Genomic DNA, 56,180 nt, shown 5'->3' with positions numbered 1-56,180 from the left:
AAATAGGCCTCGACCAGACGATACAACGCTTCGGCGGTATGGGAGGTGGTCTGAAAGTCTTCGACCACAACACGGAACCGGTTGATGGCTGCGATATAGTGATCCTGACGCAGGTAATAGCGCCCGATCTCCATTTCCTTGCCCGCCAGATGGTCGAAAGCCAGATCGAATTTCAGAACCGCAGATGTGGCGTATTCGCTGTCTGGATAAACCTCGATCACGGTCCGCAAAGATTGTAGCGCCTGGAAGGTCAGGCCCTGATCCCGCCCGACTTCGTCAATCTGGTCATAATAGCTGAGTGCCAGCAGATACTGCGCATAAGCCGCATCTTCATCCGTCGGATAGAAGTCGATATAGCGTTGAGCCGCCGCGCGGCTTTCTTCGTAATTCTGGTCCGAATGGAACGAAAACGCCTGCATGATCAGCGCACGCTTGGCCCAGTCGGAATACGGATACAGACGTTCGACTTCCGAAAAATACCACGCCGCATCGTCCGACCGATTCTGCGACAGTTCGTATTCACCACGGGTATATATCTGTTCCGGCGTAAACCCTTCCAGGTTCTGATCACGGTCCGCGCCCTTGCGACTAAATAGGCCGCCGCCGTTGCCGCATGCCGTCAAAACTGCTGCCAGAAGAATCGCACCCGCGAATCTGACTGCCGCTTTGCTGCCAACCATACCGCCCATCCTTGTCGTCTTGCTTAATGGGGTTTGCCCCGATTTGAGCCATGGTCTAGCACATAAAATTCCGGTGCAAAACGCCTTATGCGACTTCTGGCGCAAATGTCGTCAGAGTTGATCTGATCAGGCCACTTCGGGAATTTCGTGCACGACCAACCCCTGCCCCGGCAGGCGCGCGGCCTGTTCCGGCGTACACAGTACCGGGCGCACCGCACCCGGCGTTTCAAACAGATTGCGCAGCAATGTGTTGGTCAGCGAATGACCCGACTTGTTTCCGGTGAAGTGACCCAAAATCGGCCCACCAGCCAGATAGAGATCACCCAGCGCATCCAGCATCTTGTGGCGCACAGCCTCGTCCACGCGGCGGAAACCGCCCGGTGTCAGAACTTCGACGCCCTGAACGACCACGGCGTTTTCAAGCGTGCCACCCAAAGCCAACCCGTTTTCGCGCATCGCCTCGACATCTGTGCGACGGCAGAACGTGCGACAATCGCTGAGTTCGCGCGCGAACGAACCGTTGCGCATGTCCAGCGTCTTGCTCTGGTTGCCGATGGCACTGTCTTCGAAATCGATGTGGAAGTCGATGATCAGCCCGTCAGCGGGTGCAATGCTGGCGCTGGCACCTTCGCGTGATGCCGTGACAGTCTTCAATACCTCATAGGCCAATACCGGGCTGGCCTGACGGCGCACGCCCCTGGCCATGATGCCACGCACAAATTCAATCGAGGAGCCGTCCATGATCGGAACTTCGGGACCGTCGATCTCGATAAGCGCGTTGTGCACGCCACAACCAGCCAGAGCAGCCATGATATGTTCGACCGTGGAAACCGAAACACCCGCATCATTCACCAGTCGCGTACAAAGCGGGGTCCGTTCGACCACATGGTAGAGCGCCGGGATCATCGCATCGCCCAGTTGAATATCCGTCCGCTTGAACCAGATCCCGTGACCAGCTGCCGCCGGTTTCAGAACCATGGTCGCCGGCTTGCCACTGTGCAGCCCGACGCCTGTAAACGTGACCGGAGATTTGAGAGTATGTTGCAAAATGGGCCTCGGTGAGTGGTGTCCAGCCTGCTTGGACTGTGTTGGACACTCAGTTAAGGAAGCCCGCGTCAAGGCTCAACTCACTCTTTGCAACCGATTGAAACATGTATGTGACAGATCGGCAAAACCCTGCTTACATGCCTGCAAGATGCTGTTAATAAATGATTAAGGGCCGCCAAATGGCAGCCCCTTGAGTGGATTTTGTTACCGCGATCAGTTGGCTTGACGGCGCAGGAAGGCCGGAATTTCGATACGCTCCTGATCCGGATCAACCTCTTCCTGAATTGGCGCCGTAGCCTCGGACTGCCGCAAAACGGGTTGCTGCCGGGGCGATTGTGCCGGCGTATCAGACGCATGGCCAGTCATCCGATCGATCAGACGATTGAAGCCAAAACGCGAGCGCTCCTCGGGTTCCGACTGCGAAACCGGATCGGATTGTCGGGGCGCCGCCGGGCGCTGCGGCGCTGACGGAACCTTCTGAACAGCAGCCTGCAAACGCTGCAGTGCTTCGGGCGACGGGGTGCCGGCGGCATGTCCGCGCGGTGCCACAAATGCCTCGGGCGCTGGCTCAATATGCTCGGGTTGCGGCTCGAATTCGGCAACACGCGGCTGGTAGGCCGGCGGCGGCAGGCTGTCATCTTCACGCTCGTCGCGCGGCTGGAATTGCGGTTGCGCCGGTTCTTCAGCGGTTTCGAACAGCGAAGGCTCGCGGTTTTCTTCCCGCTGCGGGGCAGGCTCTGCCACCTCTGCAGCAACCGGTGCTTCTTCCTGAAAATGATCTTCGGCCGAAACCGTGCGGGTCAGTGGTTCTGACATCGAGCGGCGAGCCACAGGGACTTCCGTCGTTTTTTCGCTGGCGTCGATACCGGTTGCAACAACCGATACACGCATTCCGCCCTCCATGGCCGTATCCAGCGTCGAGCCGACGATGATATTGGCCTCTGGGTCCACTTCCTCGCGGATGCGGTTGGCGGCTTCGTCGAGCTCGAACAGGGTCAGGTCGTGTGAACCGGTGATGTTGATCAGCACGCCCTTGGCACCCTTGAGGCTGATTTCGTCCAGCAGCGGGTTTGCAATGGCCTTTTCCGCCGCCTGGACGGCGCGGTCTTCGCCGGTTGCTTCGCCGGTGCCCATCATTGCCTTGCCCATCTCGTCCATCACCGCACGAACGTCCGCAAAGTCGAGGTTGATCAGGCCAGGGCGCACCATCAGGTCGGTCACACCCTTGACGCCCTGATACAGAACGTCATCGGCCATCGAAAACGCCTCGGTGAAGGTGGTCTTTTCATTGGCCAGACGGAACAGGTTCTGGTTCGGGATGATGATCAGCGTGTCGACAACCTGCTGCAATGCCTCTACGCCGTCTTCGGCCTGACGCATCCGCTTGGCGCCTTCGAACTGGAAGGGCTTGGTGACAACACCGACGGTCAGAACACCCAGCTCACGAGCGGCCTGCGCAATGATCGGAGCAGCGCCCGTGCCGGTACCGCCGCCCATACCAGCGGTGATGAAGCACATATGCGCGCCGGCAAGGTGGTCAACGATCTGTTCGATGCTTTCTTCGGCGGCGGCTGCACCTACGGTCGGGCGGGCCCCTGCCCCCAGACCTTCGGTGACTTTAACACCCAATTGCACACGTGCCGAGGACTGACTTTGTTGCAGCGCCTGCGCGTCGGTGTTGGCGACCACAAAATCAACGCCGTCCAACTGTTTCTCAATCATGTTATTGACAGCGTTCCCGCCTGCACCGCCAACGCCAAATACTGTAATCCGAGGCTTCAGTTCGTCGTGCCCGGGCATCGAAAGATTCAATGTCATGCTCTGTCCGCCTGTATTTATGTCCCGCCAAAGCGGTGTTTTTCTTACCTATCCTTGTCCGATTCTAGCGGCCTGATGCCAAAAGGTCACGTCAAAAATCGCGTTTTCCCACAAAATATGGAGGAAATAAGGCAGAAACCGGCGGCATTTCGCAGGACATGCCAGATATAGCGGAAACAACGGCGACCATCACAAGACAACCGACATGAACGCGAGGACTCATTCGTTCATCGCGCTCTGATCCATTGTCATTTACATTGCGGAAAACTGCTCAGGTCCTGCCGCGAGGCCTCTGCCGGGCCTTGAGGATATCTTGAGGGATAAATTGAATTGCTGCAACCGGTTTCTTTAGCTGAGCGGAGCACCTGGGCAGTTCAGGCCGCGCTCGGTCATGGTGCGCACTTCCTGTATTTCCCCCTCGGCGAAAGAGGCAAGTCGCACCATCAGCCGGCCTTCGTGCAAAAATGGCCACCAACAGACCGGAATGCCGTCCGGGTCATTGTCGTAAAGAAAGCATATCTGACCGTTAGGCGTTGTGATCTGCCCGTAGACACAGCCCTGCCCCTCTTCGCGCCAGACCGAGACACTTCGGTTCAGGAACTGTTCTGTTCCGACCAGACCGCCGCTGCGAATTTCGTAGAACGTGAGGGTTTTGCCGACAGCCGCATCTAGAAACGCCTCGGGCGTAATTATGGTCTGGGCCGAGACCGCGCCGGGCAGCAAGGCCGCGCCCAGTGCACACCCGCGCAGGTGCTTACCAATTGTCACGGAACCACCGCACGGCGCGCTTGAACGGGCGCGCGGCGTAGGTGTCGACCGGGATTTCAAAATCCCACCATTCGTCCTGAGGATGGGCCGCAAACAGACTGAGGCCGACAGCGGACGAGAACCCGGGCCCGGTGGCTGACTGCGGCAGGCCATGCACGCGCAAGGGGCGGCCCAGGCGCACGCGCTGGCCCAGAATGCGGGTGGCAAGCCCGTCCAGCCCCATGATCTGGCTGCCACCGCCGGTCAGCACGATCTGCTGGCTTGGCATGTGTTCAAACCCGGCGGCGTCCAGCCGCACGCGAACCTCTTCAAGAATTTCCTCGACACGCGGGCGCATGATACCGATCAGCTCGGCACGGCTGACGGTGCGGCGGTCGTGTTCCCAGTCACCGGTGTCACCACCGATATCAATCATATCCCTGTCGTCGGCCCCGGTGGCATGAACGCCACCATTGAATGTCTTTATCCGTTCCGCCACGGCGGCAGGCACACCCAGACCCATCGAGATATCGGCGGTCACGTGATCGCCACCCATGCGCACGCAATCGGCATAAATCATGTGCTTCTTCATGAAGATCGATACGCTCGTGGTGCCGCCACCCATGTCGATACAGGCCGCGCCCAGTTCCTGCTCGTCTTCAACCAGCGCCGAGATGCCCGAAACATAGGCCGAGTTGGCAATACCTGCGAGTTCAAGATCGCAGCGCTTGATACAGCGCACGATATTCTGGATCGCTGTCGAATCCACGGTCAGCATATGCATGTCGACTGCAAGGCTCTGGCCCATCTGCCCGCGCGGGTCGATCAGGCCCGAGCGGTTGTCGAGCGCGAAATTCACCGGTTGAGCGTGCAGCACTTCGCGCCCGTCGCCATAATCCGGCACGTCGCAGGCGTTCAGAACGCGACCCACTTCGGCCTCGGTCACGATCTGACCGTCTAGGTCGACTTGTGCATCCAACCCGTAAGAGCGCGGGTTCGCGCCCGAGAAACATGCGATCACATGGTCGACGCGGATATCGGCCATCTTCTGTGCGGCCTGAAGCGCGGTTCGGATGGCACGTTCGGTTTCCTGCATGGCGGTAACTTCGCCGAACTGGACACCCCGCGACCGGGTGGTCGCGGCGCCGATGACACGAAAGCCCGTCTGACCCGCCATGGAGCCGATGGTGTTGTCCTCGCTCAGCCGACCAGTTCCGTCAAAGCGCAGCACTAGGCAGGCGATTTTCGAACTGCCCACATCCAGAATCGCAATCACACCGCGTTGCAAAGCCTGCCGCCGCATCTGACGCATGGCGCGTTGGGACTGATAAAGATCGGTCATCATGGTCGTTACTGCCCGTTACTCACTGTCACTTTTGTGTTCCACCAGTCGTCGCTGGCGGCTTTGGTCATTCGGATGGTTGGACGCTGCCCGAGGCGCATGTCGACCACGGCCACGTCACGTTCCAGAAGGTCCTGCACCTCGTTCACGGCAAGCACGCGTTCCAGCGCGCGCACAGGACGTTCGGTCGGCAGCATGATGCGCTGACCACGGTCCAGCACCAGATCCCAGCGCCGCTCTCCCACGCGCACCAGACCGCGCACGCGATTGCCCAGGCTGCGCGAGGTCTGAAGAAGCTCCAGCGCTTCACCCACATGATCGCTGGCGCCCGCCCCCGCGATCAGCGGCAGATCAGCGTGGTCCTTGCGAGAAGTGGCTTCCTTGACATGCGCGCCTGTCTCATCGAGAAGCTCGAGCCCGCCATGCGTTCGCCAGACAATTACTGGCTGACGCTCGACGACATTGACTTGCAGGATGCCTCCGGGGCGGATTCTGACGGTTGCGGATTTTACCGGGTCCAGCCCGGTGATCGTGTCGCGGATCTGTTCCACATCCAGATCCCAGGAACTGATCGGGAAATCCAGCGGCACAATTGCGCGGATGTCCTCGGACAGGCCGGTTCCCGCCCCATCGATGGCCATCAGGTTGACCATGAATTCGGGGCGCTCCTGAATCGAAGTGCGCACATCGGCGATATAAGCGGCAAGTGCGTCGCGACGGTCCTGCGAGGCAAAGAAGATGCCGACAGTTGCAGCAATGGCGCAGATCGGCAGGCCGACCTTGACACCAAGGCGAATGCCAGGTGTCAGCATCCAGCGCTGGAGCCGGTAGCTGAGGCGCGACGGCGCCGGGTCGCTGCGACGGGCCGCGCGGAAAAACACCCGCGCGCCACGCAGACGCAGAAGCGGTTGACCATCGCGCTGTTCAGTGTCTGCCGATGCAAAATCCGCATCCGGGCCTGCAACGGGTTTGGTTCGATGGATTTCCAACGCGCGTCTGGCGGTCAGCGGTCGCATGAGGCGTCCTCCACCATCCAGGCGCAAAGCTGGCCGAATGTCATGTCCAGATGGGCGGCCTGTTCCGGGGCCAGAGATGTCGGCGTCATGCCGGGCTGGGTGTTGGTCTCAAGCAGGAACAGCCCATCGGCGCCCATGCCGTCATCCCAGCGGAAATCGGTGCGGCTGACGCCCCTGCACCCCAAGGCAACATGCGCGCGCAGGGCGTAATCCATGCAGCGATCAAAGATGTCCGGTGGCACATCGGCAGGCAGAACGTGCCATGATCCGCCCGGTTTGTACTTGGCATCATAGTCATACCAACCACCATCGGTCATGATCTCGGTCACGGTCAGGGCGCGGTCGCCCATCACCGTTACGGTCAGTTCACGCCCCGCAACATATTTCTCGACCATGATCTGATCGGGCATGTCTTCGGACAGCTGCGGCGGGCCATTGGCATTTTCGTGGACGATGTAAATCCCAACGCTGGAGCCTTCGTTGTTTGGCTTGGCCACATAGGGCGGCTCCATCACGTGGGCTTCGATCACCTCAAGCCTTGGAACGATCACACTTGGAACGACAGGCAGACCTTCGGCCTGATAGACGACCTTGCTGCGTTGCTTGTCCATTGCCAGGGCCGAGGCCAACACGCCGGAATGTGTGTAGGGAATGCGCATCCATTCCAGCAGGCCCTGCACACAGCCATCTTCACCCCAGCGGCCGTGCAGGGCATTGAAAACCACATCTGGCTTGATGTTCGCAAGGCGCGCGCAGAGGTCGGGACCTGCGTCCAGTTCGACCACCTCAAAGTCTTCTCCCACAAGGGCGGCTGCGCATTCGCGCCCAGAGCTGAGAGACACCTCGCGTTCCGCCGAGGGGCCACCCATCAATACCGCCACTTTGGGGTTTGTCCTGCTCGACATACCCAACGTGCGCCTCAATGTCCCCGGACCTTATATGGTGGTCCGTACTGCGTTTATGCCTTTGATCCGTCGCCTGAATTTGCCTGTTTTGGTCTGACGGTCCGGGCTTTATTCTTTCAGCGGATCTCCGACCCGCATGATTTCCCACTCTAGCGTGATGCCGCTTGTTTCGTAAACCTTTTTTCGCACCTCTTCGCCAAGGCCTTCGAGGTCGGCAGCGGTGGCCGAGCCGGTGTTGATCAGGAAATTCGAGTGTTTCGGGCTCATCTGCGCACCGCCAAGCGTCGCGCCGCGCATGCCCGCGTCATCGATCACCTTCCACGCCTTGAGATCATGCACATCATCCGCCTGCCCGGTCGAGGAAAACCCGGCCGGATTGCGAAAGGTCGACCCCGCGCTGCGATCCTTGGTGGGCTGGGTTTCGTCGCGTTTTTTCAACTGCGCCTCCATACGGGTATGGAGATCTTCGGGATTGCCTGAAGGGGCCTCGAACACAGCCGAAATCAGCACTGCACCTTCCGGCAGGTCCGTCTGGCGATAGCGAAAATTCAAGTCTTCGGGTGTCAGGTCCACAAGGTCCCCTTGCCGGGTGACAATGATGGCCTTACGCAACACATCCGCCGTGTAACTGCCATAACACCCTGCATTCATGCGCACCGCACCGCCGACGGATCCCGGAATGGTGCGCAGAAAGGTCAGGTCGACACCGGCGTCCGCCGCCTTGCGTGCCACATGCGCATCCAGCGCCGCAGCCCCTGCCGTAACCGTATTGCCGTCAACCGAGATCGTATTGAATCCGCGCCCCAACCGGACCACAACGGCCCGTAGACCCCCATCCCGAACAATCAGGTTCGAACCGACACCGATCGGAAAGATCGGGGTTTCTGCGGGCAGTTCCCGCAGGAACGCTTGCAGGTCTTCGACATCGGCAGGCTGGAACAGGTAATCAGCCGGACCGCCAACACGAAGCCACGTGAGGTCAGAGAGAGGACGCGCCCGAGACAGGCGGCCTTTGGGAGCGGGAAGCGTTGTCATATGTCTACGCGCACCGCCAGGCTGCGTCCGCCCACACCCCCCATGATCGTGGCGAACAGAAAGGGAAGAACGCCGGCGGTCAGCCAGACCAGCGGGCCGAACGCCTGTTCTTCTTCACCAGTGCCAATTCCGGCCAGCACGACGATCAACGCCAAGCCGACGGCCGAGGCCAGACCGATCAGCCATAACAAGCCGCGCAGGCCCAGCCAGCGGCCCGCGGTGAAACCGGCCGCGGCACCAAGCAGAAAAGACAGAATTGGCAGATAGGCAAATGTAGCGACCGACGCCATGGCGGACCTCCTGAAACTGGCCGGTTATTCGTCAGCCGCCTTCATGCCCTGCATCTTCGTCTTTGTCCAACGGGTCAGATAAATGACAGGCCAGCGCAGCACGGACATCCCCATGGCCAGCACCAGCAAGCCGATCCACGGTCCGTTTTGATAGGTGACATACCCCAGAATCGGAATGCCCACGGCGATCAGGATATAGGCGCGCGTCCAGTGGTTGTCTTTGCTGGGGATCATTGCCAGCAGATTCGCGGAAACGCCCCACAGACCGGCAAGGGCGATGGACCAGTTCACTCCATAACCTCCCCTCGCACCCATTTCCGCCAATAGAACCGGATGGGGTTGCGGAACATCGAAACGAAACCGCCAAAGGCAAAAACGGACCAGAACCAACCGTGGTCATAACCCAGCCAGACGATCAGAACCGGAGCACAGATCAGCAGGGTCACACCCGGCGGGAACTGCAGGCGCATCGGTAAGAACGCCACGATCGTGGCACAGATCACCCAGAGGGCGGCAAGGATCATCGAATAGTCCACTTGTCCCCTCCGAGGATATGCGACAGTTGCGGGCAGGTTACCACACTTTCAGGTTGTGCGCCAAACAGAAGGGACGTCAAACAGCTTGTTTTCGTTGCAATCTCTCGGGCAGAGCATTGGCCCAGGCGCTGATCGTGCCGGCCCCGAGACAGACCACCATATCGCCAGGACGGGCCTGTTCCAGCACAAGTCGTTCAAGATCGTTTTCGTCCAGCAGCGCGCGGGCGTGACGGTGACCGTGACGGATCAGGCCCTGTACCAGATCATCACGCGATGCGCCTTCGATCGGGTCTTCGCCGGCGGCAAAAATGTCGGCAATGGCCACGACATCGGCGTCGTTGAAACAGGTGCAGAAATCGTCGAACAGGTTGGACAGGCGCGAATAGCGATGCGGTTGGTGCACAGCGATCACGCGGCCTTCGGTCGCCTGACGCGCGGCTTTCAGAACAGCCGCAATTTCGACCGGGTGGTGGCCGTAGTCGTCGATGATGGTGACGCCGTCGACTTCTCCGACCTTGGTGAAGCGGCGGTTGACGCCACCAAAATTGGCCAGCGCTTCGCGGATTTCCGAGGCTTTCATGCCCAGATGGCGGGCAACGGCCACGGCGGACAGCGCGTTCGAGACATTATGGTCTCCGGGCATCGGCAGGGTGCAGCCTTCGATCACCTTGTCTTCGTATTGCAGATGGATATCAAAATGCGCAACGCCGACTTTGTAGGTCAGGTTCTCGGCCCGCACGTCGGCCTGCGCGTTGAAGCCATAAGTGCGCACTCGACGGTCGGTGATACGCCCGACAAGCGTCTGAACCTCGGCGTGATCCGTGCAACAGACGGCCAGGCCATAGAAAGGCAGGTTCGATACGAATTCATGGAAGCCGTCGCGCAATTTGTCGAAATCGCCCCAATGCTCCATATGCTCGGGGTCGATATTGGTGACGATGGCGATGGTCGCGGGCAGGCGGTTGAACGAGCCGTCGGATTCATCCGCTTCGACGACCATCCATTCGCCCTGTCCCATACGGGCATTCGAGCCATAGGCATGGATGATGCCGCCATTGATCACAGTCGGGTCGAAATCCCCCGCCACCATCAGTTCTGCCATCATGGTGGTCGTGGTCGTCTTGCCATGAGTCCCCGCGATGGCAATATTCGAGCGCAAGCGCATCAGTTCGGCCAACATGTCAGCCCTGCGGACAACAGGCAGGCCCTGCGCCCGGGCTTCGTCCAGTTCCGGATTGCCCGGTTTGATCGCGGTCGAAACAACTACAACCGCAGCATTTTCAAGGTTCTCAGCACGTTGACCGACAAAGATCTCGGCCCCCAGACTTGCCAGCCGGTCGGTGATTTTCGATGCCTTGAGGTCCGAGCCCTGCACCCGGTAACCCAGATTGAGCAGCACCTCGGCGATACCTGACATCCCGATCCCGCCGATCCCCACAAAGTGAATCGGCCCCACGTCCTGCGGAAGTTTGGTTGCTGGGTTCATGTGGTCTCCTTCTGCGCCAATTGCTCGACGAGGGCAGCCAGACGCTCGGTGGCGTCGGGTGCCCCGACAGACAAGGCGGCGTTGGCCATTTTCTGTGCGGCTTCAGGGTTCGTGAGAACCGTGGTGATTTGCTGTGTCAACGCAGGAACGTCAAGTGCCTTTTCCGGGATCATGATGGCCCCGCCCGCCTGTACCAACCCACGTGCGTTGGCCGTCTGATGATCTCCGGCGGCTGCGGCAAAGGGGATCAGGATCGACGGGCGCCCGATGACCGAGATATCGGCAACGCTGGACGCGCCCGAACGTGAGATCACCAGCTGGGCATCCGACATGCGACGGGGGACATCATCGAAGAAGGGCTGCACATCGGCGCGAATGCCGTGGTCGTTGTAGAAGGCTGTGACGCGCTCGCCGTCCTCGTCCCGCGCCTGATGCGAGACGCGGATGTGATTGCGGATGTCTTCGGGCAGTTCGGCGATGGCTCCGGGCACAACATCGCTGAGGATGCGGGCGCCTTGCGACCCGCCCATGACAAGGACCGACATCGGGTAATCACCGGGCGGAATGTAACCGGCTGCGGCGCGGTCCAGAACGGCAGCCCGGACCGGGTTGCCAGTGTGGATGCCATGTGCGCCTTCGGGCAGGTCCGTGGGCCAGACACCGCAGGCCACCTGCGCGACGCGGGTGGCGAACAACTGGTTCACACGCCCCAACACTCCGTTCTGTTCGTGGATCATGCGGGGGATTTTAAGCATGGTCGCTGCGCTCAGCGCCGGGATCGAAGGATACCCGCCGAAGCCCACAACAACATCGGGCTTGTCCCGCATCATCTGGAACATCGTGCTGGCGACGCCGCCCGCGATCTTGGGACCGGCCATAGCCTTGGCCACCAGGCCGCCACGCGCGAAAGTGGATGAGGACGCCTCGACAATCTCGGTCGAATGCGGGAAACCTCCGGTATAGCGGGCGCCGCGCGGGTCGGTAGACAGGCGCACTCGCCAGCCCTTGTTCAGCATCGCCTCGGCCAGCGCCTGAGCGGGGAACATGTGCCCCCCGGTCCCACCAGCCGCAATCAACAGGTATGGAGTCCCCATTATCCTCGTCCGCGTAGAATATCGCCAAGTTCGCCCTGTGGGCGGTTTCGGGTAAAGGCCAGCAGCATGCCGACCGCAATACCGCCTGCAATCAGCGATGAGCCGCCATAGCTGACAAAAGGCAGCGTCATACCCTTCGCGGGCAGCAGACGTACCGCAACACCCATGTTGATCATCGCCTGCACGCCGAACATGCACGCCAGACCGGTGCCCGCCAGACGGATGAACATGTCGCGTTCCCGCATCAGGCGCAGCAGCGAGCGTACCACGATCAACGAATAAAGCGCGATGATGATGAGTACCAGGATCAGGCCGTATTCCTCGGCCGCGACGGCAATGATGAAATCGGTATGCGCGTCCGGCAGAGACCATTTCACCTGCCCCTCACCCACCCCGACACCGAACAAACCACCTTCACGAATGGCGTTGGTGGCATAGCCCAACTGCGTGGTCGGATCGACCTCTTGATTCAGGAAGCCATCGATACGACGGGCAAAATGTTCAGAATTAGAATAGGCAAACATACCACCCAGGACAACAAACCCGGCCATTCCGACCAGCAGCAGCATCGGCGCCCCGGCGACAAAGTACATCACCCCCCAGCCGAACAGGATCAGGCAGGCCTGGCCGAAATCAGGCTGCATCACCAGCATGCCGACTATCGCCATGCAAAGGGCAAACGACCAGATCCGCCCCGGCGGGCCGTTTATCTCTTGTGAGGCAGCCAGCAGCCATGCAGCGACGACGATGAAGCCGGGTTTAAGAAACTCGGACGGCTGAAGCGAGGCAAACCCCAGCGAGTACCAGCGCACCGCGCCCTTGCCAAAATCAGTTCCGAACACGGGTAGGAAAACCAGCGCCACGAATGCCCCCAGGAAGCCCAGCACTGCCAGCCGCCGCACCAGCGTCGGCGACATCATCGAGGTCAGCAGCATCGCAATCAGCGCCAATCCGCCGAAGATGGCCTGACGTTCGACATAATGGAACGGATCGAACCCGTTTCGCCCGGCCAGCGGTGGCGAAGAAGCCAGCCCCAGCAACAGACCGATGGCAAACAGGATCAGAACGCAGGACATCGTCCAGCGATCGATTGTACGCCACCATTTCGGTAGAATCGGTTCGCCGCGCTGGTCCTGGACCGCGCCATACACCATCTCAGTCATGAGATACCGCCACTCTCTGCCTCGTCAACGCCCCGTTTTCGGGGTCTGCTTGTGACATTACAGGGATTTTTGTTTTTGGGCTAGCAGAATGAAGCAATAAGGCAGAAATCAACCTGCCATGCCCAAGGTGTCCCCCTTCTGCATCTGGCTGACCTAGGAAATTGCAGTGTTAGCCGCGCCACTTGGTGGAGCGGCGTGTGATTAAACCTACAAGGCGTTGCTCATTGCGCTAACCTTTGATCGGATATCGGTCGGGCTCTTCAAACACATCGATGACACGAGACCCCGCCTTGATGATCCCTCCGTGCTCCACACCGCTTGGGATCGAGTAGCTGTCGCCGGGGCGGTACGTGCGGGTCTGGCCACCGATAGTGAGTTCAATTTCCCCCTCGACTACTGTCCCCCATTGGGCACCATGCGAATGCAGGGGAAGCTCCATGTCCTTGAGGAAAGTGAAGAAAGCGACCAGCCCTGCATCTGATCGAATGACGGCCGTTTGCACCACGTCTTCAGGAAAAGGCACATCCAGTTTTGGAAATGACGAAATAAATTCGGGAAACTGCATTGGAAATTCCTTTTGCCAGCTTGTTTTGTCAAAGCCTGTTTGCGTTAAAGCCGCAGCATGACAGCGCGCTGAACATCTGGCAATCGCCATGTCGGTCGACCTCAAATCTGGGAATGCGCGGGTAGTGCGTCTCATGCACTACTTCGGCATGAGGCCTTGCCATCCCGATTAATCCACGCCATGCGCAGCACATGACCTACGACACGATCATCCTTGGAGCCGGGGCTGCCGGCATGATGTGTGCGGCCCATTGCGGTGGGCGCGTGCTGGTTATTGATCACGCCAAGGCACCCGGCGAGAAAATCCGCATCTCGGGCGGTGGGCGCTGCAATTTCACCAACATCTATGCGGGGCCGGGCAATTTTCTGTCGCAGAACCCGCATTTCTGCAAATCCGCCCTTGCAAAATACACGCAGTGGGAATTAATCGATCTGGTCGGACGTCACAACATCGCCTGGCATGAAAAAACCCTGGGCCAGCTATTCTGCGATGGCTCTTCGAAACAGATCATCCGGATGTTGCTGGATGAATTGAGCGGTGCAGGAGCAGAGCTGTGGGTTCAAACCTCTCTGCGTGATCTGCGCAAGACCGAAAGCGGCTTTGCACTGGAGGTTGAACGTGAAGGACAGCGGCAGCACCTGACCTGCACCAATCTGGTGCTGGCAACGGGCGGAAAATCGATCCCCAAGATGGGCGCGACCGGGCTGGCCTATGACATTGCCGGGCAATTCGGTCTGCGTATGACCGAAACACGCGCTGCATTGGTGCCATTTACCTTCTCGGATGGGCGGTTCAGGGACCTGTCCGGCGTTTCCCTGCCCGTGCGACTGTCGAATGATCGAACCAGCTTTGACGAGGCGCTGCTGTTCACCCATCGCGGCCTCAGCGGACCGTCAGTTTTGCAATTGTCGTCATACTGGCGCGAAGGTGAGGCCATCCAGGTGAACCTGATCCCCGATCTGCCCCTGCTTGATCTGTTGCGCGCACAGCGGCAAAGCGCAGGCCGCAAGGCGCTGACCACTGAATTGGCGCGGCATCTGCCGGCCCGGCTGGTCGACTACCTGTGCCGGATCATTCCGATGTCCGGGAAGCTGGCGGATCAGTCAGACGCGAAACTGGCCGAGCTGACCTCGGCCTTGTCTGCATGGCAACTGGTGCCGTCGGGAACCGAAGGGTATCGCACCGCCGAAGTCACCTTGGGCGGGATCAACACGGATGACTTGTCCTCGAAAACGATGGAGGCCAGGGATGTCCCCGGCCTCTATGCGATTGGTGAAACGGTGGATGTCACCGGGTGGTTGGGCGGCTACAATTTCCAGTGGGCATGGTCATCAGGCCATGCCGCAGGTATTGCAATTGCCGCCGGGCATTAGCCTACGACGTTATACCCGCGCCCACGCATGCAGTTGCGCACCACGACTTCTTTGTTCTGGTTTTTATTGATGACATCTGCGCCAGCGCCAACCAGGGCACCTGCCACAGCCGCGCGACCAAGATTGTCGCTGCTGTCCTGAACGATCCCAGTAACGGCCGCGGCACCCACTGCGCCAATTGCTGCGTTCCCTGCGGTAGAGCCATCAACGCTGCCCTGCGATGCCGCCAGTTGTTGGCATTGCTGCAGGTCCACGTTGTAGTTCGGACCGACCGGGCCGTCCACGATAGGCTGATAGTTGGCACCCGTATTGGTGCAGGCCCCCGCAACAAGAATGGCAGGCAGGATCAGAGAAAGTCTACGAAATGGCATAGTCATAACCTCGTGTTGAGTCTGTAGGCAAGCAAAACCAATAGTGGTGCCGCGTCAAGCTGATAGCATCCAAGCTTGGCCCAGCCGGCGGTCTATTGCAAATGGCTATTCTGTCAGCCTGAGCCTGACCTGCGTTGCAAAATCCTCTCCGCGCTGTTCGAAGTTGTCATACTGGTCGAAACTGGCAGCAGCCGGTGCCAGTAGGACTGTCTCGCCAGGTCGGGCATCCGCCATGGCCTGCTCAACGGCTTCAGACATCGTCGTACAGACCTGCGTATCCGTCTCGAGCTGCATCGCAAAACCAGCCGCTTCGCGTCCGATCACATACGCCTTGATGACCTCGCCCGTCGCCGTGTTCAGGGCTGATATGCCGCCCTCTTTCTCAAGACCGCCGCAAATCCATCGGATCTTTTTGAACGCCATAAGCGCTTTCAGGGCGCTGTCGACATTGGTCGCCTTGGAGTCGTTGACATAGGTGACCCCATCCGCCTCGGCGATGATCTGGCTGCGATGCGGCAGACCCGGATAGGAATGCAGCGCGTCTTCGATCACGCGGGGAGCAAGGCCCAGCGACCGGCAGGCCGCGTAGGCCGCGCAAGCATTCTGGTGATTATGCGCACCAGGCAAACCCTTGATCGCGCGGAGGTCGATAGACCCCGCCTGCCGCCCCTTGCGGTATTCCGACAGGAACCCTTTGCGCGCAAAAACCTGCCAGCCCGGCCCGGTCAGTTTCCGCGCGACCGAGACACGGATCACCCGGTCATCCGCAGGGCCTTCGGCCAGTTGCCCCGCCAGAAACGCGCCTTCGGTTTCGTCGACACTGATGATCACGCGGTCGGGGCCGCCTTCGGCAAAGAGACGCCGCTTGGCCGCGAAATAGCCACCCATACCACCATGTCGGTCCAGATGATCGGGCGACAGATTGGTGAATACCGCCACATCGGGGGTCAGAGCGCGGGCCAGCTCGGTCTGATAGCTAGAAAGCTCCAGCACCACGACCGAACCATCACCGCCCGGATCGATATCCAGAACACCGCGACCTATGTTGCCCGCCAACTGCCCCTCGCGACCGGCCTCGGTCAGGATATGATGGATCAAAGCGGCAGTCGTCGATTTGCCGTTCGAGCCCGTCACCGCAATCACCCGAGGCGGGGTGTCATAGTTATGCCATTCCGGCCCTGCGAAAGAGCGGAAGAACAGACCGATATCATTGTCGACGGGCACACCGGCTTCCAGGGCTGCGGCCACCACAGGGTTCGGTTCGGGATAGAGATGCGGAATGCCCGGTGAAACGATCAGCGAGGCGATGTCGTCAAACGCTCCATGCTTGCGCAGGTCGGTGCAGGTGAAGCCTTCTTCTTCGGCGGTTTCACGGGTGGCCGGGTTGTCATCCCAGCACACCGGTTCCGCCCCGCCCGCACGCAACGCGCGCGCGGTTGCCAGACCGGACCGCCCCAGCCCCAAAACGGCCACTTTCTGTCCTGAAAAGCCTTTGACCGGGATCAAACCTTCGTTCCTTTTTTGCTCCACAACAATACTAACAGAGCAGCAACGATCGTGTAGACAATCAGGATACCCCAAGAAATCGACAACGCGGCCCTGTATCCGTCAAAGAGTGTTACAACCGTAAAGGGCAACAAGATCAATGCGATTCCTAAGGCTATGGCTATTATCCGCAACTGCAGACCCCAACCCAACTTCTCAACAGCTTTGAAGCCTTGATCCTGTGAAATATATTTCAGCCCTCGAAGCGAAATCAGGAGTGCATTGCACAACAAACAAAAAATGAACGGTAAAATCACCGCTATTGCCGAGAAAAAGGCTAACCACCTCTTCGCGTTACTCTCCGTTGCAAACAACTCAGCCACGTACCAAACACCCCACGCCAGAACCAATGCGGCAACAAGTGATTGAATTGAATTGGCAGCCCATTCAATGTGTGGTCGTAGGTATTCAAGAAAATTGATCACTTCACCGCACCTTCAGCGTCGCCAGACCGATCATCGCCAGGATCAGCGAGATGATCCAGAAGCGGATGACGATGGTCGGCTCGGCCCAGCCTTTTTTCTCGTAGTGGTGATGGATCGGGGCCATCAGGAAGACCCGTTTGCCAGTGCGTTTGAAGTAGAGGACTTGAATGATCACGCTCAGCGCTTCGACCACGAACAGACCACCGACCACGGCCAGAACCAGCTCGTGCTTGGTGGCCACGGCAATGGCGCCCAATGCGCCGCCCAGGGCCAGCGACCCGGTGTCGCCCATGAACACAGCCGCCGGGGGGGCGTTGTACCACAGGAACCCAAGCCCCGCGCCGAATAGTGCAGAGGTGAAGATGAAGATCTCACCGGTGCCCGGGACGTAATGCACATCGAGATATTCGGTAAAGTCGACCCGACCCACCGCATAGGCGATCACGCCCAGAGTCGAGGCCGCAATCATCGCCGGCATGATGGCCAGCCCGTCCAGACCATCGGTCAGGTTCACCGCGTTGGCAGCCCCCACGATCACGACAATCGAAAACGGGATGTAAAAAATTCCCAGATTGAGCAGCGTATCCTTGAGCACTGGAACCGCAAGCTGGTTCTGCAAGGCTTCGGGATGGTGCAACGTGGCCCAAAGCGAAGCCAGCACGGCGATGATCACGCCCAAAGCCAGACGCATCCGGCCCGAAACCCCTTGGGTGTTCTGTTTTGAAACCTTGGCGTAGTCATCCGCGAAACCGATTGCCGCATATGACAAGGTCACAAAAAGAACCATCCAGACATAAGGGTTGTCCAACCGCGCCCAGACAAGGGTTGACGTGACCAGAGCGCCGACAATCAGCAACCCGCCCATCGTCGGTGTGCCTGCCTTGGAAAAATGCCCTTCGGGGCCGTCGTCACGGATTGGCTGGCCCTTGCCCTGTTTCTTGCGCAGCACGTTGATCAGGGGTTTTCCGAAGATGAACCCAAAGATCAGCGCGGTCATGAAGGCACCGCCTGCGCGGAAGGTGATATACCGGAAGAGGTTCCAGAAATCCCCTCCGTCCGACAGAGCGGTCAACCAGTACAGCATGACAATACCTTTCTCACACGAGGCGCGCGGGCATGTTCACCCATCAAGCGCGCCCCCTTGCCCCATTTTGCGCAGACCGTCAACAATCACGGCCAATGCCATGCTGAGTGAACCCTTGGCGAGCACCGTGTCGCCATCCCGGATCAACCCAGGCAGATGTTCGGCCATTTCGGCGCTTGTTGCGAACCAGAGTCCACGTTTCTTTTCTGGCAGCGCGTGGTACATCGCCTGCATCAACGGCCCTATGCAATGGACCTGGTCCACCTGCTCCATCGCCTTGATATCTGCCATGGCGGCATGCATGGCCTCTTCCTGGGCGCCCAGTTCCTTCATGTCACCCAGAAACGCAATGCGGCGGATACCGCCAGAGGCGGCCAATACATCCAGAGCAGCCTCCATCGAGGTCGGGTTTGCGTTATAGCTGTCATCCAAAAGTTCGATCCGCCCACCTCCTGACAATGGCAAGCTTTCGCGTACCCCGCGCCCCTTGACGGGCGACCACGCATTCAGGCCTGCGATGGCCTGATCCAGATCGACTCCCAATTCGACGCAGGCCGCCAGTGCGCCAAGAGCGTTCATGGCGAAATGCGTACCGGCAGAGTTCACCTCAAACCGGATCACCTGATCACTAACCTTTGCTTCGGCATTCACTGCGTCGGCTTCTGCCCGAGCATCGGTTAGCCGGTAGTCCGCTGCGTTCCGGCCAAAATCGACAACCCCTGCCCCCTGCTCTACCGCTGTTTGGCGCAAGATGTCCGCGTGGTCGATATCTGCGTTGACGATTGCAGCCCCGCCGGGTTCAAGCCCTTCGAAGATCGCCGCTTTTTCATGCGCAATGTCGGCCACCGACTCGAAGGCTTCCAGATGCACCGCCGCCACGGTCGTAACCAGCGCCACATGCGGGCGGGCCTGTTTGGCGAGAGGGGCAATTTCACCCGGATGATTCATGCCGATCTCGATCACCGCAAACTCGGTGTCGTGCGGCATCCGCGCAAGGGTCAGTGGCACGCCCCAGTGGTTGTTGTAACTGGCGACGCTGGCGTGGGTTTTCCCTTGCGTTTCCAGGATTGTCGCCAGCATTTCCTTGGTCGACGTTTTACCCACACTGCCCGTCACGCCCACCACGCGCGCACCAGTTCGTGCCCGTGCCGCCTGCCCCAACGCTTCAAGACCTGCCTGCACGTCTTGGACGATCAGCAGGGGGGCACCTACGGGTACATCGTCCGGAACACGGGAAACCAGCGCGGCGCCTGCCCCTTTTTCCAACGCCTGAGCTACGAAATCATGCCCGTCCCGCGTCGCTTTCAGCGCCACGAACAGATCGCCGGGCTGAAGGGTGCGGGTGTCGATGGAAACACCATTTGCCGCCCAGTCGGTCGTGGCCTTCCCACCGGTCGCTTCAACCGCATCGGATGCTGTCCAGAGCGTCATGCGACCCTTCCGTCCAGTGCTGCCACGGAAATGCTGGCCTGTTCCACATCGTCGAAGGGCAGAACCTGATCCCCCACGATCTGTCCGGATTCATGGCCCTTTCCGGCAATCAGCAGAGCGTCGCCCGGTTGCAGCGCATCAATTCCACGCAATATGGCCTCGGCACGGTCGCCGACTTCGGTCACGCTGACTTCGCCGGCGGCCTCTGAAGCGCCTGCCATCACGGCCGCACGGATCACAGCCGGATCTTCGCTGCGCGGGTTGTCGTCAGTGACAAAGACCACATCTGCGTGGTTGGCTGCCGCCTTGCCCATCAACGGGCGCTTGGTGGCGTCGCGATCCCCGCCCGCGCCAACAATGGCAATCAGACGGCCCATCACATGCGGGCGCAGCGCCTTGAGTGCTGTGGCGACAGCGTCAGGCGTGTGGGCATAGTCCACGAACACCGTCGCGCCATTGTCACGCGTGGCGGCTAGTTGCATCCGCCCGCGAACCGTTGTCAGGTGGGGCAGAGTTTCAAAAACGCGTTCGGGGCCGTCCCCGGCTGCGATGACCAGCCCACAGGCCAGCAGAATGTTTTCGGCCTGAAATCCTCCGATCAGATTCAGGCGGGTCTGGAACGCACGACCCTGCCACGCAAAGCGCAGGTCTTGCCCCGTCGCGTCGAACCGTTGGTTGATCAGGCACAGATCGGCATCGCCCAGCCCGACCGTGAGCACCGACTGACCACGCGCCTCGGCAATCCGCCTGATCTGAGCCCCTTTAGGGTCGCTCAGGTTGACGACAGCTGTTCCATCCTGCGGCAAAACCCGGTCGAACAGACCGGCCTTTGCGTTGAAATAAGCCTCGAAGGTTTCGTGGTAATCCAGATGATCCTGCGTGAAGTTCGAGAAACCGGCGGCGGTCAGGTGAACGCCATCAAGACGGCGCTGTTCAAGGCCGTGGGACGACGCCTCCATTGCGGCATGGGTCACGCCGTTCTCAGCCGCCTCGGCCAGACAGCGGTGCAAGGTGATCGGTTCGGGCGTGGTATGGGCCAGCGGCGCTGTCCAGGCGCCCTCGACCCCGGTGGTGCCGAGGTTGATGGCGGCATGGCCAAGCTCGGTCCAGATCTGCTGGACAAAGGTGGAAACAGACGTTTTGCCGTTCGTCCCCGTGACGGCCACGATGGTTTGCGGCTGCGCCCCGAACCACAGCGCCGCGGCACCGGCCAGCGCCTGACGCGGGTCTTCCACCACGACCAGCGCTGCGTCTGAGGCTGCCAGCTCGGCCTCGGCGATCTCTGCCCCTCTGGCATCGGTCAGGATCGCAGCGGCCCCCATGCGCAGGGCAAACTGGATGAACTCTCCGCCATGAACGCGGGAACCGGACAGCGCGGCAAACAGAAAACCGTCTTTCACCTCGCGGCTGTCAACGGCCAGACCAGTGATATATGGGTTCGCGCCCTCTCTTGCGGTCAGGGCCAGCTGGCTGAGTTTCTTCGTCCTTGTGCCCATGACCCACCTCTTGCCGGACAGCCTAGTTTGAGGTCAGCGTTATAGCAGCGCCCGCCTCAGGCTCAAGCCGGGGACGTAGCCCCAACAACGGTGCGACGCGACCGATGAGTTCGGCGGCAACAGGCACCGCAGTCCAACCGGCCGTGCGACGCTTTTCACCGTAGGCCACGATCGAAGGCTCGTCCAACGTGACGATCAGAACGTATTGCGGGTCGTAGGCCGGGAAGATCGTCGCAAAGGTGGCAATGACCTTGTCGTCGTAATACCCGCCGCGCGGTTTGGGCTTGTCGGCCGTACCGGTTTTGCCCGCCACGTCATAGCCCTTGACCTCGGCGAAACTGGCGGTGCCGTCCGTTACCACCTTGCGCAGCATTTTCTGCGCCTGACGCGCGGTGTCCTGTGACATGACACGAGGCCCGTATTGCGAGCCGTTCTGGCGCAGGATGGTCGGACTTACGTAATGCCCGCCATTAGCAATCGCCGCATATCCGGCGGCCAGATGCATCGGACTGGTCGAAAGGCCATGGCCATAGGAAATTGTCACGGTGCTGAGCTCGCCCCATTTCTTCGGCTTCAGCGGCACGCCGCCCTTGGCCTCGACAATCTCGAAAGGGGTCGGATCGAACATGCCAAGCGCGTCCAGAAATTCCTGCTGCCGTTTGGCCCCGATTTGCAAAGCCAAACGCCCCGTGCCACGGTTCGAGCTGTGGACGATCACATCCGCCACGCTGATCTTGCCGTAGTTCTTGCCGTTGAATTCGCCGATGGGAAAGCGGCCGATCTTCATCGGCCCGGACGTATCGATGATGGTGTTCGAATTCACCAATCCAAGTTCAACGGCCTGCGCGGCGGTGAAAATCTTGAAAACAGACCCCAGTTCGTACACGCCTTGCACATAACGGTTGAACAGCGGGCTGTCCGAGGGGTCAAAGCCCGAGGTCGGCGGGCGCGGCCGGTCATTCGGATCAAAAGAAGGTAGCGAAGCAGCTGAAATGACCTCGCCCGTATGCGCGTTCATCAGAACGGCCGAGGCCCCCTTGGCATTCATGATCTTCATGCCGCCAAAGAGAACCTGTTCAACTGCGGCCTGAATGGTCAGGTCCAGCGACAGTTGCAGAGGCTTGTTGCCATTGGCCGGATCGCGCAGATAGTCGTCGAACTGCTTTTCCACACCGGCCACGCCGATCACTTCGGCGGCGCTGACGCCTTCACGCCCAAAACCGGACCCGCCCAGAATATGAGCGGCCAGCCGCCCGTTGGGGTAAAGCCGCATTTCTCGCGGGCCGAACAGGATGCCCGGATCGCCGATGTCATGCACGGCCTGCTTCTGCTCGGGCGAAATGCGTTTCTTGATCCACAGGAATTTGCGATTGCTGGTGAAGTCCTTGATCAGCCGCTCTTTGTCCAGATCAGGAAAGATCGCGACCAGCTGGTCCGCGGCCGCCCCGGGGTCGATCATCAGAGGGGGCTGCGCGTAGACGGAATAAGTGTCCAGATTGGTGGCCAGTATGCGCCCTTCGCGATCGACGATGTTGGCGCGCTGCATGGCAATCGCCGCCCCCGGCGCGCTGGCCAGAGGCTCTTGTGCTTCTGAGGTTGCCAACATGCCCATGCGGACACCAACGACTGAAAAAGCGCAGAAGAAGAATAGACCAAGCACCAGCAAACGCCCTTCGGCGCGGGCGCGGGCGCGATCTTTCATCTCTTCGTGACGCTTGCGGATGTTCTCACGTTCGATTGCCTTGGGGTTTTCGCCCCGGGCGCGGGCATCAAGGATTCGGGCCAGGGGGCGCAGAGGGGTGCGTGTCATGGAATCTGCACCTCGCCCAAAGCCTGAATATCGGTGATGGCCTGCAATTCAATCGGATCAACCACAGGCAGGTCCGGGTCTTCGGCATAGGCGATCTGATCCGCACGTCCGAACTGTTCGGCCCGCAACGGCAGCAGGCCAAGGCGCTCAAAGTTCAGGTCGGCCAGTTCGCGCAGCCTGTCCGGGCGGTTCAGATAGGCCCATTCCGCGTCCAGAACGGCCAGCCGCACCTGTGCCATTCCGATCTCGCGCTGCAAAGACTGCGTTTCCTTTACCACTTGTTGGGTTCGGTAGTTTTCCTGATAGGCCCACAAGGCAAGGCCGAATACGGACAGAGCAGTCAACACATACAAAACACTCTTCATCTTGCCCTTCCCCCCAGTTGCGGCATCCCGATGGCCCGCGATTCGATTTCCCCCGCCGGAGCCTCTGTTCGTATTGCCACGCGCAGTTTGGCTGACCGTGCACGCGGGTTTTCCCGCAATTCCTGTTCGTCAGGACCCACCGCCTTGCGGGTTTTCAACGTGAATTGGGGCTGTTCCTGTTCAATTTCCGGCGCATAGCGGTTCGCACGCCCCGTCTTGCCTGCGCGGGACTGAAAGAACCGTTTCACCATCCGGTCTTCGATGGAATGGAATGTGACAACAGCCAGTTGCCCGCCAGGCTTCAATGCGCGCTCAGCGGCCATCAACCCCTGAAACAGTTCTTCATATTCTGCATTCACGGCGATCCGCAGCCCTTGAAAGCTGCGCGTGGCCGGGTGGGATTGCCCCGGTTTCGGACGTGGCAGGCAGGATTCGATGATCTCGGCCAGACGCAGGGTCGTGGTGATCGGTTCATCCGCGCGCGCTTTGACAATCGCCTTGGCAATCCTGCGGCTGGCGCGTTCTTCACCATAATGGAACAGAATGTCGGCCAGCTGCGCCTCGGTTGCGGTGCTGACCAGATCGGCGGCACTTTCGCCCTCCTGGCTCATGCGCATGTCCAAGGGGCCATCCTTCATGAAGGAAAATCCACGGTCGGCCTGATCCAATTGCATTGAGGAAACGCCAAGGTCCAGCACAATGCCATCCAGATCCTGCGCATATTCGTCCAAACGAGAAAACACACCGGGCTGCATCACCAGCCGGTCGCCATAGGCGCCCGCCCATTCTGACGCCATATCAAAAGCCAGCGGATCACGATCAACACCGATGACCTTGTCTGCCCCGGCCTCCAGCAATCCGCGGGTGTACCCGCCTGCGCCGAAGGTGCCGTCCAGCCAGACGCCGGACACAGGTGCGACCGCGGCCAGCAGGGGGCGCAACAGAACGGGAACGTGAGGTTTGTCGGAGGAGATCTCAGCGCCGGCCATGCCGTTACGCATCCTCGGTGCCATCAAGGAACTGCATAGGATCGAAGTCCTCTGGCAGATCGTTAATCCATTCTTCGGTTTTGGCCAGCTCCTCGACTTCGTAGGTCTCGGGCTTCCAGATCTGAAATGTATCACCGGCGGCGATAAAGAACGCCTCACCTTCAAGGCCGATCTTGTTGCGCAGCTTGGCAGGCAACACCAGACGCCCGGTTTCATCCACATTTGTCGGAAAGGACTGACCATGGAACATGCGCTGCAACATTCGGCGCTGCATTGACCCGCGCGGCAAGGCATCAATCTTGGCATCAACCTCGTCAATGGCCTGCATGGTATAGCATTCAAGGAATTTGCGGCGATGATCGCCGTAGACGATCACAAGCTCTGGATTGTCTCCGGGCTGCCAGTTGGGATCGGACGCTTCAAGCACACGGCGAAACGAGGCCGGGATCGAGACCCTGCCCTTCGTGTCCACCTTATGGTGGCTTTCACCTCTAAACCTGCGCGCCAAGACGACTGTCCCTTTCGCTTGCGCCCCACTTGAAATTCACGTTCCCCCGGATGAAAAACGGCGGGTTGATCTGCTGCCACTGATCAACCCGCCGCATTGACCCGCTTCGCGGGATGTCCAGCTGCACGCGCCACCTGGGGGGATGTCTGCTCGCCCGCGCGCCGGATCTCTTGATTGATGAAAGCGAGATGCCTGTATGAAACCTGATTATTTTTGGTCGGGGTCGTTTGGTGCCCCTGCTGCCTCGTCCTCATCGGATGCATAAGGGATGCCATGGGAATTCATGGAAATCAACAGGAATTTTGCGAACCGCACCCCATGAAACACGATCAAGACACAGTATCACTCTGAAATCGGAACGTAATGACACCATTTGTGGAAGAATACGACAACCTGACCTCTATATATAGATAATTTGAGGCGTGAAATTTTTTCCCATGATTTCCCGAAATAATTTGGAATCCGCCTTGAAGGGTGGAAATACTGCGTGTCTTTGTGCTGCGGCCTCACAGAATCGTTCGAAGTTCGTGAGCGTTTTCGGCGACATGTGCCCTCGGAAACCACACCTGCCCATGAATTCCCGCGGATCTCCGGCTGCACGCGCCGCAACCTGAAACCGGCAAACTGAGCTTCAGGGGCTGGTGAAGCGCCACGCTTCGCCTTGCCGCTTCTCTCACGGGAGCTACCCGAGTTGTTTATTCGCCCAAATTCCAGCCAACACCGCTCAATTAGAGGGCAAGCCGCCAGAAGGCCATGTTTGCGCCATCACCAGTGACCCAGGGTAATGCCCAATTTTTCAAGGCGCATTTCCAGTCGAAGCAAAAAACTGAACCAATCTATGCGCTTGCTGCATAGCAGCATTGACGACGTGACCTATTGTGCAATTGCAGCATTTGCCTATTTTCAATCTCAAGCAAGGGCCGAACGTTATCGGCAAAGCAAATAGACACGGATGATGAGCATGGCAGTCGCAAGCACACATACAGCACCCAAGAGCGCACCGGCGTTCGGAATCGCAGCCCTGGTGGAGAACGCTAAGACGCGCTTTGCCCGCTATCGTATGTATCGCCAGACCGTCAATGAACTGGCAGGGCTGTCGGATCGTGAACTGGCCGATCTGGGCCTGCATCGGTCCATGATCCGCCGGGTGGCCATGCAGGCCGCCAACGATCACATCGCGCAATAAGCGCGCCACGAATACTGAGATCAGGCCCTTACTCCTCCCTTAGGGTCTGTAATCAGCGGCAACGTCTTTCCTCCTCCCTGACGTTGCCGCACCCTATACCGGCCCCAACCCGCCGGATCCTGATACATCGGGGCTCTCCTCCTCCCTGCCTCGATGTTGAAAGCGCGCGGCGACGTCTTCCTCCTCCCTGACGTCGCCGCGTCTTCCTCATACCGGGCTCAAACCCGGGCTCGAATACATCGGGGCTCTCCTCCTCCCTGCTCTGATGTTGACAAGACGGCGGTTCCCCTCCTCCTCCCTGGGAACCGCCGTTTTTTTATTTTTCGAGCAGGGGTGTAAAACAGCGTCCTGATTTCTGATCCGGAGGACGTTATGGCAGCCTATTTCATCACGCAGATCGACATCCACGACCCGGACGGGCATCAGGATTATCTGGCTGGCTTCATGCCGATTTTCGACCACCACAGAGGCCGCTTGCTGACAATCTCATCCAAACCGGTCGAACGGATCGAAGGCGTTTGGCCCGACGGCGGGATTGTATTGATGGAGTTTCCGGACCTTGCGGCGGCGAAAGCCTGGAAAGACGACCCGGAGTACATCGAACTGGCGAAGATCCGGCAGGCCACCGCCGCAACCAATCTGATTCTGGTCGAAGGGATATGACGCCTCAGAACGGGACGTCATCCTTGTTGCTCAGAAAACGCGAGACCACTTTCTTGGTGCCGGCCTTGTCGAAGTCGACCTCGACCTTGTCACCCTCGATCCCGATCACCGCACCATAGCCGAATTTCTGGTGGAACACCCGTTCGCCCAGTGTGAAACTGGCCACTGCGGTGGCGTCGATGACCGTGTTCCGGCTTTCTTTGGGTTGCGACATGCCATGCTGCCCCTGCCGCGCCTGCAACCGCCTCCAGCCCGGCGAGTTGTAGACATTGGCTTCGACCGCACGCGTTTCAATGCCCGCAGTGTGCTGACCGCCACCATAAAGACCCGGAGGAGTCAGCACCTCAACGTGATCTTCCGGCAATTCGTCGATGAACCGGGATGGCATGGAGTTCTGCCACTGCCCGAACACCCGCCGGTTGGCGGCAAAAGAAATCGTGCACACCTCCTCGGCACGGGTGATGCCAACATAGGCCAGGCGACGTTCCTCCTCGAGCCCCTTGAGGCCGGATTCGTCCATTGACCGTTGCGAGGGGAACAACCCGTCCTCCCATCCCGGCAGGAAAACGGCGGGAAACTCCAGCCCCTTGGCCGCGTGAAGGGTCATGATCGAGACCTTGGCCCCGTCGCTGTCCTGCTCGTTGTCCATCACCAGACTGACATGCTCCAGAAACCCTTGCAGGTTCTCGAAATTGTCCAGCTGATTGACCAGTTCCTTTAGGTTTTCAAGGCGCCCCGGCGCTTCGGGCGTCTTGTCGTTCTGCCAATGGGCCGTATAACCGGATTCGTCGAGGATGATCTGCGCCAGCTCGATATGCGTGTGTTCGGGCGCACCGAACCGCATGGGTGAACCGTCATCGATCACGGACTCGTCGTCCACTTCAATCCGTGGTCCACGCGTCATCGCATTCCAACGCGCCAGACCGTCGATCAGTTCGCGCAGCGCCTTGCCGCCCTTGCCCTTGATCAACCCGTTATCGACGGCAATCCGAGCCCCGTCGACCAGTGACACCCCATTTTCGCGCGCGGTCATCTGGATGGTTTGCTGCGCCTTGTCGCCAAGGCCGCGCTTGGGGGTGTTCACGATCCGCTCGAAGGCCAGATCATCCTCGGGGCTGACCACCAGCCGGAAATAGGCCATGGCATCGCGGATCTCCATCCGCTCGTAGAATCGCGGGCCTCCGATCACCTTGTAGGGCAAACCAATGGTCAGAAACCTGTCTTCGAAGGCGCGCATCTGGTGGCTGGCGCGGACAAGGATGGCGATTTCATCGAGATAAAATCTTGGGAAGGCCGCTTCCAAAGAACGCCCTTCTTGTTGCCTCATTGTTAATTCCCAAATGAGACTTTCCCTGCCTGCTTCCGCCAAAAAACTTTCGTGCTTCTTCAGCTTTTCCAGTACTTGCTCTCTACTATTGAGCCCCTTTAGGGCACCCAGTTCGTCGAGACGCTCTACTTCACTCATCATCTGATCGGATCGAGAGTTTTGCCTGCGTTTAGCGATGGGAGAATTTCCATTAACAAGGTCTTCGATCTGCTCTCCAATCCAGCGGGCCTCTTCCTCACCGTCCCAATGACCGATAAGGCAGACCTTTTCACCGTTTTCAGCAGCTGTCCAAAGCTCCTTGCCCAAGCGGCTTTCATTGCCCCGAATGACGTTCGACGCAGCCGCCAGAATATGCGGGGTCGAGCGATAGTTCTGTTCCAGTCGCACTACATACGCGCCGGGAAAGTCCTTTTCGAAGCGCAGGATGTTGCCCACCTCGGCCCCGCGCCAGCCATAGATCGACTGATCGTCATCGCCGACGCAACAGATGTTCTTGTGCCCCCCGGCCAGCAGGCGCAGCCACAGATATTGGGCGACGTTGGTGTCCTGATACTCATCCACGAGGATATAACGGAACCAGCGTTGGTATTGCTCCAGAACATCCTGATGGGTCTGGAAGATCGTAACCATGTGCAGAAGCAGATCGCCGAAATCCACCGCATTCAGTTCGCGCAAGCGGGTCTGGTATTGAGCGTAAAGCTCGACGCCCTTGTTATTGTAGGCCCCGGCATCGGCAGTGGGCACCTTGTCAGGTGTCAGAGCGCGGTTCTTCCAGTCGTCGATGATGCCGGCCAGCATCCGCGCGGGCCAGCGCTTGTCGTCGATATTGGCGGCCTGCACCAATTGCTTGAGCAGGCGAATCTGGTCGTCCTTATCCAGAATGGTGAAGTTCGATTTAAGATCGACCAGTTCCGCATGGCGGCGCAGCAGTTTGACGCAGATCGAATGAAACGTACCCAGCCATGGCATCCCCTCGGCGGGCTGTCCCAGCAGGCGGCCAACCCGTTCTTTCATCTCGCGCGCGGCCTTGTTGGTGAATGTGACCGACAGAATCTCATTCGGACGCGCGCGCGCAGTGTTGAGAAGATGTGCGATCCGGGCCGTCAGCGCCTTGGTCTTGCCGGTGCCAGCCCCGGCCAGCATCAGAACCGGACCGTCCAGCCGCTCGACCGCATCGCGCTGTGCCGGGTTCAGCTCATCCAGATAGGGCGAAGGGCGCGCAGCCATTGCCCGCGCCGACAGCGATGCGCCCTCGAAGGCGCCCATTTCGTCAAAACTGCTCATGGCCCCAAACTACGCTGGAAAAGCGCGAAGGGAAAGGGTTTGTTCACGGCTTGTTCGCAGACTTTTCACACTTCTTTTTACATTCAATTCTAAACAAAGACGCCACCGCCCTGCGCCCCTGTTAACTCTCTGTCAAATCCTGACTGAGATGCTTGTCAGAGTGTTGTGGGAGCGGACATATGAAACAGGCGGAACTGACAGGTCAGTCCTCGAGGCTTAAAATGATGGGCGTGGCCCTGATGTTGCTCGCGCTGACAACAGCAGCGGGCTGGGGGATCTATGCCGCCCCGGCGCCAGTGGTTGATCGCATGCTGGAAGCAGACCTGCGAAAAAACGCGATGCGGATGAGCCGCCAGATCGAAAGCCATCTGAACGATCTTGGCCAGACATTCCGTTTTCACGCATTGACCGAGCATGACCAGGAGTTTTTGGAGCTACTGCCCGAAACCACGGACATTTACCGCTTCAAGCTGTTTGATGCTTCGGGGCAAGTGTTCTGGTCGACCCGTGCAAGCGACGTCGGGTTCGTGAATACGAAACCCTATTTCCAGTCGATCGTTGCCGCCGGGGGTCTTTATTACAAACACGAAGAGAAGCCGATTGCCGAAGTTGATTCCTTTGTTGTCGGCGATTCCCGGGATACGGAACTGAGCAGCCGCCATGTGGCCGAGGTCTACACGCCGATCATCAAGGATGCGACGTTCCTGGGCGCCATCGAGTTCTATTCTGACATTACGGACCTGCGGAACCTGTTCATCACCCGCGTTCGCCTGTCCCTGGCGCTGCTCAGCGGGATAGCCCTGCTGGCGCTGACGACAGTTATCCTGATTGTTCATCGCACCAATCGTCGACAGGTTCGCGATCTACGCAAACGGGCCATAAAAGAGCGGGAACTGATGGACGAACAGATGCGCCTTGCCCGCGAGGTCCGCCTGCTGGGTGAATTGAACGAATGGCTGCAATCAAGCCGGTCGCTGGATGAACTGTTCGACATGGTGTCTCGCTTCATGACCCATATCCTGCCAGAGGCCGAAGGCAGTGTGTATGTCTACTCCAACTCACGCGACGTGCTGGATGGCTGCGCAAGCTGGAACGGTGGAACTCATAAATCTCACATTCATCCCGAAGGATGCTGGGGCTTGCGGCGCGGCCGGACCTATGAGTTCGGCGCATCCGAGATTGATTTTGTCTGCGAACACGCCGAACCGCATGACGGTCGGCCCTATTTCTGCTTTCCCATTCTGGCCCATGGCGAAACCGTTGGCCTCTTGCATCTGCGGGCACTTGAGGGGCGCGAAGACTGCTTCAACAAGAGCCGCAAGTTGGCCCAATTGTGCGCCGAACAGATCAGTATGGCGATCGCCAATGTCCGGATGCGGGATCAACTTCATGACCAATCGGTACGAGACCCGCTGACCGGGCTGTTCAATCGCCGCCATATGACCGAGATGCTGCGCAAGTCCATCAGCCGCAGCCAGCAGACGGGCGCTGCACTAAGCCTGATCGCAGTGGACGTGGATCACTTCAAGAAGTTCAACGATACTCACGGGCATGATGCTGGCGACATGGTATTGCGCGCAGTCGGCGCCGCCTTGGAGCAAGGGTGCGACCGGGACGAAGTCGCCTGCCGCATCGGTGGTGAGGAGTTTATGCTGATCCTGCCTGACAACAGCCCCGAAGATGCCATGACCCGCGCCGAACAGCTGCGCCAGGCGGTCGAGGCTGTATCCGTACGGTATGGTGAGAAGGCATTGCCGCGCATTACGATATCGCTTGGGGTCGCACATTACCCGGCCCACGGCACCATGCCGCAGGACCTGCTGCGCGCGGCCGATGATGCGCTTTATGTCGCCAAGGACAAGGGCCGCAACCAAGTGCATGTCTCAAGTGGCACCAAGAACCAGGCCCAACGTACGTCACCTGAAAGCCAGCAACCATCTAAGGATGCAGCTTAAAAAACTTGCCGAATCGCTTGGCAGGTCGGATCAATCTGCATGGACTTGCACAGCACCTATCCCGGCATACCGGATCTGAAACACCGTGCGCGCCGTCGCCTGCCGCATTTTGTGTGGGAGTATATCGACAGTGGAACCGGGATGGAAACGACACTGCACCGGAACCGCCAAGCCCTGGATGACGTGCGCCTCTGCCCCTCGATCCTGCACGGTGAGCTGGACTTTGATACGTCAAAGACGTTTCTTGAGGCTCCGTATCCGTTGCCATTCGGGATCGCACCGATCGGAATGTCCGGGCTGGTCTGGCCTCGCGCGGAACAGCTGCTTGCCAGCGCGGCCGCAAAGGCGGGTATTCCCTACACTCTGTCGACAGTAGCCAGCCAAAGCCCCGAAGACATGGCACCGCATCTTGGGGACAATGCCTGGTTCCAACTTTATCCGCCCCGAGATCCGGATATTCGAAAGGACCTGCTGAACCGGGTCCGCAAGGCCGGGTTCAAAACCCTGGTTCTCACAGCGGATGTTCCCGTCGCATCGCGCAGGGAAAGGCAGACACGATCGGGCTTGCGGCAACCGCCAAAGCTGACCCCGCGCGTGCTGGCGCAGATCGCCCAGAGACCCGCCTGGGCGATGGGCATGCTGCGCAACGGTGTGCCGCACATGCGAACGCTGGACAAGTATATTGAAAACCCCGGAGATCTGCCCCCGACTGCACATGTCGGATACCTGCTTCGAACATCGCCAGACCTGGAGTATGTCAAATGGCTGCGCGACCATTGGGACGGGCCGCTTGTCCTGAAAGGCGTCCTGCGCCCGGAGGATACGAGCAGGTTAGAACAGGTTGGTGTCGACGCCTTGTGGGTGTCGAATCATGGCGGTCGTCAATTTGACGCGGCCCCGGCCAGCATTGAGATTCTTCCCTCTATCCGGGATGCGACCCGCCTGCCCCTGATCTTCGACAGTGGCGTCGAAGGCGGCCTGGATATCTTGAGGGCAATGTCACTTGGCGCGGATTTCGTCATGCTCGGGCGTGCTTTTTTGTATGGACTCGCCGCACTTGGCGCACAAGGGCCCGCACATGTCATCGATATCCTAAGACAGGATCTGCACGCTAATATGGGTCAGATGGGATTGGCAAGCCTGTGTCAGATTGAGAGTTAACGTTTAATATTTGATGCTGCGGCGCGGCATAAGTATAAAGGCACTGCGACCAAAGGGCGTTTGCGAGCGTTAACATGCCGGTTCTACCCAGAAGAACGGATATACGTGTGCGTATTCTCCGCCCAATAAGACGCCTATACACGAAAGTCCGGGACCTATCATGACAGACTTCAACAAGATCCTGATCGCCAACCGCGGCGAGATTGCCATCCGCGTCATGCGCGCAGCAAACGAAATGGGAAAACGAACCGTCGCCGTTTACGCTGAAGAAGACAAACTGGGCCTGCACCGGTTCAAGGCGGACGAGGCGTATCAGATCGGTGAAGGCATGGGGCCGGTCGCCGCGTATCTTTCGATCGACGAGATTATCCGTGTTGCCAAGCAATGTGGTGCCGACGCGATCCACCCGGGCTATGGCCTGCTGTCCGAGAACCCGGATTTCGTCGATGCCTGCGTCAAGAACGGTATCACCTTCATTGGTCCAAAGGCGGACACCATGCGCGCGCTCGGCGACAAGGCCAGCGCGCGACGCGTAGCCATCGAAGCAGGTGTTCCGGTCATTCCTGCCACCGAAGTTCTGGGCGTTGACATGGACGCGATCCGCAAGGAGGCCGCCGAGATCGGTTACCCGCTGATGCTCAAGGCGTCCTGGGGCGGCGGCGGGCGCGGCATGCGCCCGATCCAGTCGGAAGAAGAACTGGAAGAGAAAGTCCTGGAAGGCCGTCGCGAGGCAGAGGCCGCCTTCGGCAATGGCGAAGGCTATCTGGAGAAAATGATCATCCGAGCGCGCCATGTCGAGGTGCAAATCCTGGGTGACAAACACGGTGAAATCTATCACCTCTATGAACGCGACTGCTCGGTCCAGCGCCGGAACCAAAAGGTCGTTGAACGCGCCCCTGCCCCGTATCTGAGCGACGAACAGCGCGCCGAAATCTGCGAACTGGGCCGCAAGATCTGCGCTCATGTGAACTACGAATGTGCCGGAACCGTCGAGTTCCTGATGGATATGGAAACCGGCAAATTCTATTTCATCGAAGTAAACCCTCGTGTGCAGGTGGAACACACCGTCACCGAAGAAGTCACCGGCATTGACATTGTGCAGGCGCAGATCCTGATCGCCGAGGGCAAACCTCTGGCAGAGGCGACCGGCGCTGCAAGCCAGGCAGACGTGCATTTGAACGGCCACGCGCTGCAGACCCGCATCACGACGGAAGATCCGCAGAACAACTTCATTCCCGACTATGGCCGCATCACCGCGTATCGCTCGGCCACCGGTATGGGTATTCGCCTGGATGGCGGGACGGCCTATGCGGGTGGTGTGATCACCCGGTATTATGACTCGCTGCTGACCAAGGTTACCGCTTGGGCCCCGACGCCCGAAAAAGCGATCAGCCGGATGGACCGTGCCTTGCGAGAATTCCGTATTCGTGGTGTCAGCACCAATATCGATTTCGTCATCAACCTGCTCAAGCACCCGACCTTCCTGTCGAACGAATACACCACCAAGTTCATCGACACCACGCCTGAGCTGTTCACCTTCAAGAAGCGGCGCGACCGGGGCACCAAGGTTTTGACCTATATCGCCGACATCACGGTGAACGGACATCCCGAGACCAAGGACCGCCCCGAACCGCGCGCCGATCTGAAAGAGGCCAAGCCGCCCGCGCTGAAAGCCGAACCGCAGATGGGTACGCGCAACCTGCTGGAGCAGAAGGGCCCGCAGGCGGTGGCAGACTGGATGAAAGCCCAGCGCCAACTGCTGATCACCGACACCACCATGCGCGACGGGCACCAGTCTCTGTTGGCGACCCGGATGCGGTCAATCGACATGATCAAAGTGGCCCCGACCTATGCGGCGAACCTGCCGCAGCTGTTCTCGGTCGAGTGTTGGGGCGGTGCGACCTTCGACGTCGCCTACCGCTTCTTGCAGGAATGTCCATGGCAGCGCCTGCGCGACCTGCGCGAGGCGATGCCGAACCTGATGACCCAGATGCTGCTACGCGGCGCAAACGGAGTGGGGTATACGAACTATCCTGATAACGTGGTGCAGGAGTTCGTGCGTCAGGCGGCGACAGGAATTGACGTGTTCCGTGTCTTCGACTCGCTGAACTGGGTCGAGAACATGCGCGTGGCGATGGATGCGGTCGTCGAAACCGGTAAGATTTGTGAAGGTACCGTCTGTTACACTGGCGATATTCTTGACCCGGACCGTGCCAAGTACGACCTGAAATACTATGTCGGCATGGCGAAAGAGCTGCGCGACGCCGGCGCGCATATCCTCGGCCTGAAAGACATGGCCGGCCTGCTGAAACCCGCCGCGGCCAAGATCCTGATCCGCGCGCTGAAAGAAGAGGTCGGGCTGCCGATCCACTTCCACACACATGACACTGCCGGTATTGCCAGCGCGACCATTCTGGCCGCGTCCGAGGCGGGCGTGGATGCTGTTGACTGCGCGATGGACAGCTTCTCGGGCAACACCAGCCAGGCGACGCTGGGTACGGTGGTCGAAGCGCTGCGCCACACAGACCGCGACACCGGTCTGGACATCAAGGCGATCCGTGAAATCAGCGATTACTTCGAGGTCGTCCGCGGCCAGTACGCGGCGTTCGAGTCGAGCCTGCAGGCTCCGGCCTCGGAAGTTTATCTGCACGAGATGCCCGGCGGTCAGTTCACCAACCTCAAGGCACAGGCGCGCAGCCTGGGTCTGGAAGAGCGCTGGCACGAAGTGGCGCAGATGTATGCTGACGTGAACCAGATGTTCGGTGACATCGTGAAGGTAACGCCGTCTTCCAAGGTCGTTGGCGACATGGCGCTGATGATGGTCAGCCAGAACATGACCCGCGAACAGGTCGAGGACCCCGATACCGACGTGGCCTTCCCGGACTCGGTCGTGGACATGATGCGCGGCAATCTGGGTCAGCCTCCGGGCGGTTTTCCGGACACCATCATCAAGAAGGTGCTTAAGGACGAAGCCCCCAACACCGAGCGCCCCGGCAAGGACGTGACTGCGGTTGATCTTGAGGCCACCCGCGTAGAGCTGTCCAAGCAACTGGAAGGCAAAGAGGTCGATGACGAGGATCTGAACGGATACCTGATGTATCCCAAGGTGTTCCTGGACTACATGGGACGTCACCGGATTTACGGCCCGGTCCGTACCCTGCCTACGCGCACTTTCTTCTACGGCATGGAGCCCGGTGAAGAGATCACGGCGGAAATCGACCCCGGCAAGACGCTGGAAATCCGCTGTCAGGCCATTGGCGAAACGGATGAAAAGGGCGAGGTCAAAGTGTTCTTTGAACTCAACGGCCAGCCGCGCGTGATCCGGGTTCCGAACCGGATGGTCACGTCAAGCACGCAAGCGCGCCCCAAGGCCGAGGTTGGCAACCCGGATCATATCGGCGCGCCGATGCCGGGTGTTGTGGCCACCGTCGCAGTGACTGCGGGTCAACAGATCAAGGAAGGCGACATGTTGCTGACCATCGAGGCGATGAAGATGGAAACGGGAATCCACGCCGAGCGCGATGCGACCGTCAAGGCCGTTCATGTGCAGCCCGGCGGCCAGATTGACGCAAAGGACCTTCTGGTCGAGCTGGAATAAGCTGACGAACCGGTTACAGTTCAAAGGGCCGCGCGGGAAACCACGCGGCCCTTTTACTATGCTGAACCGGAGAAACACCATGCTTGCTATCACCCCGATCTATGCGGCCCTGATTGCTATCCTTTACGTTGCACTCAGCGTCAAAGTGATCCTGCAGCGCCGCAGCGACAAAATCTCGGTCGGGGATGGGGGCAGCAAATTGATGATCAAGGCGATAAGGACACATTCAAATTGCGCCGAATACGCCCCAATCGCCCTTTTGCTGATTGCTATGGTAGAGTTGCAGGGCGCAGGTGGGTTGATTTTGCATGGACTGGGCTTGATGTTGCTGGCCGGGCGTCTTTTGCACGCATACGGATTTGGGCGCACGCCCCAGATCGTCATCCTGCGGCAGGCTGGCATGAGCCTGACTTTCCTGGCCATTCTGATTGCGGCCATCACAAACCTGATTCTGGCGCTATAGGTTGGCTGGCGGATGCTATCCCGTCAGATCCGTCGTCATCACATAGGGCGCTTTCAACAAAACGGGCGTGATCCGATTGTGTGCGTGATTGTCCGGTTCTGGCATCGCGGTGACCAGCAAAATCATTGCGGCCAGCGCCATTATCTTCATGTCTGCAACGGATATCATGAAAGCCCTTCCACCCATGTCCTTTTTTGATCTGCGTTTGAGATTGAACGGACCGGAAGCCGGGTTCCGTCGAAAGATTTTTCCTCTTTTTTGTGTTTTTCCGCTTGCAGCCCCGCGTGGGAATTTATACATCCCTCCTCACTCAACGGCGCGGGCGTAGCTCAGGGGTAGAGCATAACCTTGCCAAGGTTAGGGTCGGGCGTTCGAATCGCCTCGCCCGCTCCATTGAGAGGTCTTTGGACCACATATGTATCTGATGCGGGCGTAGCTCAGGGGTAGAGCATAACCTTGCCAAGGTTAGGGTCGGGCGTTCGAATCGCCTCGCCCGCTCCAGATACCAAACTCACCAAACAAGCTGGTTCTTTGTGGAGCGTTGCGCCATTCTGGCTGCATTGCGCACTATAGGATCATTACCCATGTCTGATTACATCATCCGCCCTCTGACCTTCGTAGAAGTCCAACACGCCGTGGATTGGGCTGGGCGTGAGGGATGGAACCCGGGGGTGCATGATGCCGAATGCTTTCGGCCGACCGACCCGGAAGGGTTTCTGGGCGGGTTCCTGGATGGTGAGATGATCGCCTCGGTTTCGGCAGTTAATTACAACGACGCGTTTTCGTTTCTTGGCTTCTACATCGTAAAACCTGATTTCCGGCATCACGGACACGGGTTTGAGATTGCGGGACACGCGCTGGCGCATTGCACCGGCCGGAATATGGGTCTGGATGGTGTGGTGGAACAACAGGACAACTATCGCAAATCCGGCTTCACCTTCGCCTACAACAACTACCGTTTTTCCGGGACGAAGACACGGGTTTTGGCGAAGTTGGGCACCGCGCCGATTGACCACATAACCGATCTGAACAGCGCATCTGATGACCTGAAAGCTTACGACCGCAAGCTATTCCCTGCCCCGCGCGATCTGTTTCTGGAAAGCTGGTTGAGTGCCTTTAGCCATGTCTCGAAACTCTACACTGAGAATGGTAAAATCCGCGGCTACGCGACTCTGCGCCCCTGCCTAACCGGCTATAAGGTTGGCCCGCTGTTCGCAGATACGTCCAAAATTGCGAAGGCTTTGCTGCGGGCACTTTTGAAGGCAATTCCTGAAGACCACAGCGAACATGAGGTCTTCGTCGATATGCCTCAGCCCAACACAGCTGCTTTTGCGCTGGCCGACGAGCTTGGGCTGGACAAGGTGTTCGAAACGGCCCGAATGTATTCCGATCACGAACCCGATATCGACCTGACTCGCATCTTTGGCGTAACGACGTTTGAGTTGGGCTAGAACGCCTTGAACGTCATCGTGGTCAGCGACCGCTCAATGTTTGGAATCACCAGCAGGTGCTCGTTGATAAAATGGCCCACATCCTCGGTTTCGGGGATATAGAGCTTGAGCATCAGATCATACTCACCGCTGGTGGAATAGAGTTCCGAGTGAATTTCGCGTAACGCAATCTCTTCGGCGACCTTGTAGGTGGTACCGGGTTTGCAACGGATTTGTATGAAAACGCAGGTGGACATGAGCCGGGCCTTTTGAATCGAGTTTCCGGCAGGCTGGCATGGCGCGGACCTGGGTGCAATCCCCTGCAACAGTTTGAAGCGATCGCGACGCGGGCACTGGATCAACTGGACCAACCCCGTCTATAAGCGCGCCTGTAGCAAAAGGAATTCGCCCATGCGCAGCGCAAAGATCAGCCGTCAGACCGCCGAGACCGAAATTTCGGTCGAGGTCAATCTGGACGGCACCGGCCAGTATGACAACCAGACCGGCGTAGGCTTCTTTGACCACATGCTGGACCAGTTGGCACGTCATTCACTGATCGACATGACGATCCGAGCCAAGGGCGATTACCACATCGACGACCACCACACGGTCGAAGATACCGGCATCGCGCTGGGGCAGGCACTGACGAAAGCTCTGGGCGACAAGAAAGGTGTTCGGCGGTATGGCGAATGCCACCTGCCGATGGATGACGCTCAGGTGCGCTGTGCGCTGGACCTGTCGGGCCGCCCCTACCTGATCTGGAATGTGGAGCTGCCGACACAGAAAATCGGCGCGTTTGACACAGAGCTTGTGCGTGAATTCTTTCAGGCTCTCAGCACCCATGGCGGCATCACGCTGCATATCGACCAGTTGCACGGCTTCAACAGCCACCACATCGCCGAGGCTGCATTCAAGGCCGTTGCGCGCGCGCTGCGCGACGCCGTCGAAACCGATCCGCGCAAGGCAGACGCGATTCCGTCGACCAAAGGCGCGTTGTAAATGCTGACCGCCATTATCGACTACGAAAGCGGCAACCTGCACTCGGCGGAAAAAGCGTTTCAGCGCATGGCGCAAGAGGTCGGCGCGGGTGAGGTTGTCGTCACCTCGGACGCGGATGTTGTGGCACGCGCGGATCGTTTGGTCTTGCCCGGCGACGGAGCGTTTCCGGCATGCGCCGCCGAGCTGCGTGGTCACAAGGGTATTTATGACGCGATGGTCGAGGCGGTCGAACAGAAAGGCCGCCCGTTTCTGGGCATCTGTGTGGGCATGCAGTTGATGGCAACCAAAGGCCATGAATACAGCGAAACGGATGGTCTGGACTGGATTTCCGGCGATGTCGTCAGGATCGAACCGTCAGACACAGCGCTGAAAGTGCCGCATATGGGCTGGAACGATCTTGTTCTGGACAGCGATCACCCGGTGTTCAACGGGGTGAAATCCGGCGATCACACCTATTTCGTCCACTCTTACCACTTCCGCGTATCCGACCCGGCACAGCGATTGGCCTATGTGGACTACGGGCAGGAAGTCACGGCCGTCATTGGCCGCGACACGATGGTTGGAATGCAGTTCCACCCCGAGAAAAGTCAGGACGTTGGCCTGCGCATGCTGGGCAACTTCCTGACCTGGAAACCCTGAGGCCTACTGAACACGCGTCCAGGTTTGTCCGCGGCAGATCAGACCGCCCGCCACACACCCTTTGACGGTCAGTTTGTTCTGGCCGTCCAGCGACATTTTCGAATTGTATGTCTTGTCCCGGTCCGGTGCCCAGATCTTGCCGCTGTCATAGCTTCCGCCATCCTCGGGCACCATGTCCCAGATGATCTTCTTACCGAGGTTTTCATATTCCAGCTGCTCGTTGCCATCCGCATCAAACGCGCTGTCGATGGTTCCGCAGATCGCACTACCGCATTCGGAAATCGTCACGTGCAGATAGCCGCCGGTATCACCGGGTGCAGTCTTCCACAGACCGTCGACGGGATCTGCAGCCATCGCGCCGGTTGCGAGAAACATCAAACCCGCTGCAAAAGTAAATCTCTTCATAGTTTTCTCCCTGTTTTGAGGGCAGTCTGACCCGGCATTCAGCGACGGGCAAGAATGACCCAGCGTCGCGTTGCATCCCCTGCCCTGCCTGTGCGATATCCCGCGCGTGTAACAGTGATATAGGGCCGCCCGACATGATCCTCTACCCCGCCATCGACCTCAAAGACGGCAATGCCGTGCGCCTTCTGCGCGGTGACATGGACAAGGCCACCGTGTTCAACGAAGACCCGGCGGCACAAGCGCGCGCCTTTGTCGAGGCCGGGTGCGAGTGGCTGCATCTGGTCGATCTGAACGGTGCCTTCGCGGGTGAACCGGTCAACGCCGCCCCGGTCGAGGCGATTCTGGAAACCTGCAATGTGCCTGCGCAATTGGGCGGCGGCATCCGTGACATGGCGACCATCGAAACCTGGGTCGAAAAGGGTCTGGCGCGGGTTATTCTGGGCACGGTTGCCGTCGAAAACCCTGACTTGGTGCGTGAAGCAGCCAAGGCGTTCCCGGGCAAGATCGCCGTGGGCATCGACGCGCGCAACGGCATGGTGGCCACAAAAGGCTGGGCCGAAGAAACCAATGTTCAGGTGACTGATCTGGCCCGCAGCTTCGAAGACGCGGGCGTGGCCGCGATCATCTACACAGATATCAACCGTGACGGCGCCATGCAGGGCCCCAATATCGAGGCCACGGCAGACCTCGCCAGAACGGTAGGCATTCCTGTTATCGCATCCGGTGGCGTGTCATCGATCGCCGATCTGATCGCCCTGCGCGATTGTGGCGCAGCCCTGAACGGTGCCATTTCCGGACGTGCGCTTTATGATGGGGCGATTGATCTGAAAGAGGCTCTGACAACTCTCAGAGAATAGTTCAATGTTCCATTCGCCTGTAAAGCGTTCTGATTTGTCCGCGCAAAGCCTGCTGCACAAACGGTATAAAGACGGCGATTTTCTGGACTGCTTCAGCGTCGAATCGGAACTCTCACCTCGTCGAGCCGCAGAAATCATTACCGCGTTTCCGGCATGGACGATGGCGCTGGTGCGATTACGTGGCGCGTTGGTCGCACCTTTCGGCCTCAGCTCGAAAGGACCTGAGGCTGCGGACAAGCTGGGGATTTTTCCGGTTGAATATGATGGTGAGGCCGAAGTGATTGCAGGATTCAACGACCGCCATCTGGATTTTCGTGTCTCAATCCTGTCAGAAAACGGCCGAATCTCGCTGGCCACCTGGGTACATCGTCACAATTGGGGTGGGCGACTGTACCTTGCTGCGATCCTGCCGTTTCACATCCTGATCGCGCGAAACGCGCTTGCGCGTGTGAAAAGCGCAAGCGCATAACCAAAAAGGTCTTAACCCGCAGCGGCGGCGGTCAGCTTGGCCAGTGCGCCGCGCATTTTCTCGATGACGGGTGATTTTTCGACGTCATCCAGTTCATCCATCGTCTCTTTGGGATCTTCATAGGCCAGCCAGACCTGACCGTTGCCGTCCTCATATGCCTGCACCTTGAGCGGCAGGAACAACCCCGCACGCGGATCGATCTGCATGGCTGGCGTACCCAGCGCAGGATTGCCGAAAATCAGCACTTGATTGGCCGGGATGGGCGTTCCGACCTTTTCCGCCCCCGCCGCGTGGTCGATGCGGGCGAACACCGTGGCTCCTGCGTTGCCTACCGCTGCCTCCAGATCATCCAGCGCCTCGACTACGGATTTATTCGTTTGAACTTTGATGATGTCGTCAGCCATGGCGGCAAGAGCCCCTCCGAACGAAAGAATTGAAGCCAGTATCAATGTACGCATATCGGTTTTCCTTCTATAAAATTCACCCCAATTCTCACAGGTTTTGGAAATCTGACAATCACAAGTCTGGCATCAGCAAAGCCTTGCCTGAATTGGAGATGCCCATTTTACCCTTGCTTTTGCGAACAATCCGACCAAAAGCCAAACATTTTACTGCGTTGAGCCATAATTCGGGCGGAATCCCCGCTTAATTCCCTCGTCAAACACAACAACCCGGGTGGCAAACGTGAGTATTTCGAACCTAGACGTTCCCAACACGTCCAGATTCAGATCAGCAACCATTGCGATCTTCTGCGCGGCGATTTTCACAAGCGCGAGTCTGCTTTTCTTTGTCCAGCCGCTTTTTGCCAAGCTGGTTCTTCCCAAGATTGGCGGTGCGCCGGCAGTTTGGACCACCGCCATGCTGTTTTTCCAAGTGGTGCTGATTCTCGGATATGTGTACGCACATCTTTTGACCAAATTTCTGCCCTTGCGCTGGCAGATCGTTACCCATTTTGCCCTCTGGGTCGCAGCGCTGACTTTCCTGCCGCTGTCCACCAGCGAAAGCTGGAGCTATAACGCCACGACCTCGACCGCAGTGCAAACGCTTGGCCTGTTCGCCGTAGGTGTAGGTGTACCTTTTGCAGTGTTGTCGGCAAATGCGCCCCTGTTGCAGTCATGGTACGCCAAGTCGGGCGGGCCGTCGGCGGATGATCCGTATTTCCTTTACAGCGCCAGTAATGTCGGATCATTGCTGGCGTTGCTGGCTTTCCCCCTGGTTGCAGACCCATTTTTTGGGGCCGCTGAGATCAGCCGCGTGTGGCTGATCGGCTTTGTGCTGTTCGGGGCGCTCTTGCTTGGCAGTGGCATGATCGCCCTGCGGGGGTCACGTCACACAGAGTCGTCGGTGCAAACAGCACTTAAAGCCAGTTTCCCCACCCTGCGGCAAATAGCTATCTGGGTGTTCGTCGCATTCATTCCCTCCTCATTGATGCTGTCCTTCACAACGCGGGTCAGCACGGACCTTGGTGCTCTCCCGCTGATCTGGGTCGTTCCGCTGGCGGTCTACATCCTGTCCTTCATCATTGCCTTCGCCAAATGGAAACACCTGACGCTTGACGCTTTGAACCTGCCTATGCTGGCGGCGCTGGCGGCGGGTGTCGTACTGGTGTCCAAAGTGGTCAGCGAACATGACGCGCCGGTGGTCATCCTGCTCTATGTCCCGGTGTTGTTCGTCATCGCTCTTTTTGCACATCGCCTGCTTTACGACATGCGTCCGTCAGCCGAGCAGTTGACCGTGTTCTACATTGCCCTTTCCGTGGGCGGAGCGATTGGCGGGTTGTTCAACTCGATCGTTGCGCCAATTGTCTTCACACGTGAGTTGGAGGCGCCAATCACCATGATCCTGGCCGGAGGATTATTCCTTGTCCGCGCGCCGGGATTTGCCCTTCGCCACGTCATCATGGGCATTGCGGCAAGTGTTTTCATCCTCGTCATCGCGGGTGCGACACGGGGCGTCGCGGCCATGAGCGCGGACATTCCGCGCGCAGGCGCCCTGTTCGTGCTGATATTTGCAGTACTGTACCTGTTCCGGACTCAGGCCTTGCGTATCCCGGTGGTTCTTGCCGTCGTTCTGCTGCCTGCATTTGCAGTAAAGAACAATCCGGTGTTCGAAGACCGCAGCTTCTTTGGTGTGCATTCGGTGTATTCAAGTGAGGGCTACCGCGTCTACAAGAACGGCACCACGGTGCATGGCTGGCAACGCGAATCCGAATATGGCACTCGGCCCACACCGCTGTCCTATTATCACCCCGAAGGACCAATGGCGCAGGTCATCACGTCAGATTTCGGCAAACAATCCAGCAGCATCGGAATAGTTGGTCTGGGAACAGGGGCGCTGGCCTGTTACCGGCAGCCTTCGCAAAACTGGGACTTCTTCGAGATCGACGCGACTGTAGACCAGATCGCACGCGACCCTTCGCTGTTCACCTATCTGTCTGAATGCACGCCCGATTCAGAAACCCATCTGGGTGATGCCCGGATCGTCCTGAAGCAAAGGCCATTTGCCTTCGATATCCTGGTTTTGGATGCTTACAGCTCGGACGCGATTCCGCTTCACCTGATCACACGGGAGGCGGTAGAGATGTACACGAGCCGCCTGACCGACGATGGGGTTCTGGTGTTCCACATCACGAACCGGTTCTACGATCTGGTCCAGCCTTTGGCACGAATTGCCGACAGTTTGAACCTGACAGCTGCGCATCAACGGCTGGCCGTGGGTGAAGAGCAGGTTGAAACCGGAGCCGCCACCAGCAGCGTTGTGATCCTGAGCCCGGACAAATCCCGAATTGAGAGTTTTGTGCAGGACGGAAACTGGCAAGTCGTTGAAACCGACGGCGCGCAGCCGTGGACCGATGACAAGGCAAACTTGCTCTCGGCGCTGAAACTGCTGAAGAACCGGGATCACTAAAGCAGGACACCTGCGCTGCCCATGGCCGGTGCGATCCGGGCCGTGGGCGTCAAAACGTCTGTGGCATCAGCGACGCTTTGCCGGTAAAGGTCCGGCAACAAAGGACGATCAGATGCTGAAAACCCGGATCATTCCCTGCCTTGATGTTGCCGATGGCCGCGTGGTCAAAGGCGTGAATTTCGTTGGTCTGCGCGATGCAGGCGATCCCGTTGAATCGGCCAAGGCGTATGACGCCGCAGGCGCGGACGAGATCTGTTTTCTGGACATCCACGCCACCCACGAAAACCGCGGCACCATGTTCGATGTGGTACAGCGCACAGCCGAGCAGTGCTTTGTACCTCTGACAGTCGGCGGCGGCGTTCGTACCAAGGATGATGTACGCGCCCTGTTGCTGGCCGGGGCAGACAAGGTCAGCTTCAACTCGGCTGCCGTTGCCAATCCCGATGTGATCGCGGAATCGGCAGATCAATTCGGCAGCCAGTGCATCGTCTGCGCCATCGACGCGAAAACTGTCAGTCCCGGCAAGTGGGAGATTTTCACCCATGGCGGACGCAAGCCCACGGGCATTGACGCGGTAGAGTTCGCAAAAACCGTTGTCGCCAAAGGCGCCGGAGAAATCCTGCTGACCTCGATGGATCGCGATGGCACCAAGGCTGGCTTCAACCTGCCCCTGACACGCGCGATTTCCGATGCAGTCGACGTGCCGGTAATCGCAAGCGGCGGTGTCGGCAATCTGGACCATCTTGTCGAAGGCGTCACCGAAGGCGGCGCGAGTGCGGTGCTTGCTGCCTCGATCTTCCATTTCGGCGAATACACGATCCGCGAAGCCAAAGAACATATGGCCGCCGCTGGCATTCCGATGAGGCTGACATGAGTATTCTACACGACCTTTCTGCCACGATTGAGGCGCGCAAAGGGGCGGATCCGGATTCAAGCTGGACTGCCAAGCTGCTTGCAAAGGGTCCCGAGAAATGCGCCGAGAAATTTGGTGAAGAAGCCATCGAAGCCATTATTGAAGCCACGAGGGGCGATAAGGCCAAGTTGACCGCTGAGGCGGCAGACGTTCTGTACCACCTGCTGGTCATGCTGGCCGCGCGAGACGTAGCGCTGGAGGATGTCCTGGCTGAGCTTGCGCGCCGTCAGGGCGTCAGCGGCATTGCCGAAAAAGCCGCCCGACCCAAAGGGTAAGGGCCGGGTTCCGCGCCGTTACAATGGCCGCTATACTCGGGCGTCAGACTGACAGGCCGAGGGCGCGACATGATCCGAGTACTGATGCTTGTGGCAACACTTGCTCTTGGTGCAGCTTGCTCTGCACCTCCCGCCTCGACCGGGGATGAGGTGCAACGCCTGACAGCCGAGATTCAGCTGCTTGGCCCAGATATCGATCCTGAAGAGGCCCGCCGGGCAGCGCAAGTCGCCTATTCCTATACCGCGCAGCTGGTGGGCGAATACCAGATCACCGATCCGCCGCTGATCCACAATGCAAAGGTCAACAAGGGCTTGCGCCCGCGTGGTCTGTGCTGGCATTGGGCCGAGGATATTGAACGTCGCCTGAAACAGGAAAACTTCCAGACGCTGGAGTTGCACCGCGCCATCGCCAACGCCGACAATCCGCTGAGGATCGACCACAGCACGGCGATTATCAGTCGCAAGGGAGAGTCGCTGTATGAGGGCGTCGTGCTGGACCCCTGGCGCTATGGCGGGGTGCTGTTCTGGTCTCCGCTGGTCGAGGATACCCGCTATGAGTGGGTGCCACGTGACGTCGTGCTGGAAAAACGACGACAGGAACAGGTGGCCCGGCTGAAGCCATACAAGCCTGAAACGCCTTAAAGCTTGGACGAGATGATCCCGGTCGAAAACCCGCCCATGCGCAGCTCGCCAAACAGGCGCTGATATTCGATCTTAGGGCAGCGGTTCATCACGACATCTACACCGCGGGCCTCGGCCTTGGCTGCTGCTTCGGGGTGTTCAACCCCGATCTGCATCCAGATTGTGCCTAGCGACGGGAAAGCGTCCAGCGCTTCATCCACTATGGGAGGCACGGCCTCGGATCGACGGAAAATGTCTACCATGTCCACGGGTTCGGATATCTCCGAAAGGCTGCCGCGTACCGTCTGGCCAAACAGGTCTTTCCCGACATGGCCCGGATTGACCGGGATCACGTTGAACCCTTTCAACGACAGGTAGCGGGCGACGTAATAGCTGGGTCGCACCGGGTTCATGGACACCCCAACAACGGCAACGGTCTTGGTGCGTTGCAGAATGGTTCTCAGGTGCTGATCGGAATAGTTGGGCATGCCCTATCCTTAGCAGGGTTCCAAAAAGAAAAAAGCGCCCAAGATGCCTTGGGCGCCAGTTGTTGGAACGAGGGACAGTGAAATGACCCGCGGCAGTTCCGTTCCGCGGTCACTGTGACATTTAGGCATATCTTTGTTAAAAAAAAGGGGGGGTGCGCTTTTTTGTGATGACTCTTCACAATTATCTGATTCCCGCTCATTCCCGATAGAGGACCGCCGGCCAGTTTTGTTCAGCCATCTCAATGTATTCCGCCTGATCCCGCTGCCAAACCTCCTCGATCTCCATCGAGTGCGTCAGGTAAAGACGACCATCCACAACTTTCCAGGCCTTGGGGTCTGTACTCTTCAGAACCCCCATCGCCATCGCATAAGAACAATAACCGCCGAACTGCGGTGCGAAAGCACGGGGATTGCTTTCAAAAAGTTCGCGGTTCTCCTGCGAGGTGAAATGCCAACGCGCCCCTTTCCACATTACTGAATTCTCGGGCATGCCTATTATGGGCGTAGAACTGTCGAAATAGGACACGGCATCATACCCGGCCAACGCCACCCCTTCGGTGGTGTAATAGACCGGCATATCCTGCGCGTAGGTGGCAGGAGCCAGAAAAAAGGCGCACAGCGCGCCAAGTGTGGAACGTCGGGTCAGCATTGTCATGTCAGAATCTGAATTCACTGGGGTATCAAGATGCAATTTTTTGCTGCATGCGGAACCCCTGTTGACGTGGATGTGAACGATCTTCACCCAAATACGTTCAATCAAAGATATCTTCGATCACATCCCAGGCTTCATCGAAAACGCGCGAGAACATGCTCTTTTTCTTCTTTTTTCGCTTGGTCTTCCGCAGAGGGGAGTGAGAAACGGCAGATCGCACCGATTTGGAAGGCGCAGCCTTCCGCTTTGGCAGCATCTTCAGATCGTGCAAAGGAGCGCCACAATTGGAACAGCTCAGCTCGTGCCGCTCTTTGCCTCTCAGGACCAACGCAGCCCGGGTCCCACAATAGCAGCAGGTCGCGATTTTTGATGGACCGGAAATAGCGCTCTCCTTTTTTGTCAGGGCCGGGATGCATATAAGGCGATTGCCGCCGCATTTGAGACATTCAGCGATCCGAACCCCCCAGCTGCGTCAATTTTCACCAATTGATCCACGGTTTCCTTCGTCTTTTGGCGCAATCCCGGGCCTTCCGCTCCCAGAACAAGTGCGACGGGGCGGTCCCGACCGTCGCTTAGCGCGCCTTCGATCGTTACATCTGCTTCACCGTCCAGCCCAAGGACCAGAAAGCCCATATTCTGTAGTTCAACAATTGTGTCGGCGAGGTTGCGCATCCGCAGATAGGGTTGACGCTCCAGCGCGCCGCTGGCGGTTTTTGCCAGTGCCCCGGTCTCGGGCGCGGAATGGTGGCGCGTGCCAATCACGGCACTGGCACCCAGAACTTCGGCCGAGCGCAGAATCGCGCCGACATTGTGCGGGTCTGTGACACGGTCCAGAAGAATAACGCGCGGGTTTTCCCGACCGATGCAGTTTTCAGCCAAACCGCCCCAGTCCAGTGGCTTCACCTCCAGCGCGGCCCCCTGATGCACCGAACCTGCATCAATGGGCGCCGTAAACTTGCGCGGATCAACCATCTCGGGTTCTATACCAGAGAATTCAATCGCTTCCGCCAGTTTATCCCGCGCGTTGCGCGTTACGATCAGGCGCAATTTCTGCCGATTTGGGTTCATCAAAGCATCGCGAACCGCATGCAGACCGAACAGCCAGACGGTTTCAGCAGCCGCAGCTTTACGCGCCTGTTCCTTTTCAACGACCCATTTGGGTTTCTTCATTTTTCAGGCCTCCGGGCCAAGAGTTCGGTTTCCTGCGTCAAAGCGAATTTTTCCTGTTGACGCTTCTTTGGTGCGCTAGTAATCACGCCTCCACGTCAGGTGCAACGCCTGACAGTGGGCGACAGGCCGCAAGGTGTGGCAGGGGACTGTAACTCCCTCGCGGAGACGCACGCCTGGTTCGATTCCAGGGTCGCCCACCATCTTTCCAGCAGGTTTCAAAGATAGTCACAACGCCCTGTCAGCACGTTTCCGTTTACAGGTGCACGCGCACATGCGACCTTCAGGACTCGTAAAAGTCGCGAAACCGGGCGTGGCCCGCTAGTCTGAACACGTTTTTGCGTGGGACTTGTTATGAGACTGCTTTTGGCGGCGCTTGCCGTTTGTATCGCGGGCGCATCGAATGCGCTGACCGTTACATTTGATATTGATTTAGCGAATGACCAAACTGTTGGCCCCAATTTAAATCAAGGGACAAGCCAAGGTTACACATTCAACTACGCGACGGTCTACAACTTCGGAAACTTCATAAACCTTCACGATGACAACGGGATTCTTTCCACAACAATCACGCTAGTTGATGGAAAACGGTTCGCGGCGCATACCGTAGACTTGGTTGGGTGGTCCCTAGCATACACAACTGGATCCGGCCTTGCGCCTACTTTTGGGACTTCAGCTTATTACCAATGGCTGGCAGGAGGCCCTGCCGCTTTTCTGACACTGACTTTTTCCGGGTTGAGGAATGGTGCAGTCGTGGCAAGCCAAACCTTCGCACCTATGGCGTTAAGAACAGTTGGACTCAACAGCGCGTTCTCGGCAATTGATGCGTTGCAGATCACATTCAACAGCCCGGCACCGACCTGGGGCATTTACCCTACCACACCAAACACCGCTTGGTGTAGCAAATGGTGCGGTGAGTTTCATGTGGACAATCTTGTTGCCGCACCGGTCCCCCTGCCCGCAAGCGGGCTGCTTTTGATCCGGGCCATTCTGGGCTTGTTCGGGTATCGCAGGCTTAAGACAACCTAGTTGCGGCCAATACCAAAAAAAAGGCGGCGCCGACTGTTGCTCAGCGCCGTTTTAGGTATCTAAACCAACAGCTTGGAAGGTTCTATTCCGCCGCCGGGCGCAGTTCTGAGACCTTGTTGAACCACGCCTCGATTGCATCCAGATCCGCCGGGAGGGCTTGCGCGGAACCATCCGCGAAGGTCTGGAATTTCTCCTCGTTCAAACCGTTCACGCCGACCAGCACCGGGATATCCATTGCCAGCGCTTCGCCGATCACGGGGCGGAACCCTCGACCGTCGGATTCGTGCTTGCCAAATTTGTTGATGATCAGTAGTTGAGGCGCGCCCTCCAGAGAGGCGGTCACATATCCCACCGCCCGTTCCAGCGCTGCCGGGTCCAGACGGCAGCCGCGCGACTGGGTGCCCAGCGACTGCGAAATGCGGATGGTTTCACCGTCAGGTAGCACCCGCACATCCATATCGCATTTGCTGCTGTCGGCGCATTCCGTGTTTGTTTGCACAACACCGGCCAGTTTTGCTCCGGACGCCAGCAGACGTTCCGCTACGGCGCTCAGAAGGCGGTCCGTCGCGCCGCGATCGGTGGTGGTGACATAGGCCAGATGCATCTTGGACCTCTTGTAATTCGTTTGTGACGTTTCAAATAGCACGCAAGGCACCGCCCGGCCACTCCCTCGTTTACGGAAGCGGGGACAGACCAATCACAGGAGCGTGCAGGTGAAGCAGAACCGCATAGACGGCAAACGCGGCCAGCCACACCCCGGGACGAGGCCAGGGACGTGGTGCGCACAGTGAGAACCGCGCCGTGTTGCGGGACAAGCGGACCCATTCAAAGCCCATCTCATGCGACTTGCGCCGGTCGACAAGGGCCATGCCCATGACCGCGAAACCTGCAAACAGACCGAACAGAATCACATGTGACAGGCTGCCATTGGCCAGCAGATGTGCCACCGCCCACAGCATCAGCGCGGCAAGGATCGGGTGTCGGGTGGTGCGCAGGATACCGGGCTGCTCTGGATCGAAGGGCCGATTGCCCAGCCCTCCGAAAGAGAACGGGTTCTGAATAATCAGCCCTGCAACAGCTAGCCAGCAGACCATAGGCATGATCAGAACCGGCGCCCAACGCAGCAGCGCGAATGGCGGGATGACCTCGACATAAGGGGCGTTTGCAGCGGCCATGATCAACCACGCCAGGACGGCCAACGACAGAACCGAATAGGCTGTGAAATACCCCCGGCGTCCGAGTGTATCGATCAGCCATCCACGCACGGCGGGCCGAACGGGAATCGCGTGGCTGAGAAGAAATGTAATGAGCGCTGCAAGGAATAGGGCCCAACCGGTCATGGAGATCTCCGCGTTATTGGGGTCGGTCTAGATCAGGATGGCGGTGGTATCCTTGTCCGAAATCAAGTCAGGCATAGGGGCGGGTTCACCGCCCCCGTGCTGTGTTACAACCCAAGCGCCGCACGGCGTTCTTCGGCAAACCCCTGCACGATCCGGTCGGCAATCAGCGCCAGAATCGCCATCGCGGCCCCGGCCGAAATGCCAAGCCCCACATCTGCCTGACCCAGCGCCAGATAGATCGACTGGCCCAGACCCGTGGTGCCGATCAGTGCGGCGATCACCAGCATCGCAAAGGCATAGAGGATGGTCTGGTTCAGTCCCAGCAGGATGGTCGGCGCGGCATAGGGCGCACGGACGTCGCGCATGATCTGCCACTCGGTCGCACCGCTTGAAATCGCGGCCTCCATCATCTCGTCCGGCGTGTTGACCAGCCCGTGCCGCGTGTAGCGGATCATCGGGACGATCGCATAGGCACAGATCGCCAGAAAGGCCGAGAACTCACCGATCTGGAACACCATAAGAACCGGGATCAGGAACACGAACAGCGGGATTGTCTGCAACATGTCGCAGATCGGACGAACCACTTTCCAGACCGGCTCCCAGACCGCGCTGGCAAGACCGATCAGTCCGCCGGCGACCGCACAGGAAAACACTGCCGCACCGCTGAGGTAGAGCGATAGCAGCGCTCTCTCCCACAGGCCCGAAACGAGGATGGTGCAAAGCAGCCCCACACACAGCGCCGCCAGGCGCCAGCCCCCCGCCACCCAGCCCAGAGCAGCGGCACCGGTCAGGACAAAGGGCCACGGCAGGTTGGCAATACCGGTTTCCAACATCCCGATCAGGATCAGGACGATCAGACCTCCTGTCAGCCGACCACGCCAAGCCATCAACAGCGCGATCCCCGCACCTGCGGCGAACAGACCAAAGCTCATGCCCGGCGTCCACTGGAAGCCCCAGGTAAAGGGCAGAACGGCCTGATCCAGACCGATCCGCAAAGGCAGCAGCACATAGAACAGCGAATTGTTCTTGAGCGCATCCAACCACGGGCCATTGGCTTGAGTGAACGCAGTCAGGCCACTGTCCACGGCCTCGGCCATCGGGTCCAGCAAGGTCAGTTCGGATGGGTTCGGCAGCCATGCCGAGAAGGCGGCAGTGAAAAGCACAGCAAACCCCAGAATTGCCCAGACAACGCGACCGTCATAACGTTTGCGCTCGGTCGCCAAGGTGCCGCTCATTCTGTCTATCACCACGGCAAAGACCACAATGACCAAACCCGCCATCAGAGATTCCCCAAACTGCGCCTTGCGCATGGTCAACAAGACCTCCCAGCCGATGTCGTTGAACCCACCGATGACGGCGGCGATGATCACCATCGACAGCGCCGCCATCAGGCACTGGTTCACGCCCACCATGATCTGCGTCGCAGCCGCCGGGATTTCCACCTGGAACAACTGCTGGAACCGGGTGCCGCCCGACATTATGGCGGCCTCTTTAATCTCGGGCTCGACACGCTCCAACCCCAGCATCACGTTGCGCGCCATGGGCGGCGCGGCGTAGATGGCCGAGGCGATCAGGCCAACAACAGGACCAAAGCCAAAGAGCAACAACAGAGGCGTGAGATATGCGAAGGTCGGCACGGTCTGCATCACATCCAGAACAGCCTGCACGAAGGATTTGACCCGCGGCACCTCATTGGCGAGGATGCCGATGCCACCACCCAATATCAACGCCACCGGAACGGATACTGCGACCAAGGCCAGCGTGTTCATGCTCTCAGCCCAGTAGCCTGACGCCAACACAAAGCTGAGGCCCAGAAAGCCGAGAGCGGCCATGGGCAAGCCGCCCAGGTACCAGCCCAACGCGGTCACGATTCCGATCAGGATGGGCCACGGTGTGTTGCCAAGCACGTAATTCGCCCAGTTCATCGGATAGGTCATCATATCCGAGAACAACCGCATCGCTGGTTTGATCAGGTTCAGAAACCAGTCCAGAAACGCGCCCACCCATTGGGTTGCGGGCAACTCCCACGCGGCGGGCCATTTGACCAGCCATGGGGCGATGCCCTCCAGAGCAAGGCAGACCGCACCGACGATAACCGTGATCAGGGCGGCCTTCGCACCCGCCGTCAACTGCGCGCTGCGTTGCGTCGGAAAGTCAGTCACGGCGGTCATGTTTCATCCACCTGAAGTGCGGCAGCCAGATCAGACGGGTGCACCGTCCCAACGACATTGCCATCGGCATCACGCACCGGCACGGGTTCATAAAGTTCCATGCAATGGGCCAGGGCTGCGTCCAGTGTCATCGACGTGGTCAGGCCGGGATCATCCGGGCCACATTCTGCCTCGCTCCGCATGACCGAGGCGACCTTGGCATGCTGCCCCTTGGCGACATCCTTGGAGAATTCGCGCACATAGTCATCAACGGGTCGCAGGACGATATCCGTAGGCGTGCCGATCTGTACGATCTTGCCGTCCCGCATGATGGCGATGCGGTCAGCAAGCTTCAATGCTTCCTGAATATCATGAGTGATGAAGACGATCGACTTCTTTAGGGTCGCCTGTATGCGCAGGAATTCGTCCTGCAACTGGCGACGGATCAGCGGATCAAGCGCAGAAAACGGCTCGTCCAGAAACCAGATATCGGGGTTCACGGCCAAAGATCGCGCAATCCCCACACGCTGACGCTGACCACCTGACAGTTGCCGGGGGAAGCTGTCTTCGCGCCCTTCCAGTCCGACCAGCGAGATCACTTCCTGCGCACGATCCAGCCGTTCCTTCTTGCCAACGCCCTGAACGCGCAGAGGATATGCGACGTTTTCAGCAACGGTCATGTGTGGGAACAGGCCGAAATGCTGGAACACCATGCCCAGCTTTTTACGGCGCAGATCGGTCAGGGCCTTTTTTGAGGCACCGATGACGTTTTCGCCATCTACCCGGATCTCACCTCCCGTGCCGGGTAACAGTTGCGAGATACAGCGGATCAGCGTGGATTTACCCGAGCCCGACAGGCCCATGATGACGAACAGCTCGCCTTCCTTGACCTCGAAATTGGCGTCCTGAACGGCTGGGATAAACCCTCGTTCGCGCAGGACGGTGGCGGCTTTTTCGGCGTCGTTCCCTGACCGAGACAGCGCGTCGGTCAGGGCTTTGTCAGCGCCGGGGCCAAAGACCTGCCAGAGATTCCGGCAGGCGATGGCTGGCATAGTCGCGTCAGTCACTTACGTGCGCTCACTGGGTTGCTGCGTCTACGACCGGACGCCACTTGCCTTCGTTCTCTGCCATCCAGGCGGAGACGACTTCTTCGACCTTTCCGCCGTCAACGTCGATCGCGCCCATCATCGGTTGCTGGTCTTCGACCGCCAGTTGATAATTGGTCAAGATTTCATAAGCGGCGGGCCATTTCTCTTCCATACCGCTCCAGCCAGCTTTGAAAATGCGTGAGGGCGAAAAGTCGCAATCGTTCACCGCGTTCGGGTTCGGACCCCACGCCGGATCGTTAAAGCACGCTTCTTCACCTGCGGGCAGTTCAACGAACTGTACGTCATAGGCAGACATCGCCCAGTGCGGCTGCCAGAATGTGATCAGCAGTGGCGACTTGCGCTCGGTCGAAGCACGAAGTTCGGCGATCAAGGCGCCTTCGGACCCGGCGGGGACAGCCTTGAACGGCAGTTCCAGGCCGACCATACGATCCGCGCCAGGTGTGCCCCAATCAGCCGGATAGTCGACCAGACGGCCACCGGGCAGAGTTTCCGCAGTGGCAAAGACCTGCGCGCAGTCTTTCAGCGCTTCCCACGCGGGCAGTCCCGGGCACAGATCGGCGACATGCGCCGGGTATGCGATACCTTCCTTGGCATCCAGGCCAAGATCGCCGATTTCGACAACCGTGCCTTCCTCGATCTTCTTGGCATATTCATCCGACACGTTGGACGACCAGATTTCCAGCGTCGCGTCGATGTCTCCATCGGCCAGCGCCTGGAACTGGTTCATCATACCAGCGGTCACATATTCCACGTTATAGCCAGCTGCCTTGAGCATCTCACCCGCCACATGCGTGGTCACGTGCTGACCTGTCCATTCGTTGATCGCCAGTTTGATCGGCTCGTCCACGGCACCCATATCCGCCGCGTGCGCTGCACTGGCAACGGTTAGTGCCATAAGGCTTACACTTAGTTTTTTCATGGATTTTCTCCCTGTCTTATTTGTTTTGCCCACCCCGGCGAGGTTTTTCCCGCCGGTATCTTTGTCTGATGACAATACCATGTCGCAACATGCACAAATTCAGTCGGAAAAGGAAAGTGATCAGTTTGTAACGGCGCAGTTTTCTTCCCGCCAACCCGTTGATGTTTCCCCGCAGACGCCGCAAAGGCCCCTGCCCGACCCGTCATTATCCCTAGCCCCGGGCGCGGAATGTTGACTGACGAGTCAATCACAAACCGTTTTAAGCCCGTTTGTCGAGGATTTCTTTGACGTTAATAAATCTTTTTTCTTGTTGAGCCTGAGTTTTGAGCCCTGACGGGTGAGTTTCAAACACTCAAAATTCCCATTGCAAAAGGAAGGCAAAACAAAACACTCTTTACATGACAGCTTTGAGGTTGGGTCTATGCGTTCATTTAAAGAGATCTATGATATTGCCGCCTCTCGCCACGGTGGGGCCGAAGCCTTTGAAGCACAGCTGAACAAGCCCAAAAGCCACGAAGAACTGGCGGCAATGCCCGAGGACCGGTGGCTATCGATCATCACGAAATGCGTCTTTCAGGCCGGTTTCAACTGGAAGGTCATCGAAAACAAATGGGATGGGTTCGAAGCCGCCTTTGACGGTTTCGATGTGGGTCGGTGCGCGTTCATGGATGATGAAAAGTTTGATGCCTTACTCCAAGACACACGCATTGTCCGCAATGGAACCAAGATCGCAGCAGTGCGGGACAACGCGGCGTTCCTTTTGGAACTGCGCGACGAAGGCGGCGCGGGCAAGGTTCTGGGCGGCTGGCCCTCTGATGATTATATCAACCTTCTTGCCATGCTGGCCAAACGCGGGTCTCGTCTTGGCGGAGCTTCGGCGCAGTATGCGATGCGTTTCGCAGGGCGCGACAGTTTCATCCTGTCTCGGGACGTCACCGCCCGTCTGATCGCCGAAAGCGTGATCGACAAGCCCGCCACGTCGAAAAAAGCCATGGCGGCGGTGCAACGGGCCTTTAATTCATGGATGGATCAATCCAGCCGGTCTTTGACGGA

58 protein-coding genes and 3 tRNA genes (2 of these 61 only partly in view) are annotated in these 56,180 nt (G+C 58.8%); 21 read left to right on the top strand and 40 right to left on the bottom strand.

Annotation, left to right across the window (positions count from 1 at the left end; genetic code table 11):
* From AC2FEB_RS13225 to AC2FEB_RS13155, 15 genes are all read right to left on the bottom strand, one after another.
* Positions 1-680 carry the 5' portion of an outer membrane protein assembly factor BamD gene (locus AC2FEB_RS13225; RefSeq protein ID WP_117872623.1) on the bottom strand. Its footprint begins 184 nt before the window's first position, so the window shows 680 of its 864 coding nt (coding positions 1-680); it begins with the start codon at positions 678-680; the stop codon falls past the left edge of the window.
* Positions 681-806: 126 nt separating this feature from the next.
* Complete coding sequence (gene lpxC, locus AC2FEB_RS13220) at positions 807-1,727, bottom strand: UDP-3-O-acyl-N-acetylglucosamine deacetylase (protein WP_496675656.1); 921 nt, start codon at positions 1,725-1,727, stop codon at positions 807-809.
* 213 nt (positions 1,728-1,940) lie between these two features.
* On the bottom strand, positions 1,941-3,545 hold the full coding sequence (gene ftsZ, locus AC2FEB_RS13215; protein WP_299638603.1) for a cell division protein FtsZ: 1,605 nt from the start codon (positions 3,543-3,545) through the stop codon (positions 1,941-1,943).
* Positions 3,546-3,893: 348 nt separating this feature from the next.
* Complete coding sequence (locus AC2FEB_RS13210) at positions 3,894-4,313, bottom strand: hypothetical protein (RefSeq protein WP_117868340.1); 420 nt, start codon at positions 4,311-4,313, stop codon at positions 3,894-3,896.
* Positions 4,300-5,634 carry a cell division protein FtsA gene (gene ftsA, locus AC2FEB_RS13205; protein WP_117872621.1) on the bottom strand — a complete coding sequence of 445 codons (1,335 nt, stop codon included), beginning with the start codon at positions 5,632-5,634 and terminating at the stop codon, positions 4,300-4,302. The genes AC2FEB_RS13210 and ftsA overlap by 14 nt, the downstream gene beginning before the upstream one ends.
* A gap of 8 nt (positions 5,635-5,642) precedes the next feature.
* Positions 5,643-6,650, bottom strand: coding sequence for a cell division protein FtsQ/DivIB (locus AC2FEB_RS13200; RefSeq protein WP_117868339.1), 1,008 nt, complete (start codon positions 6,648-6,650; stop codon positions 5,643-5,645).
* Entirely contained in the window at positions 6,638-7,561 is a 924-nt protein-coding gene (locus tag AC2FEB_RS13195) for a D-alanine--D-alanine ligase (RefSeq protein ID WP_496884103.1), read from the bottom strand. The genes AC2FEB_RS13200 and AC2FEB_RS13195 overlap by 13 nt, the downstream gene beginning before the upstream one ends.
* A 102-nt stretch (positions 7,562-7,663) precedes the next feature.
* Positions 7,664-8,590 carry a UDP-N-acetylmuramate dehydrogenase gene (gene murB, locus AC2FEB_RS13190; protein ID WP_117868337.1) on the bottom strand — a complete coding sequence of 309 codons (927 nt, stop codon included), beginning with the start codon at positions 8,588-8,590 and terminating at the stop codon, positions 7,664-7,666.
* Complete coding sequence (locus AC2FEB_RS13185; RefSeq protein ID WP_117868336.1) at positions 8,587-8,880, bottom strand: hypothetical protein; 294 nt, start codon at positions 8,878-8,880, stop codon at positions 8,587-8,589. Before AC2FEB_RS13185 ends, murB begins: the two co-directional genes overlap by 4 nt.
* 24 nt (positions 8,881-8,904) lie before the next feature.
* Positions 8,905-9,171, bottom strand: a complete 267-nt coding sequence (locus AC2FEB_RS13180; protein WP_117868335.1) for a DUF2484 family protein — start codon at positions 9,169-9,171, stop codon at positions 8,905-8,907.
* A complete protein-coding gene (locus AC2FEB_RS13175; RefSeq protein ID WP_205511894.1) occupies positions 9,168-9,416 on the bottom strand; it encodes a DUF2484 family protein in 249 nt (82 codons plus the stop codon). Before AC2FEB_RS13175 ends, AC2FEB_RS13180 begins: the two co-directional genes overlap by 4 nt.
* 76 nt (positions 9,417-9,492) lie before the next feature.
* Entirely contained in the window at positions 9,493-10,902 is a 1,410-nt protein-coding gene (gene murC, locus AC2FEB_RS13170) for a UDP-N-acetylmuramate--L-alanine ligase (RefSeq protein ID WP_117868334.1), read from the bottom strand.
* Positions 10,899-11,996, bottom strand: a complete 1,098-nt coding sequence (locus tag AC2FEB_RS13165; protein ID WP_496675648.1) for a UDP-N-acetylglucosamine--N-acetylmuramyl-(pentapeptide) pyrophosphoryl-undecaprenol N-acetylglucosamine transferase — start codon at positions 11,994-11,996, stop codon at positions 10,899-10,901. The genes murC and AC2FEB_RS13165 overlap by 4 nt, the downstream gene beginning before the upstream one ends.
* Positions 11,996-13,159: a putative lipid II flippase FtsW gene (gene ftsW / locus AC2FEB_RS13160; RefSeq protein ID WP_117868332.1), complete on the bottom strand. Its 1,164-nt coding sequence runs from the start codon at positions 13,157-13,159 to the stop codon at positions 11,996-11,998. The genes AC2FEB_RS13165 and ftsW overlap by 1 nt, the downstream gene beginning before the upstream one ends.
* 229 nt (positions 13,160-13,388) lie before the next feature.
* Positions 13,389-13,724 (bottom strand): cupin domain-containing protein, encoded by a 336-nt coding sequence (locus tag AC2FEB_RS13155; protein WP_117872617.1) that lies wholly within the window; start codon positions 13,722-13,724, stop codon positions 13,389-13,391.
* A gap of 191 nt (positions 13,725-13,915) precedes the next feature.
* Between AC2FEB_RS13155 and AC2FEB_RS13150 the strand changes: the two genes are divergently transcribed.
* Positions 13,916-15,097 carry a BaiN/RdsA family NAD(P)/FAD-dependent oxidoreductase gene (locus AC2FEB_RS13150; RefSeq protein ID WP_496884099.1) on the top strand — a complete coding sequence of 394 codons (1,182 nt, stop codon included), beginning with the start codon at positions 13,916-13,918 and terminating at the stop codon, positions 15,095-15,097.
* On the opposite strand, the gene AC2FEB_RS13145 is transcribed toward AC2FEB_RS13150, so the two are convergent.
* The 10 genes from AC2FEB_RS13145 to mraZ all read right to left on the bottom strand — a co-directional run bounded on the left by AC2FEB_RS13145 (position 15,094) and on the right by mraZ (position 25,121).
* Positions 15,094-15,468, bottom strand: coding sequence for a glycine zipper family protein (locus AC2FEB_RS13145; protein ID WP_254683773.1), 375 nt, complete (start codon positions 15,466-15,468; stop codon positions 15,094-15,096). The genes AC2FEB_RS13150 and AC2FEB_RS13145 overlap by 4 nt on opposite strands.
* 105 nt (positions 15,469-15,573) lie before the next feature.
* On the bottom strand, positions 15,574-16,974 hold the full coding sequence (gene murD, locus AC2FEB_RS13140; RefSeq protein ID WP_496884098.1) for a UDP-N-acetylmuramoyl-L-alanine--D-glutamate ligase: 1,401 nt from the start codon (positions 16,972-16,974) through the stop codon (positions 15,574-15,576).
* Positions 16,971-17,438 carry a hypothetical protein gene (locus tag AC2FEB_RS13135; protein ID WP_496675642.1) on the bottom strand — a complete coding sequence of 156 codons (468 nt, stop codon included), beginning with the start codon at positions 17,436-17,438 and terminating at the stop codon, positions 16,971-16,973. Before AC2FEB_RS13135 ends, murD begins: the two co-directional genes overlap by 4 nt.
* Before the next feature lies 1 nt (position 17,439).
* Complete coding sequence (mraY, locus tag AC2FEB_RS13130) at positions 17,440-18,522, bottom strand: phospho-N-acetylmuramoyl-pentapeptide-transferase (protein ID WP_117868327.1); 1,083 nt, start codon at positions 18,520-18,522, stop codon at positions 17,440-17,442.
* Between the two features lie 36 nt (positions 18,523-18,558).
* Positions 18,559-19,953, bottom strand: a complete 1,395-nt coding sequence (locus AC2FEB_RS13125) for a UDP-N-acetylmuramoyl-tripeptide--D-alanyl-D-alanine ligase (RefSeq protein ID WP_496884097.1) — start codon at positions 19,951-19,953, stop codon at positions 18,559-18,561.
* A complete protein-coding gene (locus tag AC2FEB_RS13120) occupies positions 19,950-21,449 on the bottom strand; it encodes a UDP-N-acetylmuramoyl-L-alanyl-D-glutamate--2,6-diaminopimelate ligase (protein ID WP_117868325.1) in 1,500 nt (499 codons plus the stop codon). Before AC2FEB_RS13120 ends, AC2FEB_RS13125 begins: the two co-directional genes overlap by 4 nt.
* A 22-nt stretch (positions 21,450-21,471) precedes the next feature.
* Positions 21,472-23,259, bottom strand: coding sequence for a peptidoglycan D,D-transpeptidase FtsI family protein (locus AC2FEB_RS13115; protein ID WP_117868324.1), 1,788 nt, complete (start codon positions 23,257-23,259; stop codon positions 21,472-21,474).
* The gene (gene ftsL / locus AC2FEB_RS13110) at positions 23,256-23,624 is read right to left on the bottom strand and encodes a cell division protein FtsL (protein WP_117868323.1); all 369 of its coding nucleotides are present in this window, start codon (positions 23,622-23,624) and stop codon (positions 23,256-23,258) included. Before ftsL ends, AC2FEB_RS13115 begins: the two co-directional genes overlap by 4 nt.
* Positions 23,621-24,613: a 16S rRNA (cytosine(1402)-N(4))-methyltransferase RsmH gene (gene rsmH / locus AC2FEB_RS13105; RefSeq protein WP_117872615.1), complete on the bottom strand. Its 993-nt coding sequence runs from the start codon at positions 24,611-24,613 to the stop codon at positions 23,621-23,623. The genes ftsL and rsmH overlap by 4 nt, the downstream gene beginning before the upstream one ends.
* A gap of 4 nt (positions 24,614-24,617) precedes the next feature.
* The gene (mraZ, locus tag AC2FEB_RS13100; protein ID WP_117868322.1) at positions 24,618-25,121 is read right to left on the bottom strand and encodes a division/cell wall cluster transcriptional repressor MraZ; all 504 of its coding nucleotides are present in this window, start codon (positions 25,119-25,121) and stop codon (positions 24,618-24,620) included.
* A gap of 961 nt (positions 25,122-26,082) precedes the next feature.
* On the opposite strand from mraZ, the gene AC2FEB_RS13095 reads away from it, so the two are divergent.
* Entirely contained in the window at positions 26,083-26,307 is a 225-nt protein-coding gene (locus AC2FEB_RS13095) for a DUF1127 domain-containing protein (protein WP_117872612.1), read from the top strand.
* Positions 26,308-26,679: 372 nt separating this feature from the next.
* Complete coding sequence (locus tag AC2FEB_RS13090) at positions 26,680-26,970, top strand: DUF1330 domain-containing protein (protein ID WP_117868320.1); 291 nt, start codon at positions 26,680-26,682, stop codon at positions 26,968-26,970.
* Between the two features lie 4 nt (positions 26,971-26,974).
* Here the strand turns inward: AC2FEB_RS13090 and AC2FEB_RS13085 are convergent, their stop codons facing one another.
* Entirely contained in the window at positions 26,975-29,581 is a 2,607-nt protein-coding gene (locus tag AC2FEB_RS13085; protein ID WP_496675634.1) for an ATP-dependent helicase, read from the bottom strand.
* Between the two features lie 179 nt (positions 29,582-29,760).
* Between AC2FEB_RS13085 and AC2FEB_RS13080 the strand changes: the two genes are divergently transcribed.
* The 4 genes from AC2FEB_RS13080 (at position 29,761) to AC2FEB_RS13065 (ending at position 36,758) form a co-directional block, all read left to right on the top strand.
* Complete coding sequence (locus AC2FEB_RS13080; protein WP_496884096.1) at positions 29,761-31,536, top strand: sensor domain-containing diguanylate cyclase; 1,776 nt, start codon at positions 29,761-29,763, stop codon at positions 31,534-31,536.
* A gap of 39 nt (positions 31,537-31,575) precedes the next feature.
* Positions 31,576-32,697, top strand: a complete 1,122-nt coding sequence (locus AC2FEB_RS13075) for an alpha-hydroxy acid oxidase (RefSeq protein WP_117868317.1) — start codon at positions 31,576-31,578, stop codon at positions 32,695-32,697.
* 160 nt (positions 32,698-32,857) lie between these two features.
* Positions 32,858-36,295 carry a pyruvate carboxylase gene (locus AC2FEB_RS13070; protein WP_496884095.1) on the top strand — a complete coding sequence of 1,146 codons (3,438 nt, stop codon included), beginning with the start codon at positions 32,858-32,860 and terminating at the stop codon, positions 36,293-36,295.
* Positions 36,296-36,374: 79 nt separating this feature from the next.
* Positions 36,375-36,758: an MAPEG family protein gene (locus AC2FEB_RS13065; RefSeq protein ID WP_117868315.1), complete on the top strand. Its 384-nt coding sequence runs from the start codon at positions 36,375-36,377 to the stop codon at positions 36,756-36,758.
* A 15-nt stretch (positions 36,759-36,773) separates the two neighbouring features.
* Here the strand turns inward: AC2FEB_RS13065 and AC2FEB_RS13060 are convergent, their stop codons facing one another.
* On the bottom strand, positions 36,774-36,926 hold the full coding sequence (locus AC2FEB_RS13060) for a hypothetical protein (protein ID WP_162896733.1): 153 nt from the start codon (positions 36,924-36,926) through the stop codon (positions 36,774-36,776).
* A 150-nt stretch (positions 36,927-37,076) separates the two neighbouring features.
* Between AC2FEB_RS13060 and AC2FEB_RS13055 the strand changes: the two genes are divergently transcribed.
* The 3 genes from AC2FEB_RS13055 to AC2FEB_RS13045 all read left to right on the top strand — a co-directional run bounded on the left by AC2FEB_RS13055 (position 37,077) and on the right by AC2FEB_RS13045 (position 38,209).
* Positions 37,077-37,151: transfer RNA gene (locus tag AC2FEB_RS13055), tRNA-Gly, on the top strand.
* 33 nt (positions 37,152-37,184) lie between these two features.
* Positions 37,185-37,259 (top strand) — tRNA-Gly (locus AC2FEB_RS13050).
* 83 nt (positions 37,260-37,342) lie between these two features.
* Positions 37,343-38,209, top strand: coding sequence for a GNAT family N-acetyltransferase (locus AC2FEB_RS13045; RefSeq protein WP_496884094.1), 867 nt, complete (start codon positions 37,343-37,345; stop codon positions 38,207-38,209).
* On the opposite strand, the gene AC2FEB_RS13040 is transcribed toward AC2FEB_RS13045, so the two are convergent.
* The gene (locus tag AC2FEB_RS13040; RefSeq protein ID WP_117868312.1) at positions 38,206-38,445 is read right to left on the bottom strand and encodes an Lrp/AsnC family transcriptional regulator; all 240 of its coding nucleotides are present in this window, start codon (positions 38,443-38,445) and stop codon (positions 38,206-38,208) included. The two genes, AC2FEB_RS13045 and AC2FEB_RS13040, sit on opposite strands and share 4 nt — an antisense overlap.
* Before the next feature lie 154 nt (positions 38,446-38,599).
* Between AC2FEB_RS13040 and hisB the strand changes: the two genes are divergently transcribed.
* On the top strand, positions 38,600-39,187 hold the full coding sequence (gene hisB / locus AC2FEB_RS13035) for an imidazoleglycerol-phosphate dehydratase HisB (protein WP_117868311.1): 588 nt from the start codon (positions 38,600-38,602) through the stop codon (positions 39,185-39,187).
* Positions 39,188-39,826, top strand: coding sequence for an imidazole glycerol phosphate synthase subunit HisH (hisH, locus tag AC2FEB_RS13030; RefSeq protein ID WP_117868310.1), 639 nt, complete (start codon positions 39,188-39,190; stop codon positions 39,824-39,826).
* A gap of 3 nt (positions 39,827-39,829) precedes the next feature.
* Here the strand turns inward: hisH and AC2FEB_RS13025 are convergent, their stop codons facing one another.
* Complete coding sequence (locus tag AC2FEB_RS13025) at positions 39,830-40,231, bottom strand: DUF2147 domain-containing protein (RefSeq protein ID WP_117868309.1); 402 nt, start codon at positions 40,229-40,231, stop codon at positions 39,830-39,832.
* A 134-nt stretch (positions 40,232-40,365) separates the two neighbouring features.
* On the opposite strand from AC2FEB_RS13025, the gene hisA reads away from it, so the two are divergent.
* Entirely contained in the window at positions 40,366-41,088 is a 723-nt protein-coding gene (hisA, locus tag AC2FEB_RS13020) for a 1-(5-phosphoribosyl)-5-[(5-phosphoribosylamino)methylideneamino]imidazole-4-carboxamide isomerase (protein ID WP_117868308.1), read from the top strand.
* 4 nt (positions 41,089-41,092) lie between these two features.
* Positions 41,093-41,557: a DUF2867 domain-containing protein gene (locus AC2FEB_RS13015; protein WP_117868307.1), complete on the top strand. Its 465-nt coding sequence runs from the start codon at positions 41,093-41,095 to the stop codon at positions 41,555-41,557.
* 11 nt (positions 41,558-41,568) lie between these two features.
* Here AC2FEB_RS13015 and AC2FEB_RS13010 read toward each other — a convergent pair whose 3' ends face one another.
* Both AC2FEB_RS13010 and AC2FEB_RS13005 read right to left on the bottom strand, forming a co-directional pair.
* Positions 41,569-42,015, bottom strand: coding sequence for a DUF302 domain-containing protein (locus AC2FEB_RS13010; protein ID WP_162896732.1), 447 nt, complete (start codon positions 42,013-42,015; stop codon positions 41,569-41,571).
* 150 nt (positions 42,016-42,165) lie between these two features.
* Positions 42,166-42,417 (bottom strand): hypothetical protein, encoded by a 252-nt coding sequence (locus AC2FEB_RS13005; RefSeq protein ID WP_254683772.1) that lies wholly within the window; start codon positions 42,415-42,417, stop codon positions 42,166-42,168.
* Here AC2FEB_RS13005 and AC2FEB_RS13000 point away from each other — a divergent pair.
* The 4 genes from AC2FEB_RS13000 to AC2FEB_RS12985 all read left to right on the top strand — a co-directional run bounded on the left by AC2FEB_RS13000 (position 42,416) and on the right by AC2FEB_RS12985 (position 46,294).
* Positions 42,416-44,464, top strand: coding sequence for a fused MFS/spermidine synthase (locus tag AC2FEB_RS13000; protein WP_254683771.1), 2,049 nt, complete (start codon positions 42,416-42,418; stop codon positions 44,462-44,464). The two genes, AC2FEB_RS13005 and AC2FEB_RS13000, sit on opposite strands and share 2 nt — an antisense overlap.
* 112 nt (positions 44,465-44,576) lie before the next feature.
* Positions 44,577-45,338, top strand: coding sequence for an imidazole glycerol phosphate synthase subunit HisF (hisF, locus tag AC2FEB_RS12995; protein ID WP_117872606.1), 762 nt, complete (start codon positions 44,577-44,579; stop codon positions 45,336-45,338).
* Positions 45,335-45,652, top strand: a complete 318-nt coding sequence (locus tag AC2FEB_RS12990; protein ID WP_117868306.1) for a phosphoribosyl-ATP diphosphatase — start codon at positions 45,335-45,337, stop codon at positions 45,650-45,652. The genes hisF and AC2FEB_RS12990 overlap by 4 nt, the downstream gene beginning before the upstream one ends.
* A gap of 69 nt (positions 45,653-45,721) precedes the next feature.
* Positions 45,722-46,294 carry a hypothetical protein gene (locus AC2FEB_RS12985; protein ID WP_117868305.1) on the top strand — a complete coding sequence of 191 codons (573 nt, stop codon included), beginning with the start codon at positions 45,722-45,724 and terminating at the stop codon, positions 46,292-46,294.
* On the opposite strand, the gene AC2FEB_RS12980 is transcribed toward AC2FEB_RS12985, so the two are convergent.
* The 4 genes from AC2FEB_RS12980 to rlmB form a co-directional block, all read right to left on the bottom strand.
* Complete coding sequence (locus tag AC2FEB_RS12980; RefSeq protein ID WP_117868304.1) at positions 46,291-46,761, bottom strand: CoA-binding protein; 471 nt, start codon at positions 46,759-46,761, stop codon at positions 46,291-46,293. The genes AC2FEB_RS12985 and AC2FEB_RS12980 overlap by 4 nt on opposite strands.
* 196 nt (positions 46,762-46,957) lie before the next feature.
* Positions 46,958-47,416 carry a YHS domain-containing (seleno)protein gene (locus tag AC2FEB_RS12975; RefSeq protein WP_496675615.1) on the bottom strand — a complete coding sequence of 153 codons (459 nt, stop codon included), beginning with the start codon at positions 47,414-47,416 and terminating at the stop codon, positions 46,958-46,960.
* A gap of 97 nt (positions 47,417-47,513) precedes the next feature.
* Complete coding sequence (locus AC2FEB_RS12970) at positions 47,514-47,795, bottom strand: hypothetical protein (protein ID WP_117868303.1); 282 nt, start codon at positions 47,793-47,795, stop codon at positions 47,514-47,516.
* A 17-nt stretch (positions 47,796-47,812) separates the two neighbouring features.
* Entirely contained in the window at positions 47,813-48,583 is a 771-nt protein-coding gene (rlmB, locus tag AC2FEB_RS12965) for a 23S rRNA (guanosine(2251)-2'-O)-methyltransferase RlmB (RefSeq protein WP_496675613.1), read from the bottom strand.
* Between the two features lie 116 nt (positions 48,584-48,699).
* Between rlmB and AC2FEB_RS12960 the strand changes: the two genes are divergently transcribed.
* Positions 48,700-48,783, top strand: a tRNA-Tyr gene (locus AC2FEB_RS12960).
* A 151-nt stretch (positions 48,784-48,934) separates the two neighbouring features.
* Positions 48,935-49,609 (top strand): hypothetical protein, encoded by a 675-nt coding sequence (locus tag AC2FEB_RS12955; protein ID WP_496884093.1) that lies wholly within the window; start codon positions 48,935-48,937, stop codon positions 49,607-49,609.
* Between the two features lie 82 nt (positions 49,610-49,691).
* Here AC2FEB_RS12955 and AC2FEB_RS12950 read toward each other — a convergent pair whose 3' ends face one another.
* The 5 genes from AC2FEB_RS12950 to AC2FEB_RS12930 all read right to left on the bottom strand — a co-directional run bounded on the left by AC2FEB_RS12950 (position 49,692) and on the right by AC2FEB_RS12930 (position 55,127).
* Positions 49,692-50,213 carry a DUF2478 domain-containing protein gene (locus AC2FEB_RS12950; protein ID WP_299894852.1) on the bottom strand — a complete coding sequence of 174 codons (522 nt, stop codon included), beginning with the start codon at positions 50,211-50,213 and terminating at the stop codon, positions 49,692-49,694.
* 70 nt (positions 50,214-50,283) lie between these two features.
* Entirely contained in the window at positions 50,284-50,949 is a 666-nt protein-coding gene (locus AC2FEB_RS12945; protein ID WP_496675608.1) for an NnrU family protein, read from the bottom strand.
* A gap of 104 nt (positions 50,950-51,053) precedes the next feature.
* Positions 51,054-53,120 (bottom strand): ABC transporter permease, encoded by a 2,067-nt coding sequence (locus AC2FEB_RS12940; RefSeq protein ID WP_496675606.1) that lies wholly within the window; start codon positions 53,118-53,120, stop codon positions 51,054-51,056.
* Positions 53,117-54,166 (bottom strand): quaternary amine ABC transporter ATP-binding protein, encoded by a 1,050-nt coding sequence (locus AC2FEB_RS12935; protein ID WP_496675603.1) that lies wholly within the window; start codon positions 54,164-54,166, stop codon positions 53,117-53,119. The genes AC2FEB_RS12940 and AC2FEB_RS12935 overlap by 4 nt, the downstream gene beginning before the upstream one ends.
* A gap of 10 nt (positions 54,167-54,176) precedes the next feature.
* Complete coding sequence (locus tag AC2FEB_RS12930; RefSeq protein WP_496675601.1) at positions 54,177-55,127, bottom strand: ABC transporter substrate-binding protein; 951 nt, start codon at positions 55,125-55,127, stop codon at positions 54,177-54,179.
* 421 nt (positions 55,128-55,548) lie between these two features.
* On the opposite strand from AC2FEB_RS12930, the gene AC2FEB_RS12925 reads away from it, so the two are divergent.
* Positions 55,549-56,180 carry the 5' portion of a DNA-3-methyladenine glycosylase I gene (locus AC2FEB_RS12925; RefSeq protein WP_496675598.1) on the top strand. It continues 31 nt past the right edge of the window, so only the first 632 of its 663 coding nucleotides appear in the window; the start codon lies at positions 55,549-55,551; its stop codon lies off the right edge, out of view.

The sequence above is a fragment of the Ruegeria sp. YTSC106 genome (genome assembly GCF_059609765.1).
The sequence above is the reverse complement of the archived record's forward strand: the minus strand, read 5'-3'. Positions and strand labels throughout refer to the sequence as shown.

Coding starts and splice junctions, on each gene's coding strand:
- mraY (WP_117868327.1), bottom strand. CDS start 18,522: ATGCTGTACTGGTTGACCGCTCTGTCGGACGGAGGGGATTTCTGGAAC.
- hisF (WP_117872606.1), top strand. CDS start 44,577: ATGCTGAAAACCCGGATCATTCCCTGCCTTGATGTTGCCGATGGCCGC.
- AC2FEB_RS13070 (WP_496884095.1), top strand. CDS start 32,858: ATGACAGACTTCAACAAGATCCTGATCGCCAACCGCGGCGAGATTGCC.
- murB (WP_117868337.1), bottom strand. CDS start 8,590: ATGACAACGCTTCCCGCTCCCAAAGGCCGCCTGTCTCGGGCGCGTCCT.
- AC2FEB_RS13005 (WP_254683772.1), bottom strand. CDS start 42,417: ATGGCGGTGGTCCAAACTGCCGGCGCACCGCCAATCTTGGGAAGAACC.
- AC2FEB_RS13200 (WP_117868339.1), bottom strand. CDS start 6,650: ATGCGACCGCTGACCGCCAGACGCGCGTTGGAAATCCATCGAACCAAA.
- AC2FEB_RS12930 (WP_496675601.1), bottom strand. CDS start 55,127: ATGAAAAAACTAAGTGTAAGCCTTATGGCACTAACCGTTGCCAGTGCA.
- AC2FEB_RS13090 (WP_117868320.1), top strand. CDS start 26,680: ATGGCAGCCTATTTCATCACGCAGATCGACATCCACGACCCGGACGGG.
- murC (WP_117868334.1), bottom strand. CDS start 10,902: ATGAACCCAGCAACCAAACTTCCGCAGGACGTGGGGCCGATTCACTTT.
- AC2FEB_RS13080 (WP_496884096.1), top strand. CDS start 29,761: ATGAAACAGGCGGAACTGACAGGTCAGTCCTCGAGGCTTAAAATGATG.
- AC2FEB_RS12955 (WP_496884093.1), top strand. CDS start 48,935: ATGAGACTGCTTTTGGCGGCGCTTGCCGTTTGTATCGCGGGCGCATCG.
- AC2FEB_RS12985 (WP_117868305.1), top strand. CDS start 45,722: ATGATCCGAGTACTGATGCTTGTGGCAACACTTGCTCTTGGTGCAGCT.
- AC2FEB_RS13010 (WP_162896732.1), bottom strand. CDS start 42,015: ATGCGTACATTGATACTGGCTTCAATTCTTTCGTTCGGAGGGGCTCTT.
- AC2FEB_RS13040 (WP_117868312.1), bottom strand. CDS start 38,445: ATGTCCACCTGCGTTTTCATACAAATCCGTTGCAAACCCGGTACCACC.
- AC2FEB_RS13065 (WP_117868315.1), top strand. CDS start 36,375: ATGCTTGCTATCACCCCGATCTATGCGGCCCTGATTGCTATCCTTTAC.
- ftsZ (WP_299638603.1), bottom strand. CDS start 3,545: ATGACATTGAATCTTTCGATGCCCGGGCACGACGAACTGAAGCCTCGG.
- ftsW (WP_117868332.1), bottom strand. CDS start 13,159: ATGACTGAGATGGTGTATGGCGCGGTCCAGGACCAGCGCGGCGAACCG.
- AC2FEB_RS12975 (WP_496675615.1), bottom strand. CDS start 47,416: ATGACAATGCTGACCCGACGTTCCACACTTGGCGCGCTGTGCGCCTTT.
- AC2FEB_RS13145 (WP_254683773.1), bottom strand. CDS start 15,468: ATGCCATTTCGTAGACTTTCTCTGATCCTGCCTGCCATTCTTGTTGCG.
- AC2FEB_RS12945 (WP_496675608.1), bottom strand. CDS start 50,949: ATGACCGGTTGGGCCCTATTCCTTGCAGCGCTCATTACATTTCTTCTC.
- AC2FEB_RS13185 (WP_117868336.1), bottom strand. CDS start 8,880: ATGGCGTCGGTCGCTACATTTGCCTATCTGCCAATTCTGTCTTTTCTG.
- hisA (WP_117868308.1), top strand. CDS start 40,366: ATGATCCTCTACCCCGCCATCGACCTCAAAGACGGCAATGCCGTGCGC.
- AC2FEB_RS13000 (WP_254683771.1), top strand. CDS start 42,416: ATGCTGTTTTTCCAAGTGGTGCTGATTCTCGGATATGTGTACGCACAT.
- AC2FEB_RS13115 (WP_117868324.1), bottom strand. CDS start 23,259: ATGACACGCACCCCTCTGCGCCCCCTGGCCCGAATCCTTGATGCCCGC.
- AC2FEB_RS13155 (WP_117872617.1), bottom strand. CDS start 13,724: ATGCAGTTTCCCGAATTTATTTCGTCATTTCCAAAACTGGATGTGCCT.
- rlmB (WP_496675613.1), bottom strand. CDS start 48,583: ATGAAGAAACCCAAATGGGTCGTTGAAAAGGAACAGGCGCGTAAAGCT.
- AC2FEB_RS13165 (WP_496675648.1), bottom strand. CDS start 11,996: ATGGGGACTCCATACCTGTTGATTGCGGCTGGTGGGACCGGGGGGCAC.
- AC2FEB_RS12980 (WP_117868304.1), bottom strand. CDS start 46,761: ATGCCCAACTATTCCGATCAGCACCTGAGAACCATTCTGCAACGCACC.
- AC2FEB_RS13095 (WP_117872612.1), top strand. CDS start 26,083: ATGGCAGTCGCAAGCACACATACAGCACCCAAGAGCGCACCGGCGTTC.
- hisH (WP_117868310.1), top strand. CDS start 39,188: ATGCTGACCGCCATTATCGACTACGAAAGCGGCAACCTGCACTCGGCG.
- ftsA (WP_117872621.1), bottom strand. CDS start 5,634: ATGACCGATCTTTATCAGTCCCAACGCGCCATGCGTCAGATGCGGCGG.
- AC2FEB_RS13075 (WP_117868317.1), top strand. CDS start 31,576: ATGGACTTGCACAGCACCTATCCCGGCATACCGGATCTGAAACACCGT.
- AC2FEB_RS13045 (WP_496884094.1), top strand. CDS start 37,343: ATGTCTGATTACATCATCCGCCCTCTGACCTTCGTAGAAGTCCAACAC.
- AC2FEB_RS13125 (WP_496884097.1), bottom strand. CDS start 19,953: ATGACGCTCTGGACAGCATCCGATGCGGTTGAAGCGACCGGTGGGAAG.
- rsmH (WP_117872615.1), bottom strand. CDS start 24,613: ATGGCCGGCGCTGAGATCTCCTCCGACAAACCTCACGTTCCCGTTCTG.
- AC2FEB_RS13085 (WP_496675634.1), bottom strand. CDS start 29,581: ATGAGCAGTTTTGACGAAATGGGCGCCTTCGAGGGCGCATCGCTGTCG.
- AC2FEB_RS13015 (WP_117868307.1), top strand. CDS start 41,093: ATGTTCCATTCGCCTGTAAAGCGTTCTGATTTGTCCGCGCAAAGCCTG.
- AC2FEB_RS13150 (WP_496884099.1), top strand. CDS start 13,916: ATGACCTACGACACGATCATCCTTGGAGCCGGGGCTGCCGGCATGATG.
- ftsL (WP_117868323.1), bottom strand. CDS start 23,624: ATGAAGAGTGTTTTGTATGTGTTGACTGCTCTGTCCGTATTCGGCCTT.
- AC2FEB_RS13120 (WP_117868325.1), bottom strand. CDS start 21,449: ATGGGCACAAGGACGAAGAAACTCAGCCAGCTGGCCCTGACCGCAAGA.
- AC2FEB_RS13060 (WP_162896733.1), bottom strand. CDS start 36,926: ATGATATCCGTTGCAGACATGAAGATAATGGCGCTGGCCGCAATGATT.
- AC2FEB_RS12940 (WP_496675606.1), bottom strand. CDS start 53,120: ATGACCGCCGTGACTGACTTTCCGACGCAACGCAGCGCGCAGTTGACG.
- AC2FEB_RS13025 (WP_117868309.1), bottom strand. CDS start 40,231: ATGAAGAGATTTACTTTTGCAGCGGGTTTGATGTTTCTCGCAACCGGC.
- AC2FEB_RS12990 (WP_117868306.1), top strand. CDS start 45,335: ATGAGTATTCTACACGACCTTTCTGCCACGATTGAGGCGCGCAAAGGG.
- AC2FEB_RS12950 (WP_299894852.1), bottom strand. CDS start 50,213: ATGCATCTGGCCTATGTCACCACCACCGATCGCGGCGCGACGGACCGC.
- hisB (WP_117868311.1), top strand. CDS start 38,600: ATGCGCAGCGCAAAGATCAGCCGTCAGACCGCCGAGACCGAAATTTCG.